The organism is Stutzerimonas xanthomarina DSM 18231 (genome assembly GCF_900129835.1).
Lineage (GTDB): Bacteria > Pseudomonadota > Gammaproteobacteria > Pseudomonadales > Pseudomonadaceae > Stutzerimonas > Stutzerimonas xanthomarina.
The window spans coordinates 55843-112499 of sequence record NZ_FQXA01000007.1 but is presented as its reverse complement, the minus strand read 5'-3'; the positions used below and the strand labels follow the sequence as shown (position 1 = coordinate 112499).

Annotated in this window: 56 protein-coding genes (1 of these 56 running past the window's edge); 30 read left to right on the top strand and 26 right to left on the bottom strand. The window is 61.8% G+C overall.

The window, feature by feature from the left end:
* Nucleotides 1–366 carry the 3' portion of a PaaI family thioesterase gene (locus BUE09_RS17440; protein WP_073302908.1) on the top strand. It extends 81 nt beyond the left edge of the window, so the window shows 366 of its 447 coding nt (coding positions 82–447); its start codon lies off the left edge, out of view; it ends in the stop codon at nucleotides 364–366.
* On the top strand, nucleotides 367–1707 hold the full coding sequence (locus BUE09_RS17435) for a hypothetical protein (RefSeq protein ID WP_073302906.1): 1341 nt from the start codon (nucleotides 367–369) through the stop codon (nucleotides 1705–1707).
* Between the two features lie 37 nt (nucleotides 1708–1744).
* On the opposite strand, the gene radC is transcribed toward BUE09_RS17435, so the two are convergent.
* The gene (radC, locus tag BUE09_RS17430; protein WP_073302904.1) at nucleotides 1745–2419 is read right to left on the bottom strand and encodes a RadC family protein; all 675 of its coding nucleotides are present in this window, start codon (nucleotides 2417–2419) and stop codon (nucleotides 1745–1747) included.
* A gap of 121 nt (nucleotides 2420–2540) precedes the next feature.
* Here radC and coaBC point away from each other — a divergent pair, with 121 nt between their 5' ends.
* The 4 genes from coaBC (at nucleotide 2541) to argB (ending at nucleotide 7762) form a co-directional block, all read left to right on the top strand.
* The gene (gene coaBC, locus BUE09_RS17425) at nucleotides 2541–3749 is read left to right on the top strand and encodes a bifunctional phosphopantothenoylcysteine decarboxylase/phosphopantothenate--cysteine ligase CoaBC (protein ID WP_073302890.1); all 1209 of its coding nucleotides are present in this window, start codon (nucleotides 2541–2543) and stop codon (nucleotides 3747–3749) included.
* A 2-nt stretch (nucleotides 3750–3751) separates the two neighbouring features.
* A complete protein-coding gene (dut, locus tag BUE09_RS17420) occupies nucleotides 3752–4207 on the top strand; it encodes a dUTP diphosphatase (protein WP_073302888.1) in 456 nt (151 codons plus the stop codon).
* 1233 nt (nucleotides 4208–5440) lie between these two features.
* Entirely contained in the window at nucleotides 5441–6832 is a 1392-nt protein-coding gene (gene algC, locus BUE09_RS20520) for a phosphomannomutase/phosphoglucomutase (protein WP_208607099.1), read from the top strand.
* A gap of 15 nt (nucleotides 6833–6847) precedes the next feature.
* Nucleotides 6848–7762: an acetylglutamate kinase gene (argB, locus tag BUE09_RS17410; protein WP_073302884.1), complete on the top strand. Its 915-nt coding sequence runs from the start codon at nucleotides 6848–6850 to the stop codon at nucleotides 7760–7762.
* 68 nt (nucleotides 7763–7830) lie between these two features.
* Here argB and BUE09_RS17405 read toward each other — a convergent pair whose 3' ends face one another.
* Both BUE09_RS17405 and pyrE read right to left on the bottom strand, forming a co-directional pair.
* Complete coding sequence (locus BUE09_RS17405; protein ID WP_073302882.1) at nucleotides 7831–8415, bottom strand: DUF4124 domain-containing protein; 585 nt, start codon at nucleotides 8413–8415, stop codon at nucleotides 7831–7833.
* 373 nt (nucleotides 8416–8788) lie between these two features.
* A complete protein-coding gene (pyrE, locus tag BUE09_RS17400) occupies nucleotides 8789–9430 on the bottom strand; it encodes an orotate phosphoribosyltransferase (protein WP_073302880.1) in 642 nt (213 codons plus the stop codon).
* 84 nt (nucleotides 9431–9514) lie between these two features.
* Here pyrE and BUE09_RS17395 point away from each other — a divergent pair, with 84 nt between their 5' ends.
* Entirely contained in the window at nucleotides 9515–10294 is a 780-nt protein-coding gene (locus BUE09_RS17395; RefSeq protein WP_019341209.1) for an exodeoxyribonuclease III, read from the top strand.
* Nucleotides 10295–10351: 57 nt separating this feature from the next.
* Here BUE09_RS17395 and BUE09_RS17390 read toward each other — a convergent pair whose 3' ends face one another.
* Together BUE09_RS17390 and rph are read right to left on the bottom strand one after the other, a co-directional pair.
* Nucleotides 10352–10720: a DUF4870 domain-containing protein gene (locus tag BUE09_RS17390; RefSeq protein WP_073302871.1), complete on the bottom strand. Its 369-nt coding sequence runs from the start codon at nucleotides 10718–10720 to the stop codon at nucleotides 10352–10354.
* An 18-nt stretch (nucleotides 10721–10738) separates the two neighbouring features.
* A complete protein-coding gene (gene rph / locus BUE09_RS17385) occupies nucleotides 10739–11461 on the bottom strand; it encodes a ribonuclease PH (RefSeq protein WP_073302868.1) in 723 nt (240 codons plus the stop codon).
* A 211-nt stretch (nucleotides 11462–11672) separates the two neighbouring features.
* Here rph and BUE09_RS17380 point away from each other — a divergent pair, with 211 nt between their 5' ends.
* From BUE09_RS17380 to BUE09_RS17355, 6 genes are all read left to right on the top strand, one after another.
* Nucleotides 11673–12536, top strand: a complete 864-nt coding sequence (locus BUE09_RS17380) for a YicC/YloC family endoribonuclease (RefSeq protein WP_073302866.1) — start codon at nucleotides 11673–11675, stop codon at nucleotides 12534–12536.
* 66 nt (nucleotides 12537–12602) lie between these two features.
* A complete protein-coding gene (gmk, locus tag BUE09_RS17375; RefSeq protein WP_073302864.1) occupies nucleotides 12603–13223 on the top strand; it encodes a guanylate kinase in 621 nt (206 codons plus the stop codon).
* Nucleotides 13224–13397: 174 nt separating this feature from the next.
* The gene (rpoZ, locus tag BUE09_RS17370) at nucleotides 13398–13661 is read left to right on the top strand and encodes a DNA-directed RNA polymerase subunit omega (protein WP_073302862.1); all 264 of its coding nucleotides are present in this window, start codon (nucleotides 13398–13400) and stop codon (nucleotides 13659–13661) included.
* 60 nt (nucleotides 13662–13721) lie between these two features.
* Complete coding sequence (gene spoT, locus BUE09_RS17365) at nucleotides 13722–15830, top strand: bifunctional GTP diphosphokinase/guanosine-3',5'-bis pyrophosphate 3'-pyrophosphohydrolase (RefSeq protein WP_073302860.1); 2109 nt, start codon at nucleotides 13722–13724, stop codon at nucleotides 15828–15830.
* A 102-nt stretch (nucleotides 15831–15932) separates the two neighbouring features.
* Complete coding sequence (locus tag BUE09_RS17360) at nucleotides 15933–16313, top strand: RidA family protein (protein WP_073302858.1); 381 nt, start codon at nucleotides 15933–15935, stop codon at nucleotides 16311–16313.
* A 39-nt stretch (nucleotides 16314–16352) separates the two neighbouring features.
* Nucleotides 16353–18455 carry a CHASE2 domain-containing protein gene (locus BUE09_RS17355; RefSeq protein ID WP_073302856.1) on the top strand — a complete coding sequence of 701 codons (2103 nt, stop codon included), beginning with the start codon at nucleotides 16353–16355 and terminating at the stop codon, nucleotides 18453–18455.
* Nucleotides 18456–18461: 6 nt separating this feature from the next.
* Here the strand turns inward: BUE09_RS17355 and BUE09_RS17350 are convergent, their stop codons facing one another.
* Nucleotides 18462–19055 (bottom strand): OmpA family protein, encoded by a 594-nt coding sequence (locus tag BUE09_RS17350; RefSeq protein ID WP_073302854.1) that lies wholly within the window; start codon nucleotides 19053–19055, stop codon nucleotides 18462–18464.
* 5 nt (nucleotides 19056–19060) lie between these two features.
* Nucleotides 19061–19534, bottom strand: coding sequence for a FecR family protein (locus tag BUE09_RS17345; RefSeq protein ID WP_073303155.1), 474 nt, complete (start codon nucleotides 19532–19534; stop codon nucleotides 19061–19063).
* 114 nt (nucleotides 19535–19648) lie between these two features.
* Between BUE09_RS17345 and BUE09_RS17340 the strand changes: the two genes are divergently transcribed.
* From BUE09_RS17340 to BUE09_RS20695, 3 genes are read left to right on the top strand one after another with little or no spacing between them, the layout of a single operon-like run.
* A complete protein-coding gene (locus tag BUE09_RS17340) occupies nucleotides 19649–20287 on the top strand; it encodes a hypothetical protein (RefSeq protein ID WP_073302852.1) in 639 nt (212 codons plus the stop codon).
* Nucleotides 20194–20922: an HD family phosphohydrolase gene (locus BUE09_RS20700; RefSeq protein ID WP_073302849.1), complete on the top strand. Its 729-nt coding sequence runs from the start codon at nucleotides 20194–20196 to the stop codon at nucleotides 20920–20922. Before BUE09_RS17340 ends, BUE09_RS20700 begins: the two co-directional genes overlap by 94 nt.
* Entirely contained in the window at nucleotides 20837–21247 is a 411-nt protein-coding gene (locus BUE09_RS20695; RefSeq protein WP_341864716.1) for an HD-GYP domain-containing protein, read from the top strand. The genes BUE09_RS20700 and BUE09_RS20695 overlap by 86 nt, the downstream gene beginning before the upstream one ends.
* A gap of 17 nt (nucleotides 21248–21264) precedes the next feature.
* On the opposite strand, the gene BUE09_RS17325 is transcribed toward BUE09_RS20695, so the two are convergent.
* Nucleotides 21265–21462 carry a hypothetical protein gene (locus tag BUE09_RS17325; RefSeq protein ID WP_073302846.1) on the bottom strand — a complete coding sequence of 66 codons (198 nt, stop codon included), beginning with the start codon at nucleotides 21460–21462 and terminating at the stop codon, nucleotides 21265–21267.
* Between the two features lie 586 nt (nucleotides 21463–22048).
* Here BUE09_RS17325 and BUE09_RS17320 point away from each other — a divergent pair.
* Nucleotides 22049–24016: an AAA family ATPase gene (locus BUE09_RS17320; RefSeq protein WP_073302845.1), complete on the top strand. Its 1968-nt coding sequence runs from the start codon at nucleotides 22049–22051 to the stop codon at nucleotides 24014–24016.
* A gap of 108 nt (nucleotides 24017–24124) precedes the next feature.
* On the opposite strand, the gene BUE09_RS17315 is transcribed toward BUE09_RS17320, so the two are convergent.
* Entirely contained in the window at nucleotides 24125–25201 is a 1077-nt protein-coding gene (locus tag BUE09_RS17315; protein WP_073302843.1) for a GlxA family transcriptional regulator, read from the bottom strand.
* A gap of 112 nt (nucleotides 25202–25313) precedes the next feature.
* Between BUE09_RS17315 and BUE09_RS20515 the strand changes: the two genes are divergently transcribed.
* Nucleotides 25314–26258 carry a tetratricopeptide repeat protein gene (locus BUE09_RS20515; protein ID WP_073302841.1) on the top strand — a complete coding sequence of 315 codons (945 nt, stop codon included), beginning with the start codon at nucleotides 25314–25316 and terminating at the stop codon, nucleotides 26256–26258.
* Between the two features lie 24 nt (nucleotides 26259–26282).
* The gene (locus BUE09_RS17305) at nucleotides 26283–26597 is read left to right on the top strand and encodes a hypothetical protein (RefSeq protein ID WP_073302839.1); all 315 of its coding nucleotides are present in this window, start codon (nucleotides 26283–26285) and stop codon (nucleotides 26595–26597) included.
* Between the two features lie 41 nt (nucleotides 26598–26638).
* Here BUE09_RS17305 and BUE09_RS17300 read toward each other — a convergent pair whose 3' ends face one another.
* From BUE09_RS17300 to BUE09_RS17280, 5 genes are all read right to left on the bottom strand, one after another.
* Nucleotides 26639–27256 carry a TPM domain-containing protein gene (locus tag BUE09_RS17300; protein ID WP_073302837.1) on the bottom strand — a complete coding sequence of 206 codons (618 nt, stop codon included), beginning with the start codon at nucleotides 27254–27256 and terminating at the stop codon, nucleotides 26639–26641.
* 137 nt (nucleotides 27257–27393) lie between these two features.
* Nucleotides 27394–28152, bottom strand: coding sequence for a TPM domain-containing protein (locus BUE09_RS17295; protein WP_073302835.1), 759 nt, complete (start codon nucleotides 28150–28152; stop codon nucleotides 27394–27396).
* Complete coding sequence (locus BUE09_RS17290; RefSeq protein WP_172830711.1) at nucleotides 28149–28772, bottom strand: LemA family protein; 624 nt, start codon at nucleotides 28770–28772, stop codon at nucleotides 28149–28151. Before BUE09_RS17290 ends, BUE09_RS17295 begins: the two co-directional genes overlap by 4 nt.
* Before the next feature lie 66 nt (nucleotides 28773–28838).
* Nucleotides 28839–30062 (bottom strand): CaiB/BaiF CoA transferase family protein, encoded by a 1224-nt coding sequence (locus BUE09_RS17285; RefSeq protein WP_073302833.1) that lies wholly within the window; start codon nucleotides 30060–30062, stop codon nucleotides 28839–28841.
* A 110-nt stretch (nucleotides 30063–30172) separates the two neighbouring features.
* Entirely contained in the window at nucleotides 30173–31354 is a 1182-nt protein-coding gene (locus BUE09_RS17280) for an acyl-CoA dehydrogenase (protein WP_073302831.1), read from the bottom strand.
* Between the two features lie 183 nt (nucleotides 31355–31537).
* Between BUE09_RS17280 and BUE09_RS17275 the strand changes: the two genes are divergently transcribed.
* The 3 genes from BUE09_RS17275 (at nucleotide 31538) to BUE09_RS17265 (ending at nucleotide 34845) form a co-directional block, all read left to right on the top strand.
* Nucleotides 31538–32443, top strand: coding sequence for a LysR family transcriptional regulator (locus BUE09_RS17275; protein ID WP_073302829.1), 906 nt, complete (start codon nucleotides 31538–31540; stop codon nucleotides 32441–32443).
* 189 nt (nucleotides 32444–32632) lie between these two features.
* Nucleotides 32633–34186: a phospholipase effector Tle1 domain-containing protein gene (locus tag BUE09_RS17270; RefSeq protein ID WP_073302827.1), complete on the top strand. Its 1554-nt coding sequence runs from the start codon at nucleotides 32633–32635 to the stop codon at nucleotides 34184–34186.
* Nucleotides 34171–34845, top strand: a complete 675-nt coding sequence (locus BUE09_RS17265; protein ID WP_341864715.1) for a DUF2931 family protein — start codon at nucleotides 34171–34173, stop codon at nucleotides 34843–34845. Before BUE09_RS17270 ends, BUE09_RS17265 begins: the two co-directional genes overlap by 16 nt.
* Nucleotides 34846–34875: 30 nt before the next feature.
* Here BUE09_RS17265 and BUE09_RS17260 read toward each other — a convergent pair whose 3' ends face one another.
* The 10 genes from BUE09_RS17260 to glcD all read right to left on the bottom strand — a co-directional run bounded on the left by BUE09_RS17260 (nucleotide 34876) and on the right by glcD (nucleotide 46089).
* A complete protein-coding gene (locus BUE09_RS17260; protein ID WP_073302824.1) occupies nucleotides 34876–35262 on the bottom strand; it encodes a helicase in 387 nt (128 codons plus the stop codon).
* A 137-nt stretch (nucleotides 35263–35399) separates the two neighbouring features.
* Nucleotides 35400–35672 carry an HU family DNA-binding protein gene (locus BUE09_RS17255; RefSeq protein WP_037024568.1) on the bottom strand — a complete coding sequence of 91 codons (273 nt, stop codon included), beginning with the start codon at nucleotides 35670–35672 and terminating at the stop codon, nucleotides 35400–35402.
* Between the two features lie 149 nt (nucleotides 35673–35821).
* A complete protein-coding gene (locus BUE09_RS17250; protein ID WP_073302822.1) occupies nucleotides 35822–37024 on the bottom strand; it encodes an NAD(P)/FAD-dependent oxidoreductase in 1203 nt (400 codons plus the stop codon).
* A gap of 1 nt (nucleotide 37025) precedes the next feature.
* Nucleotides 37026–37193 (bottom strand): rubredoxin, encoded by a 168-nt coding sequence (locus BUE09_RS17245; protein WP_073302820.1) that lies wholly within the window; start codon nucleotides 37191–37193, stop codon nucleotides 37026–37028.
* Nucleotides 37194–37349: 156 nt separating this feature from the next.
* Nucleotides 37350–39059 carry an L-lactate permease gene (locus tag BUE09_RS17240; RefSeq protein ID WP_073302818.1) on the bottom strand — a complete coding sequence of 570 codons (1710 nt, stop codon included), beginning with the start codon at nucleotides 39057–39059 and terminating at the stop codon, nucleotides 37350–37352.
* 222 nt (nucleotides 39060–39281) lie between these two features.
* Nucleotides 39282–41462: a malate synthase G gene (locus tag BUE09_RS17235; RefSeq protein WP_073302816.1), complete on the bottom strand. Its 2181-nt coding sequence runs from the start codon at nucleotides 41460–41462 to the stop codon at nucleotides 39282–39284.
* 123 nt (nucleotides 41463–41585) lie between these two features.
* Nucleotides 41586–41987, bottom strand: a complete 402-nt coding sequence (locus BUE09_RS17230) for a heme-binding protein (RefSeq protein ID WP_073302814.1) — start codon at nucleotides 41985–41987, stop codon at nucleotides 41586–41588.
* Between the two features lie 139 nt (nucleotides 41988–42126).
* Nucleotides 42127–43344, bottom strand: a complete 1218-nt coding sequence (gene glcF, locus BUE09_RS17225) for a glycolate oxidase subunit GlcF (RefSeq protein ID WP_073302812.1) — start codon at nucleotides 43342–43344, stop codon at nucleotides 42127–42129.
* A 187-nt stretch (nucleotides 43345–43531) separates the two neighbouring features.
* Nucleotides 43532–44590: a glycolate oxidase subunit GlcE gene (gene glcE, locus BUE09_RS17220; protein WP_073302810.1), complete on the bottom strand. Its 1059-nt coding sequence runs from the start codon at nucleotides 44588–44590 to the stop codon at nucleotides 43532–43534.
* Nucleotides 44590–46089, bottom strand: a complete 1500-nt coding sequence (gene glcD / locus BUE09_RS17215; protein WP_073302794.1) for a glycolate oxidase subunit GlcD — start codon at nucleotides 46087–46089, stop codon at nucleotides 44590–44592. Before glcD ends, glcE begins: the two co-directional genes overlap by 1 nt.
* 238 nt (nucleotides 46090–46327) lie before the next feature.
* Here glcD and glcC point away from each other — a divergent pair, with 238 nt between their 5' ends.
* The 7 genes from glcC (at nucleotide 46328) to BUE09_RS17180 (ending at nucleotide 53471) form a co-directional block, all read left to right on the top strand.
* Entirely contained in the window at nucleotides 46328–47095 is a 768-nt protein-coding gene (gene glcC, locus BUE09_RS17210) for a transcriptional regulator GlcC (RefSeq protein WP_073302792.1), read from the top strand.
* Nucleotides 47096–47248: 153 nt separating this feature from the next.
* A complete protein-coding gene (locus tag BUE09_RS17205; protein WP_073302790.1) occupies nucleotides 47249–48010 on the top strand; it encodes a hypothetical protein in 762 nt (253 codons plus the stop codon).
* Nucleotides 48011–48253: 243 nt separating this feature from the next.
* Nucleotides 48254–48793 carry a chorismate--pyruvate lyase family protein gene (locus BUE09_RS17200; RefSeq protein WP_073302788.1) on the top strand — a complete coding sequence of 180 codons (540 nt, stop codon included), beginning with the start codon at nucleotides 48254–48256 and terminating at the stop codon, nucleotides 48791–48793.
* A 51-nt stretch (nucleotides 48794–48844) separates the two neighbouring features.
* Entirely contained in the window at nucleotides 48845–49741 is an 897-nt protein-coding gene (gene ubiA, locus BUE09_RS17195) for a 4-hydroxybenzoate octaprenyltransferase (protein ID WP_073302786.1), read from the top strand.
* Between the two features lie 221 nt (nucleotides 49742–49962).
* Nucleotides 49963–50652, top strand: coding sequence for a phosphate regulon transcriptional regulator PhoB (gene phoB / locus BUE09_RS17190; RefSeq protein ID WP_019341703.1), 690 nt, complete (start codon nucleotides 49963–49965; stop codon nucleotides 50650–50652).
* A gap of 80 nt (nucleotides 50653–50732) precedes the next feature.
* On the top strand, nucleotides 50733–52034 hold the full coding sequence (gene phoR, locus BUE09_RS17185) for a phosphate regulon sensor histidine kinase PhoR (RefSeq protein ID WP_073302784.1): 1302 nt from the start codon (nucleotides 50733–50735) through the stop codon (nucleotides 52032–52034).
* 96 nt (nucleotides 52035–52130) lie between these two features.
* A complete protein-coding gene (locus tag BUE09_RS17180) occupies nucleotides 52131–53471 on the top strand; it encodes a hemolysin family protein (protein WP_073302782.1) in 1341 nt (446 codons plus the stop codon).
* A 114-nt stretch (nucleotides 53472–53585) separates the two neighbouring features.
* On the opposite strand, the gene BUE09_RS17175 is transcribed toward BUE09_RS17180, so the two are convergent.
* Complete coding sequence (locus BUE09_RS17175; protein ID WP_073302780.1) at nucleotides 53586–54482, bottom strand: peptidoglycan DD-metalloendopeptidase family protein; 897 nt, start codon at nucleotides 54480–54482, stop codon at nucleotides 53586–53588.
* A gap of 162 nt (nucleotides 54483–54644) precedes the next feature.
* On the bottom strand, nucleotides 54645–55556 hold the full coding sequence (locus tag BUE09_RS17170) for a response regulator (protein ID WP_073302778.1): 912 nt from the start codon (nucleotides 55554–55556) through the stop codon (nucleotides 54645–54647).
* A 176-nt stretch (nucleotides 55557–55732) separates the two neighbouring features.
* Here BUE09_RS17170 and BUE09_RS17165 point away from each other — a divergent pair, with 176 nt between their 5' ends.
* On the top strand, nucleotides 55733–56524 hold the full coding sequence (locus BUE09_RS17165; protein WP_073302776.1) for a universal stress protein: 792 nt from the start codon (nucleotides 55733–55735) through the stop codon (nucleotides 56522–56524).
* Nucleotides 56525–56657 lie beyond the last annotated feature (133 nt).

Sequence of the window (56657 nt, the reverse complement as noted above, 5' to 3'; positions counted from 1 at the left end):
GAGCTGCTGGCTTACGGCCCTGAGCACGCCACGCTCGTACTGAACTTGCTGCCACGCCATCTGAACAATGCCAGCAACATGCACGGCGGCGTCATGGCGACTTTGATGGATGTTGCGATGGGCCTTTGCGGCACCTGGGAAGCCGACCCGGCCGACCGCCGAGTGGCGCTGACCCTGTCGATGAACATCAATTTCAGCAGAGCAGCCGCAGCAGGGAGTCGAGTCAGAGCCCAAGCCAAATGTCGCTCGTCCGGGCACCAGGTATTCATGGCCAGCTGCGACTTGCTGGATGAACAGGATCGGCTGATCGCGTTCGGCGAAGGCGTGTTCAAGCGTGGCGCGCTTCGTCGGGAGCTCCCAGCCTAGATGACCGGGCTACTGCCACTGGCTCTACTGTTCGAGCTACTGGCGCTCGTTACCCGAATTCAGCCGCTGAGCGTGATCAGCGGTGTCCTGCTGGGCCTGTTCTTCGTCTGGCACTGGCGCTCGTTGATGCCCTATCCGCGGCGGCTCGGAATCGTCACGGCTGCGCTGCTCGGATACTGGTTGCTGTCTGGCGAAGCGACCTGGCAGCAAGGCGCACGCCTGTTGTCATCGGCCGCCTATTACGCAGCCTTCATCGGCGCACTGGGTCTGATGCACTGTCTGGTCAAGCGTTTGCACCAACTCAGCGAACTGCACCGCTTGCTGCTGGCAGGCCCCCGGGCATGGCTCTATCCAGGCTATCTACTGAGCACATTTGCGATCAGCTCGGTTCTCAGTTTCGGCATGCTGAACCTGATATGCGGCTCGCTGGAAAAGCATCTCGAACGCCATCCCTATGACGATCATCAACGGCGGGAAGGTCGCCGCGCCGTGATGGTTGCTGCTCTGCGCGGATTCGCCCTGGTGCCTTTGCTGGCGCCGACCAGCGTCGCGGTGGCAATCCTGACCCGCGAGCTCGGGCTCAGCTGGAGCACACTGCTACCCTTCGGGCTGCTAGGTGGCCTGATCCTGCTGCTGTTCGGCTGGCCGATCGAGAATCGCCGTCTTCAGCAATTGGTGGACTACCCGGTCGTCGACGCCGGTTTGGAAAGCCAACAAAGCGGTGGTCGCTTGCATGGCCTGTTGCTAGGCAGCCTGATCGGCATTGTGCTGATCGCCCTGCTTGCAGCACTGACCTGGCTGTCGGCCACTCAGGCCGCGATGCTGACGGTGCCAACCGCCGTGATTCTGATCCTGCTCTGGCAGCGGATCTCGCCGCGCCAAGTCATCGGCGAGGTCAGCGAAACGCTGATCGGTATGCGCAACGAGACGTTCATCTTCGCCAGCTCGGCGCTGCTCGCGGGACTGGTTGCCGCCGTGTTGCCGGTGCATCACCTGGCGGAACAACTCGATAGCACGCCACTGGTGTTGTTTGGCCTGGGCACAGCCGGTGCGCTGGCAGTCATGGCGCTGGCGCTGCTCGGCGTGGCGCCGCTGATATCGCTGAACCTGTGCGCCGCCTTGTTGGCACAGCTGGCGAGTCAGGGCTTGGCGGTGACACAGCCGGCCGTGGCGCTGCTGTTCGGGTTTTCGCTGGCGATGCTGCTCTCGCCCTACGGCCCCTCGGCAGTGTTGCTGGCGCGCCATGCCCAGCTGTCACCCTGGCGCATCGCCGTCGGCTGGAATGGCCGCTTCGTCCTGAGCGTGTTGCTCCCGCTGCTGCTTATTCCGCTGCTCGCGTGAATACTCGTCCGGTACGCTTTTCGTGCAGTTTGCGGGACTACATCCAGCCACGCTCGGCCATGGACAATGGTTCGCCATCACCGACGATAAAATGATCGATTACCCGCACATCGATAAGCGCCAGCGCATCGCTGAGCCTGCGGGTCAGCTGCCGATCGGCCTGGCTGGGCTCGGCGACGCCGGATGGATGGTTGTGGGTCAGGATGACCGCTGCGGCGTTCTGTGCCAGGGCGCGTTTGACCACCTGGCGCGGATATACGCTGGCCCCATCGATGGTGCCATGAAACAGAATTTCAAACGCCAATACCCGGTGTTTGGAATCGAGAAACAGACAAGCGAAGAGTTCGTGCGGCTCATGCCGCAGGCGTGCCTTGAGATAATCGCGCACCGCCTGAGGGCTTTCCAATGCCGAATCACGACGGATGCGTTCGGCCAGATGCCGTCGTGCCATTTCCAGCACGGCTTGCAGTTGAGCAAATTTGGCCGGTCCCAAGCCAAGGTGCTTACTGAACTGAGCGAGGTCACTTTCGAGTAACGCCCGGAGACTGCCGAACTCATTCAGCAGATGCCGCGCCAGATCCACCGCGCTTTTTCCAGTTACGCCGGTGCGTAGAAAAATCGCCAACAGCTCCGCATCGGACAGGGCCGCTGCGCCCTGCTCCAACAGTTTTTCCCGCGGCCGCTCCGCAGCCGGCCAGTCACGAATGCTCATGTCACCTCCATGTCGAGCGCGTCCCTCGTCCTCAGAGGGCGCTGTGCTATCTTAGCGGCCTTTTATGCACGGCAACCGGCCCTCGCCGGAACCAGTTCTCACCCCGTAACAAGGCAGGCCTATGCAGCGGCTCTATCGTAAACGCATCGTCCTGGGCGTCGGCGGCGGCATCGCCGCTTACAAGAGCGCGGAGCTGGTGCGCCGGCTACGCGACCAGGGCGCCGAAGTGCGCGTCGTGATGACCAGCGGCGGTCGTGAATTCATTACGCCGCTAACCCTCCAGGCCCTGTCCGGCCACCCTGTCCACCTGGACCTACTCGACCCTGCTGCCGAGGCAGCCATGGGGCATATCGAGCTAGCGCGCTGGGCCGACCTGGTCCTGGTGGCGCCCGCTACGGCCGATCTGATGGCACGTCTGGCCCAGGGTGTCGCCAACGACCTGTTGACCACGCTCGTGCTCGCGACCAGCGCACCGGTAGCCCTGGCGCCCGCGATGAATCAGGCCATGTGGGCTGATCCCGCCACCCAAGCCAACCGCGCCCTGCTGGAACAGCGAGGGATCCGCCTGTTCGGCCCGGCATCCGGCAGCCAGGCCTGCGGCGATGTCGGCCTCGGCCGCATGCTCGAAGCGGATGATCTGGCGCAGGCCGCGGCTGACTGCTTCGAACGCAGCCTGCTGACCGGCAAGCATCTCCTGATCACCGCCGGCCCAACCCAGGAAAACATCGACCCGGTGCGCTATATCACCAATCACAGCTCCGGGAAGATGGGTTTCGCCCTGGCCGAAGCGGCCGCCGAGGCCGGTGCCCGCGTGACGCTGGTGGCCGGGCCGGTATTCCTGCCGACGCCCGACCGCGTTCAGCGCATCGACGTGGTCAGCGCCCGGGACATGCTTGCCGCGTGCGAAGCGGCGATACCGTGCGATCTGTTCATTGCCGCCGCGGCGGTTGCCGACTATCGGCCCGAAGTGGTGGCACCGCACAAATTGAAGAAAGACCCCACCAAGGGCGACGGCTTGCTTCTGCAGATGGTCCGCAACCCCGACATTCTTGCCACGCTGGCCGGGCGGACGGATCGACCATTCAGCGTCGGCTTTGCGGCCGAAACGGAAAACCTGCTGGAGTACGCCACGCGCAAGCTGCGTGACAAGAACCTCGACCTGATCGTGGCCAACGACGTCGCCAACCCGAGCATCGGCTTCAACAGCGAAGAAAACGCCGTCACGGTGATTGACCGCCAGCAACACGAAACCCGCTTCAGTCAAGCCAGCAAGGGGCACATCGCTCGCCAGCTGATCGCCTTTATAGCCGACCGTTACCACCAGGCCTGACCATGCACAAACTTCAAGCGAAGATTCTCGACCCCCGCCTTGGCACGGATTTTCCACTGCCCGAATACGCCACCAGCGGCTCTGCCGGACTTGACCTGCGCGCCATGCTGCCAGCCGATACCACACTGGAGCCAGGGCAGACCTTGCTGATCCCTACCGGCCTGTCCATTCACATTGCCGATCCGAGCCTCGCGGCGCTGGTCCTGCCGCGCTCTGGCCTGGGCCACAAGCATGGCATCGTGCTGGGCAATCTCGTCGGCCTGATCGACTCCGACTACCAGGGCGAGCTGATGGTCTCCTGCTGGAACCGCGGCCAGACCAGCTTCAACATCGCCATAGGCGAGCGCATCGCCCAGCTGATGCTGGTCCCGGTGATTCAAGCGCAGTTCGAACTGGTGAACGAATTCGACGGCAGCGAGCGCGGCGCCGGCGGCTTCGGCCATTCGGGCAGTCACTGAGATATTTCTCGTCTTTTTCAGGACGAACCGAGGAGCTCCATGAAACTCTTCAAGCGCACCGCCAAGGACGACACCGTTCTCAACCCTGCCGATACCGCCCCGTCCCGCCCACGCCGCAGCGTCGGACTGAAAACGCTCACACCCGGGCTGATCCCGGGGCTGCTGGGGCTCGTGGTTGCCGGTGGGTTGCTTTGGGTTGCCCAGCAGAGCAGTCAGCAGCAGCAAGCCAACGCACTCGCCCAGGCATGGGGTCAGAGCCAGGCTTCGGCGATCAATCAGGCCCTCCGCCAACTGGCCGAAGACACCCGCGCCGCCGCCAGCGATCCGCAATTGCTCGAAGCACTGCGCAGCGACCAGCCGCAACAGATACGCGCCGTTGAACGTGAGTTCGGCTACCGGGACGGCGTCATCGATGCGCACCTCAGCCTGCGCGGCCAGGCGCGAACGGATGCCAGCCGACCCGGACCGCTGAATTTTGCCGCACTGGACATGTTGCAGCGCGCCGAGAACGGGCAAACGCCGGCAACCGAAGCATTCAAGGTTGGCACACGCTGGCTGCTCTACAGCGCTGCGGCGTTGCGCCCGGAAGCCGATCAGCCGGTACAGGGCACTCTGCTGCTGGTAACCAGCCTGGAACGCTTCCTGGCAACCCTGCCGCAACTGCCAGCCGAAGCCGGGCAACTGCGACTGACGCAGCAATTCAGCGCCGCCCCAACACAGTTGTTGGTCCAGCGTGGCGGAGCCGGCCTGGATGGGGCGGCGATAGACCTGCCGAGTAGCAACCCGAACTGGACGATCAGTTTCTTACCGGCATCAGAGCATGGCGTCGCGAGTCTCTCACCACTACTGGTGCTAGCGGCGGCCCTGGCGGCATTCTGCGGGCTGTTGCTCGGCCTGCAGGCAGTGCACAGCACACAGCAACGCAGGCTCCGTGAAGATGTCTTGCATCTGGGCCAGATGGTTCAGGAACTCTCCAACGGCAAGGCCATCAAAACACCGACTTTAAGGCTGCCGGCGCTTGATGCACTGGCGAAAAGCCTGGTCCGATTGCCGCTCCGCACCGCCGGAATGGCATCGACCAAAGCCCCGGCCACTGAGCAGGCCGCGGTCAGGCAACCCCCATCTACCGACTATGTCGACCCTCTTTTCCAGGACACCGACATTCTCGATATCGACATTCTCGACGAGGACCAGGACTGGCTTGGCCTCGATACCAAGGAGCGAGAAACCGCAATGAGCGCCCCTAAAGCCCCGCAACTGCCCGCGAGCATCTTCCGCGCCTACGATATCCGTGGCGTGGTCGGCGACAGCCTGACCACCGAAACCGCTTACTGGATTGGCCGGGCAGTGGGCTCCGAGAGCCTGGCCCAGGGCGAACCAAACGTGTCGGTTGGCCGCGACGGACGACTGTCCGGCCCCGAGTTGGTCCAGCATCTGATCCAGGGTCTGGTGGACAGCGGCTGTAACGTCAACGACGTCGGCATGGTACCGACCCCGGTGCTCTACTACGCCGCCAACGTTCTTGCCGGCAAATCCGGCGTGATGCTCACTGGCAGTCACAACCCGCCGGACTACAACGGCTTCAAAATCGTCATCGCGGGCGACACGCTCGCCAACGAACAGATCCAGGCGCTACGCCAGCGCATTGAAACCGGCAACCTCAGCGAAGGCGTTGGCCAGGCGGAACAGGTCGACGTTCTGGAAAGCTACTTCAAGCGAATCCGCGACGATATCGCCTTGGCCAAGCCGATGAAGGTGGTAGTGGACTGCGGCAACGGCGTCGCTGGCGTCATTGCCCCGCAGCTTATAAAAGCCCTGGGGTGCGAGGTCATTCCGCTGTTCTGCGAGGTCGACGGCAACTTCCCCAACCATCACCCCGACCCGGGCAAGCTGGAAAACCTCGAAGACCTGATCGCCAAGGTCAAATCGGAGAATGCTGACCTCGGCCTGGCGTTCGACGGCGACGGTGACCGCGTGGGCGTGGTGACCAATGTCGGCAGCGTGGTTTTCCCTGATCGCTTGCTAATGCTGTTCGCCAAGGATGTCGTGTCGCGCAACCCCGGCGCCGACATTATCTTCGACGTCAAATGCACGCGGCGCCTGACACCGCTGATCAGCGGATACGGCGGCCGCCCGGTCATGTGGAAGACAGGGCACTCGCTGATCAAAAAGAAAATGAAGGAAACCGGTGCGCTGCTGGCGGGTGAGATGAGCGGGCACATCTTCTTCAAGGAGCGCTGGTACGGTTTCGATGACGGCATCTACAGTGCAGTGCGCCTGCTGGAGATCCTCAGCCAGGACAAGCGCAACGCGGAGCAGGTCTTCTCGGCCTTCCCGAACGATATCTCGACCCCCGAAATCAATATTCAGGTCACCGAGGAAAGTAAGTTCAGCATCATCGAAGCGCTGCATCGCGACGCGCATTGGGGCGAGGCGAACATCACCACCCTGGACGGCGTCCGCGTCGACTACCCGAAAGGCTGGGGCCTGGTGCGCGCCTCGAACACTACTCCGGTACTGGTGCTGCGTTTCGAAGCCGAAACCGAGGATGAACTCAAGCGCATACAGGACGTCTTCCGCGCGCAGCTTTATACTGTCGCGCCTGATCTCACCCTGCCGTTCTGACTTGCGGAGCCCTGCATGACCCTCAGCCGTGAAGCCGCCACCCAATTCGCCCAGGTCCTGTCCGAGGCGCTGCCCTACATCCGGCGGTTCGTCGGCAAGACGCTGGTCATCAAGTACGGCGGCAACGCGATGGAAAGCGAGGAGCTGAAAACCGGCTTTGCGCGCGATATCGTGCTGATGAAAGCAGTGGGCATTAACCCGGTGGTGGTCCACGGCGGCGGGCCGCAGATCGGCGACCTGCTCAAGCGCCTCAACATCGAAAGCCACTTCATCGACGGCATGCGGGTCACCGACAGCCAGACCATGGACGTGGTTGAAATGGTGCTCGGCGGCCAAGTCAACAAGAGCATTGTGAGCCTGATCAACCAGCACGGCGGCGCAGCCATCGGTCTGACCGGCAAAGACGCCAAGCTGATCCGCGCGAAGAAGCTCAAGGCGACGCGTCAGACGCCTGAAATGACCTCACCGGAAATCATCGACATTGGCCAGGTTGGTGAAGTCACTGGGGTAAATACCGAGCTCTTGGAAATGCTGGTTCGCGGCAACTTCATCCCGGTTATTGCACCCATCGGCGTTGGCCCGGACGGCGAGTCCTACAACATCAACGCCGACTTGGTCGCAGGCAAGGTTGCCGAAGCGCTGAAATCGGAAAAGCTGATGCTGCTGACTAACATTGCCGGCCTGATGGACAAGCAGGGCCAGGTGCTGACCGGACTGACCACCGCACAGGTCGACGATTTGATCGCCGACGGCACCATCTACGGCGGGATGCTGCCAAAGATTCGCTGTGCGCTGGAGGCGGTACAAGGCGGCGTGCACAGTGCGCACATCATCGATGGCCGCGTTCCCAACGCGGTGTTGCTGGAAATCTTCACCGACATTGGTGTCGGCACACTGATCACCAACCGGAAGGCCTCAGCTCCCCACTGAAACAACCATGAAAAAGCCCGGCTTCTCGGATGAAAAGCCGGGCTTTTTTTCGTCCGGTTGAAACGCTGCTACTCCGACTGACCAAGTAACTCAGCCACTCGCTCACGTTCCCGGCCGTAGCTGGCTTCGGCCTGCTGCCTGGTTTGCCTGTAGCGTTCAACATCGCGCTTCAGGCTGGCCTGTTCTTTGGCGAGATTGTCGATCTGTACGAGTAGCTGCTCGGGCACTTTGCGTCCGGCACGTTCATGGTTGGCCGCCTGGCTCTGGAGATTCGCCTGCTGCGTCCGCAGTGATTGAAGGTTGCCACGGGTGATACCGATAATGCTGTCGAGCTCTGAAAGCCTGCGCGCCTTGGCGCGCTCGACATCCGCGACACTGGCATACAGCCGCAGCAACTGGGCGTCGGTCTCAGCGCGGGCTTTAGCCTCCTGCATACGCTGACGCTCTTGAGCGGTAGGTGCTGGAGGTATGACCTGCGTCACACGCCCCTGGTCATTCAGAACCTCGTAGCCGCGACCGATAAATTGCGGCGGCACCCCGTGCCGATCGAGGACCACAACACCCTTGTCGTCAACATAGCGATACAGCTCGGCTTGCGCTGCCGTCACTCCCAACAAGCCCAGCAGCAACACTACGCGCGTCCAAATTCGCATACTCCAGCCTCTTCCGTACCCGGTGCTTTCGGCACTGCTACTCGTAATGCCTGATTGTTCTTAATGCCCGAAGGGTTCCAGCTTATACAAACCCCGTCACAGTTGCGCAGCAATAAGCACACCAACTGCTCCGGCACTGTCTGACTTGAGACTGGTATGCTACTTACCCGCAACAGCCCAGATCAGAAGAATCGGACCGGAGATGCACAGAGGCGACCGGCTGGATTGATCGAACCAGCCGGCCAAGGCCAACGCACGATGGCAGCGAACTACCTGCTATATGGACGTAATTGGTCAGTTGCTGACAAACTGCAAATCGCTCCGGCTTGAACAACCGCCGATGTCTGCGACGCCCGAATTCACCAGCGCTGCCTCAGATCCCGTATTGGTCCCGATAGGCCTCGACTGCCGGCAAATAGCGCTTGAGCTGGTCATCCTGCCCTAGAAACTCCAGCACCTGAGCGAGTGAAACAATGCTGACCACGGGCATTCCATAGTCCTGCTCCACTTCCTGAATAGCCGACAGCTGGCCTTGGCCTCGCTCCTGCCGATTCAACGCAATCAGCACGCCGGCGGCTTGTGCCCCCTGAGCCTGGATGATCTGCATGACTTCACGAATCGCAGTTCCAGCAGTGATCACGTCATCGACAATCAGCACGCGGCCACTGAGCGGCGCACCGACCAACGTGCCGCCTTCGCCATGGTCCTTGGCTTCCTTGCGGTTAAAGCACCAGGGCAGGTCACGCTGGTGATGCTCAGCCAGCGAGATTGCCGTCGCTGCTGCCAGCGGAATGCCCTTATAGGCCGGGCCGAAGATCACGTCGAAATCGATACCGCTCTCGGCAACCGCAGCCGCGTAGAAGCGTCCCAACTGTGCCAGCGCCGCGCCACTGTTGAACAACCCGGCATTGAAGAAGTAGGGGCTGGTGCGCCCGGACTTCAGAGTGAACTCACCGAAGCGCAGAACCCCGCGCTCGATGGCGAAGCGAATGAATTCGCGCTGGTACGCCTGCATGAAGAATATTCCCGGAAGACACTGATTTAGCTAATTGCAAAGAGCTTGGGTTATCATACACGCACGTGTTTTTAGGGGCCATTTATGCGGATCATCAGCGTCAACGTGAATGGCATTCAAGCGGCGGCGCAGCGAGGATTACTCAGCTGGTTGCAAGCGCAGAATGCCGATGTCATCTGCCTGCAGGATACCCGCGCTTCCGTAGTAGAACTCGACGATCCAGCCTACCAACTCGACGGATATTTTCTCTATACCGTCGATGCCGAAATCCCTGAACAGGGCGGCGTCGCGCTGTACTCCAGGCTGCAGCCAAAGGCTGTCATCATGGGCCTCGGATTCGAGACTGCCGACCGCTACGGCCGTTATCTGCAAGCGGACTTCGACAAGGTCAGCATCGCCTCGCTGCTATTGCCAACCGGCCGGGGCGGGGACGAGGACCTGAATCAGAAATTCAAGTTCATGGATGATTTCGCCCATTACCTCGACAAGCAGCGCCGCAAGCGTCGCGAGTACATCTATTGTGGCTCGCTGCATGTTGCGCACCAGAAGCTGGATGTTAAGAACTGGCGCGATTGCCAGCAGGCGACCGGCTTTCTGGCGCCTGAACGCGCCTGGCTGGATGAGATCTTTGGCAACATGGGCTATATCGATGCCATGCGCGAAGTCACGCGCGAGGGCGATCTGTACAGCTGGTGGCCCGAGACGGAACAGGCTCAGATGCTTAATCTGGGTTGGCGCTTCGATTACCAGATCCTCACATCCGGCATGCGCCGCTTCGTCCGCAACGCCCGTTTGCCGCGCCAGCCGCGCTTCTCGCAGCATGCGCCGCTGGTCGTGGATTACGACTGGACGCTAAGCCTCTAAATCCGAAAGAACACGCCCAGCAAGGGTGTTTTTGCTGGGCCCAACCCGGACGAGAAGCTATTTCACGATCCGCCAGCAAAACGGGTAACGATAAGGCTTGCCCTCGTTGGCGCGGATTCCGGCAATCACCACCAGCACCAACGCCACGACGCTGATCAGCGCCATCAACGGAAAGCCGATCAGAATCCAGGCAAGCACTCCGCAAATCATCAGCAGGATGCTGAAGGTGATCTGGAAGTTGAGTGCTTCCTTGCCCTGCTCATCGACGAAGGGATCCATATCCTTCTTCAATTGCCAGATGATCAACGGCCCCAGTACGTTGCCAATCATCGGCACCAGAAACCAGAAGAACGCCGAGTAATGACAGAACATGGCCCATTGCCGCGCTTGCGCAGAGGGCTGCGAAACCAGCTCCTTATCAGACATGACGTTCTCCTCTGTTCCTTAGTCAGCCAGCGCGGCAAGTTGCAAAGCAAACAGCTCCTGCATTCCGCTTTGCGCCAACGCCAACATCGCGTTCAGCTCTGCAGGCTGGAAAGGCGCACCCTCAGCCGTACCCTGGATCTCGATAAAGCCGCCAGCGCTGGTCATCACCACGTTGAGGTCCGTTTCGGCCGCCGAATCCTCCAGATAATCTAGGTCGAGGACCGGTTCACCCTGGTAAATACCTACCGATACTGCCGAGACCATCTGCTTGAGCGGATCACCACCCTTGAGCCCGCCGCGCTTTTTCATCAACTTCAATGCATCCACCAGAGCAACCATCGCGCCGGTGATCGAAGCAGTACGCGTGCCGCCATCGGCCTGAATGACATCGCAATCGATATAGATGGTGTTCTCACCAAGCTTGCTCATGTCCAGCGCTGCACGCAGCGACCGACCGATGAGCCGCTGAATTTCCAGCGTGCGTCCACCCTGCTTGCCCCGGCTGGCTTCACGTTGGTTACGTTCGCCAGTGGCGCGCGGGAGCATGCCGTACTCTGCAGTCAGCCAGCCCTGCCCCTGCCCTTTGAGGAATCGGGGCACGCCATTCTCGACGCTGGCAGTGCAGATCACCTTGGTGTCGCCGAACTCCACCAGCACCGACCCTTCAGCGTGCTTGGTGTAGTTACGAGTGATGCGGATTGAACGCAGCTGGTCGGCGGCGCGGCCACTGGGACGCTTCATTGGGACATATCCTGATCTGAAATGAGTGACGGCCATTATAGAGGCGTGACCCACCATAAGGGCCACCGTCGAGCCACCCGAGGCCAAACCATGCTGCAACGGATCGCCCAAAGACGAGCGATCTCAATTCCCAGTCGACGCGGCATCAAGGTCACTGGCCGCGTTTTCATTTACAATCCTCCGCCTTTCGTCACCGCACCGGGAGGTCCCCATGATTTACAGCATGACCGCTTTCGCCCGCGCCGAGCTGGCTGGCGAGCACGGCACCCTCAGCTGGGAGATCCGCTCGGTCAACCATCGCTATCTCGAACCGCACCTGCGTTTGCCCGAGGCGTTTCGCGATCTCGAAGGTGCGGTCCGCGAGGCGTTGCGCAAGGGCCTCTCGCGCGGGAAGGTCGAATGCACGCTGCGCTTCGCTGAAGATGCCGCTGGTCGCTCGATGCAAGTCGACCAAGAGCGGGCCCGCCAGCTGATCAGCGCAGCTGAAAACGTTGCGGCCTTGATCAAGCAGCCCGCAGCGCTCAACCCGTTGGAGATTCTCGCCTGGCCCGGCGTCCTGGTGGGCGACTCGGCAGACCCGCAGGCGCTAAATAGCACGGCTCTGCAGTTGTTTCACCAGGCGTTGGAACAGATGAAGGCCGGCCGCCTACGCGAAGGCGAAGAGCTTGCTCGCTTGATCAACGAACGCCTCGACGCTATCGGCACTGAAACCGCCACGCTCCGCAGCCAGGTTCCACAGATGCTCGCAGCGCAGCGCCAAAAGCTCCTCGACCGCTGCGCAGAAATGCGCGTCGAACTGGACCCTCAGCGCCTCGAGCAGGAACTTGTGATGCTGGCGCAGAAGAGCGACGTAGCCGAAGAACTCGATCGTCTCGGCACCCACGTCACCGAGGTGCGCCGGGTATTGAAGTCCGGCGGGGCTGCCGGACGCCGTCTGGATTTCCTCATGCAGGAACTCAACCGCGAAGCCAACACCCTGGGTTCCAAAGCTTTCGATACGCGCAGCACCCAGGCGGCGGTCAATCTCAAGGTCCTCATCGAGCAGATGCGCGAGCAGGTCCAGAATATCGAGTAATCACAGACTCGGGCGTCAGAGGCCCAAGTTCGCCAGCCCACATCAGCAATCCGCAAAGAGAATCCAATGGCAGCCTCCACCGGTACGCTCTACATCGTTTCCGCGCCTTCCGGGGCCGGCAAGACCAGCCTGGTCAAGGCGCTGCTCGATGCGCAGCCACAGGTTCGGGTCTCGGTTTCGCACACCACTCGACCGATGCGCCCAGGCGAGGTGGATGGTGTCAACTATCACTTCGTCAGCCGTGAAGAGTTTCTGGAGCGGCACACGCACAATGAATTCCTCGAACATGCCGAGGTATTCGGCAATCTGTACGGGACGTCCCAGCGCTGGGTCGAACAGACGTTGGATGAAGGTTACGACCTGATTCTGGAAATCGACTGGCAGGGCGCGCAGCAGGTTCGTCGCCTGATGCCGCAAGCCAAATCGATTTTCATCCTCCCACCCACTCAGGAAGCACTGCGGCAACGCCTGACAAACCGCGGGCAGGACAGCGATGAAGTCATCGACAAGCGCATGCGGGAAGCCGTCAGCGAGATGGCCCACTACGTTGAGTATGATTACTTGGTGATCAACGATGACTTCGCCCACGCGCTGATCGACTTGCAAGCGATTTTCCGTGCCAACCAGCTTTTGCAGGCCGCTCAACAGCAACGCTTCAGTGCCTTGCTCCAGGAATTGCTGGCCTGAAATCAGGGCGGCGCGACTAATCTAGTCGCGGTTGCGGACGCCCTCTTGGTCCGCTAAAAGGCCGCCACGGCGGCGGAGAGCGTTTTACTGCTTCCCTATTGGCTGGTGATTTTTTAGACTATCCCGTCCGCTCGCCCATTCGGGCATGCTTTACCGCTATTGATGAGGAACACCATGGCCCGCGTTACCGTTGAAGACTGTCTGGACAACGTAGATAACCGCTTCGAGCTGGTCATGCTCGCCACCAAGCGCTCGCGTCAGCTGGCTACTGGCGGCAAAGAGCCGAAGGTAGCCTGGGAAAATGACAAGCCAACCGTGGTGGCGCTGCGTGAAATCGCCTCCGGCCTGGTGGATTACGACGTCATCGCCCAAGACGATATCGTCGACGACGAGCCACTGTTCGCTCAGTATGAGGAAGAGCCCAACGAGGCCCTCTGAATAAATGCCAGGTCGAAGTCGAACCGCAAACATAGCGCCCTGCCGGCAAGGAGCAATCCCTTGCCAGCCATAGACGCTCTTGCTGATCGCCTGTCGACCTACCTCGGCGCAGACCAGGTCAACCTGGTGCGCCGAGCCTATTTCTACGCCGAGCAGGCCCATGATGGTCAGCGCCGGCGCAGTGGTGAAGCTTACGTCACCCACCCCCTCGCGGTAGCCAATATCCTCGCCGACATGCACATGGACCATCAGAGCCTGATGGCTGCGATGCTGCACGATGTAATCGAGGACACCGGCATTGCCAAGGAGGCCCTGACTGCGCAGTTTGGCGAGACTGTGGCCGAATTGGTCGACGGCGTCAGCAAGCTCACCCAGATGAAGTTCGAGACCAAGGCCGAAGCCCAGGCCGAGAACTTCCAGAAGATGGCCATGGCCATGGCGCGCGACATCCGCGTCATCCTCGTCAAGCTCGCCGACCGCCTGCATAACATGCGCACCCTCGAGGTGCTGGCCGGCGAGAAACGCCGCCGCATCGCCAAGGAAACCCTGGAAATTTACGCGCCCATCGCCAACCGGCTGGGCATGCACGCCATGCGCGTGGAATTCGAGGATCTCGGTTTCAAGGCCATGCACCCGATGCGCTCGGAGCGCATCCGCGCCGCGGTGCGTCGCGCGCGGGGCAATCGCAACGAGATCGTCGACAAGATCGAGCAGTCGTTGATCCATTGTCTTGAACGCGACGGCTTGGAAGGCGAAGTTGTCGGCCGCGAGAAGCATCTGTACAGCATCTACAAGAAGATGCGCGGCAAACGTAAGGCGTTCAACGAGATCATGGACGTCTACGCCTTCCGCATCGTGGTCGACAAGGTCGACACCTGCTATCGCGTACTTGGGGCGGTGCACAGCCTGTACAAGCCTCTTCCCGGCCGCTTCAAGGATTACATCGCAATCCCCAAGGCGAACGGCTACCAGTCGCTGCATACCACGCTGTTCGGCATGCACGGCGTGCCCATCGAGATCCAGATTCGTACCCGCGAAATGGAAGAGATGGCCAACAACGGCATTGCCGCGCACTGGCTGTACAAATCGAACGACGATGAGACGCCCAAAGGTACTCACGCCCGCGCGCGTCAGTGGGTCAAGGGCGTGCTGGAACTGCAGGAGCGCGCCGGCAATTCGCTGGAATTCATCGAGAGCGTGAAGATCGACCTGTTCCCCGACGAGGTCTATGTCTTTACCCCCAAGGGCAGCATCATGGAGCTGCCAAAAGGATCCACCGCGGTGGACTTCGCCTATGCAGTGCACACCGACGTCGGCAACACCTGCATTGCCTGCCGCGTCAATCGGCGCTTGGCGCCACTCTCCCAGGCGCTGGAAAGTGGTTGCACGGTAGAGATCGTCACCGCACCGGGCGCGCGCCCCAATCCGGCCTGGCTGAATTTTGTCGTCACCGGCAAGGCGCGGACGCATATCCGCCATGCACTGAAGCTGCAGCGCCGCTCGGAATCGATCAACCTCGGCGAACGCCTGCTGAACAAGGCATTGACCGGTTTCGAAACCAGCCTGGAAAGCGTTTCCCAAGAACGAATCCGCACGGTACTCAACGAGTACCACATGGAAGTCATCGAAGACCTGCTCGAAGACATCGGCCTGGGCAATCGCATGGCCTACGTCATCGCTCGTCGTCTGCTGGCCAGCGAAGGTGAACAGGCACCGAATGCTGAAGGCCCGCTGGCCATCCGTGGCACCGAGGGCCTGGTGCTGAACTACGCCAAGTGCTGCACGCCGATTCCCGGCGACCCCATTGTTGGCCATCTGTCGGCCGGTAAAGGCATGGTCGTGCACCTCGACACCTGCCGGAACATCGCCGACGTGCGCCACAATCCGGACAAGTGCATCCAGCTGTCCTGGTCCAAGGACGTCACTGGCGAGTTCAATGTCGAACTGCGGGTCGAGCTGGAGCATCAGCGCGGCCTGATCGCCCTGCTCGCCGGTAGCGTCAACGCAGCGGACGGCAACATCGAAAAGATCGGCATGGACGAACGCGACGGCCGTATCAGCGTAGTCCAGCTGGTTGTCAGCGTTCACGACCGGGTTCACCTCGCCCGCGTCATCAAGAAGCTTCGTGCGATCAAGGGCGTCATGCGCATCACGCGGATGAAAGCATAGAAAAATCGATAAGAGTGCTGGCGGCTAAAGGCTGGACGAAGGACGCGTATTCGTTCAGCCTTCAGGCTCTAGCGTTTTCTCGTCTTCTATCCGGAGTCCTTCATGCCCCGCACCGTCATCAACACCGAAAATGCCCCCGCCGCCATCGGCACCTATTCCCAAGCGATCAAGGCGGGCAACACCGTGTACATGTCCGGTCAGATCCCGCTGGATCCGAAAACGATGCAACTGGTGGAGGGCTTCGAAGCCCAGACCGTACAGGTCTTCGAGAACCTTAAGGCCGTCGCCGAGGCCGCTGGGGGATCGCTGAAAGACATCGTCAAACTGAACATCTTCCTCACCGATCTGGGCAACTTTGCCACCGTCAACGAGATCATGAGCCGTTACTTCCAGCAGCCCTACCCCGCGCGAGCCGCTATTGGCATCGCTGCCCTGCCCAAGGGTGCTCAAGTCGAAATGGACGCCGTTCTGGTCCTCGACTAACCCGGCCAGCCCATCGGCCGGTTGCAGGGAGCGCGACGGATGACTCTACCCGGCCGTCTGGCACCACGCGTGCTGCTTGCCAGCATGGGTTTGCTGGCAGCATGCGCGCTCTATCTCGCCGAACCGATGCTGCTGCAGACACTGCGCAACAGCCTGTTCGATCAGTATCAACGCTGGCAACCACGGCCCGCACCGGCAGAAACCAAGGTGTTGGTCCTGGACATCGACGAGGACAGCCTCGCGCGTCTCGGTCAGTGGCCGTGGCCCCGGGACCAGATGGCGCAGCTGCTGGATCGGCTGCATGAGGCAGGCGCTGCCGTTGTGGTATTCGACGTGCTGTTCGCCGAACCGGACCGCAGCTCCCCGACGCAACTGCACGAACAGCTCCCATCCGAACTCGCAGCGCAACTGAAGCAGTTGCCTGACCATGACCAGCAGTTCGCCGAGGCAATGAAGCGCCAGCCCAGCGTTCTCGGCTTTGCGGCAACACGTGCGCCGACTCGTTCCACGCCTATTAGCCGCTTCGCCGTGCGACTGCCGGCCGATGCGGCCAGTCCCGCCTTTCCGACGTATGCCGGTACCGCCACAGCATTGCCCGAACTGGAATCGGCTGCGGCAGGAAGCGGTGCCATGACATTCCAACCGGACGGGGACGGCGTGGTAAGGCGCGTGCCGCTGATGATCAAGGTAGACGATCACCTGCTGCCTTCACTTTCGGCTGAAGCGATGCGCGTTTTTCTGAAGCAAAAGCTCTACCGCGTCGACGCCGATTCGCGCGGTGACGTCGCACAGGTCGACATAGGCCGCATCGCTCTTCCAACCAATAGTCGCGGAGAGCTATGGGTGCACTATCGCGCCGACATGAGCGCACAAAACTTGCCGGCATGGCAGCTGTTCAAGGAACACCCCGACGCCCGGCTGCACGGTGCAGTCGTGCTGGTCGGCAGCTCGGCGCAAGGGCTGCAGGACCTCCGCTTCAGCCCGCTTGGCGGCATGGTTCCCGGCGTACAGGTGCATGCACAGGCCATCGAGCAGGCACTGTACGGAGCGCCGCTGCAACGCCCTTACTGGGCCAGTCCGATCGAAGCACTGACGCTTCTTCTCGCCGCCCTGCTGCTCTGCGGCATCACGCTCACTACCGGAGCATTGACCGCTGCCCTGGTATCGGCGGGGCTGCTGGTCACGCTGAACCTTCTTGCCTGGTGGGCCTATTCACGCCATGGCCTGCTGTTCGATGCGCTTAGCCCTAGCCTGGGCCTAGCCATTGCCTACCTTGGCGCCAGCATTGCTCGCCATCGTGCCAGCGAACAGCAGCAGCGCTGGGTGCGCGAAGCCTTCTGCCGCTATATCTCACCGAACCTCGTCGAGCATCTGGTCCGCCACCCCGAACAGTTGCGCCTGGGCGGCGAGCGGCGCTGCTGCAGCTTCGTCTTTACTGACCTGGCGGATTCGACTCGGCTGATGGAGGGGCAACCGCCGGAGCGAGTGGTAAGCATGCTCAATGAATATCTGGAGGGCATTATCCAGATCGCCTTCCGCCATCACGGAACGCTGGAACGCATCATGGGCGACGGCATGGCCATCCTTTTCTCCGCACCGCTGACGCAGCCCGATCATCAGCAACGAGTCCTCGCTTGCGCCCTAGAGATTCGCCGCTTCACTCGAGAGCATGCCGCCGCCCAGCACGCCGCCGGAATTGCTCTTGGAAGGACTCGCATTGGCGTGCACAGCGGCGAGGTGGTCGTGGGCAATTTCGGTGGCTCGACGCTGTTCGACTACCGTGCAGTCGGGGACGCGGTCAATGTCGCCGCGCGGATCGAGGGTGTGAACCGTTATTTCGGCACCGAGCTGTGCGTGTCGCAGGCGATCCGCGATGTCAACCCTGACACACCGATGCGACCGGTCGGCAATGTATTGCTCAAGGGCAAGGAACAGCCGCTCCGCCTTTACGAGCCTTGCGATACGCAACCGGACGTTCTGTACGAGGCGGCATACAAGCGGATGTCAGCTGACGAAGAAGACGCGCTCGACGCATTCGAACGGCTGTCTGCTCAAAGACGGGACGATGCGTTGGTGCATTACCAACTCGCGCGTTTACGCAGCGGGCAACGCGGAGAACTCATCGTGATGACGGATAAATGAACGGTCTCAACGGACGCTGACCTCCACTCGGCGATTGCGCGGTTCGGACACCCCGTCGGGTGTCATGATCAGCAAATTGCGCTCGCCGTGCGACGAGACCCTGAGATCGATCACGTCGATATGGCGCTTTCGCAACATCTCGGCCACAGCTTGCGCTCGTATCAGCCCTAGCTGCTCGTTCCAGCGTGGACCACTGAGCGTGTCGGTGTGGCCGATGACCGAGACCGCTGAAGGGCCGCGCTGACGGATCGTCTCGAATAGATCCTCGATAGCCCGCTCCGACTCCTCGGTAAGCTCGGCGCTGCCGATCTTGAAATACAACTGGAAGCGTTGTGGTAGCGCCGGCTGCGCAGCCAGCGCGTCGGAGAAATCACGCGCGATACGCAGGTCGCCAACCGTGAACGGCCCCGCGCCGAAGCCCCTTGAACCGATCACGGCACCCTGATGCTTGCGATCAAGGCGCGTCTGGCCGCGTGCATCGTCGATGACCACCGCACCCGTCGTGCCATCGGGGCTTTCCAGAAGCACGACGTAATTACCTGTCGCGCAACCGGTCATCAGCAGGGCGAAAAACAACAGCGCAACCGTTTTCTGCAGCATTCGCCTCACTCGCTAACCTTCACCAGAAAGTGCGTGCCGCGTACTCCGATGGTGCCGGTCGGGGTCTTCAGCTCGACGGCCTCGGGCTTGAGCTTGGCAATCACACCGGAAATGAAATTCAGCGTGCCTCGGCTGATGCTCGCGCTCAGCTTCAACTCTTCGTGGGCTGGCTCGAACTGGTACTCGTCCAGCGTGAACTCGCTATTGGGACCAAAGGACATCACCGTGTTGTCGCTCAGGGTGACACCCATTGATCCCGCGGCGCCGGTACGCAGCGTCGCACCAATGATCACAGCCTGGCCGACCCGCGCATCGATGGTCTGCCCACGGCTGGTCATGCTCGCCTCGCCCTGGACTTTCATGATGTAACCAATGGGCTCACTGATTTCGTCCGCGACTGCCAGCCCTGACGCCGTCAAAAAGCCAAGGGCAAGCACAGTTCGGGCAATTTTGCCTAGCGGTGCGATTCTAGTGACCATGATCAATGTAATCTCCTTGGCTGGCCGATGGCCCTCGACTCGGTGTATCGCACCTGGCTTCGCTCACCGAGAGTTTCCTGGTATTTCCGTCAAGTAATCGCCGCAGGATGCAGCATGACCTCTAGCAAATACAAGCTCAGCTACGAGACCTGGGCCTCAGCGCTAGTCGCAGTCTTCGTTCTCATACCCAGCGTACCGGTGCTGATGCTGGTCGGTTTCGACTGGATCGACCTACGCAGTGTGCTGCTTGCTGAATTACTGCTGATGCTCATCGGTCTGCCGCTGCTGTTCGTTTGCCTGAGCGCCGTGCGCCACTCTCTAGGCACCCTGGCAGCGGACACGCAGCGCCTTCGCAACCTTGATTTCAGCACCGGCAAAACGTGCGGCTCGCTGATCCGCGAACTCGATGATCTGCATCGACAACATGACGCCATGCGGCAGTCTCTGCAGGCCCAGAACCTTGCCCTTGAACAGGCGCAGGAGAAACTGGCGAGCCTGGTCGAAAACGGCATGCTGCTTTCATCCGAACGCGACAAGCATCGCTTGCTAGAGCACATCCTCATGCAAGGCAAGCGCATCTGTAACGCCGATGCCGCCACGCTTTATCTGATGACCGATCACGACAGCCTGCGCTTCACCCTGCGGTCGATGGCCGACCGTTGCCCGCGTTCGAGCTGCCCCTGCATGACAACAGTGGCGCGCCCAACGAGCGGCACGTGTCGACCTACGTCGCCCTGCGCAAGGAAACCGTGATCATCGATGACGTCTACAGCGAGACGCGCTTCGATCTCTCGGGCACCCGACGCTTTGATATGGAATCGGGCTACCGTACGGTTTCGATGCTCTGCGTGCCGTTGGTTGCGCATGGCGGCGAGGTGCTCGGTGTTCTGCAATTCATGAACGCGACAGAACCCGGTAGCGGCGACCTCATCAGGTTCAGCAGGCAGAACCTCCGGTTCGTCGAAGCACTGGCCTCCCAGTCGGCCGTAGCGTTGGAAAACCACAACCTGATCGACTCGCAAACCGCACTGATCGACTCGATGATCGAGATCCTGGCAGGCGCAATCGACGCCAAGAGCGCCTACACCGGCGGGCATTGCGCCCGTGTCCCTGAGCTCGCGCTGATGCTGGCAGAACAGGCCAATGCCACGGCGGAAGGGCCGCTGGCCGACTTCCGCTTCGAAACCGAAGAACAGTGGCGGGAGTTTCGCATCGGCGCCTGGCTGCACGATTGCGGCAAACAACCTGAGTGTCAGCCGCGGCACCCTGACCGCCGAGGAGCGGTTCAAGGTCAACGAGCACATCGTGCAGACCATCGTCATGCTGGAGAATTTGCCGTTTCCCAAGAACCTGCAGCGCGTTCCGGAATATGCCGGCACTCACCATGAAACCTTGCTCGGCACCGGCTATCCGCGGCAACTGGGACCCGAACAGCTGTCGATACCCGCACGAATCATGGCCATCGCCGACATCTTCGAGGCGCTGACCGCCTGCGATCGCCCCTACAAGAAGGCCAAGCCGCTAAGCGAGTCGCTCCGCATTCTTGCGCGGCTGCGCGACCGTGGCCATATCGATGCCGATCTCTTCGCGCTGTTCCTGTCGTCCGGGTTACACCTGCGCTACGGCGACCGCCATCTCAGGCCGGAGCAGCTCGATCAGGTCGATATCGCGGAGTTTCTGCAGCCCTCTACTGCCACTGCTACTGCCAACTGATGGTCTCTCAGCTTCTATCAACTGGCGACACGACCCTCCCATAGCTCCTTGTCGTCGAGTTGGCAGGTATCGATGTAGCGCGGCATGCCGCCGATCTCCTCCAGCTCCGTCATGCCTGCGAGCTGGCTGACGATGCGGTAACGTTTGCCTGCGGTCTTGTCTTGCAATGGATAGAGCGCGGCAATCTGCTGCGCCAACTCGGTGAGGGTGGACATGGTGCGGGTAATGCTCTGGGTACGAAAAACCAGGCTATTTACTACGAATCGGCGCCCATTGCGCGCAACAGCCGACGTCTAGCAGGCCACTCATCGGAACGGTCTGTTTTTGCAGGAAAATCCAGTCTTTCCGCCGCATCGAGCGGCCTCGATGTTAGACGGCCCTCGGGTCTTTTCAACACGCTCGGTGACCAGAAATCAGCTGCTTTCAGGGTGACCCGCGAATGACCACAGTCACAGGCGACTGACACTGGGTGATACCGGCTTGCCGAGCCACGGGTCATTTCGACCAACGCTTTTCAAGGCGTCCCTTCGCTGGCCGTTTCGTTCCACGACCAAGCGGTCATTCGTCGAAAACTGGCCTGCCATTCGTCGCGCAGCCGCTCGCATGGTGGCACTTGCCGTATTCTCGCCGGCTATCGGAGTTCAGAAACCCGATTCGCAGTCCGGCATATAAATCGCATCCAACAAGCCCGAGCTGTGCTGCGCCACCCAATTGGCGCCGCGGGACTTTCCCGTGAACAACTGTGGTCCGCCCTCTGGCGGTTGTTTGTCGAAACATCGGGCCCTCCCGATTGGATGTGAAATGAAAACACCACGTCTGCTACAAGGTCGCCGCGGCCCTGTGCTCTCCGTTTTCCTGTTGCTGCTGATCGCCGCGTGCGTGGCCTTCTGGCAGTTGCGGCCAGCTGCTCCCTCGACCCCTGCGACTGGCGCTGCGGCCAGCATGCTCGAGGCGCTGCAGCAGTCCACCGATCCCTGGGAAGCCAATCGCCGCGATCTTTCGGTGTTGATGGCCGATCTGCGTGGCGCCAGCATCAGCAGTGCCGCGCTGGGCAAGGATGCGGTATTTATCAGCCTGCACGATGGGCTGCGTTATTGGGTACCGGATCAGTCCGGACGCGTCGCTCAGTTGCTGCTCGACCAATACGCCAGCAGCAAAGGCGAGCTGTTCCCGCTGTCCATGTTCGACACCGACGGCGAAGCGCCCTGGTACAAGCCGGTCGTGCCCTATGCACCCTTTATCCTGTTGCTGATCGGCACCCTCACATACCTCGCGATCAAGAGCCAGGCCTTCCCGGTCCAACGCAAAGGCAGCGGCATCAACTTTGCCGATGTGATTGGTGCCAGCGAAGCCAAGCAGGCCCTTACCGACGTCACCGACTATCTGCGCGACCCCTCTGCCTATGCCGCGCTGGGCGCTCGCCCGCCGAAGGGCGTGCTGCTCACCGGCGAGCCCGGCACCGGCAAGACCCAGCTGGCCAAGGCGCTGGCTACCGAGTCCAACGCCAGCTTCATTCAGGTGACCGGCAGCGACTTCTCGTCGATGTACTTCGGCGTCGGCATTCAGAAGGTCAAGGCGCTGTTTCGTACCGCGCGCAAACAGGCGCCGTGCATCATCTTCATCGACGAGATCGATGGCATCGGCAAGCGCGCCGAGCAGCAGCGCTCCAGCGATGCCGAGAGCAACCGCATCATCAACCAGTTCCTCGCCGAGATGGATGGCTTCGACGGCGCCAGCGGCGTGTTGGTACTGGGCGCTACCAACTTCCCCAATTCGCTGGACCCGGCGCTGGTCCGTGAGGGGCGTTTCGACCGCTCAATCGCCGTCGGCCTGCCGGGGCTGAACGACCGTGAGGCGCTGTTCCGCCTGTACGCGGACAAGATCCGCGCCGCACAGGACCTGGATTTCGCCCAATTGGCGCGCAACACCGTGGGTCTGACACCGGCCGCTATCGCCTACATCACCAACCATGCCGCCCTGCTCGCTGCACGTGGCGGCGCAACGACGGTCACCATGGCGCATTTCGTCGACGCGGTGGAAACCTGCCGCATCGGTGAGCAGCCGTCGGGGGTGACGCCCATGTCGGCCACCGACCGCAAACGCATCGCGGTGCACGAAGCCGGCCATGCGCTGGTCGCCGCGGCGCTGAAAACAGGTCGGGTAGAGAAAGTCACCATACTGCCGCGTGGCCAGGCGCTGGGCGTGACCCTGGTAACGCCGGTTGAAGACAAGCGTCTGCACATGGAATCCGAGCTGCGCAACCGCATCCAGATGCTGCTGGCTGGCCGCGGCGCCGAGCAGCTGTACTTCCACGAAGTCTCCTCCGGTGCCGGTCAGGACTTGCAGGAAGCCTCGAAGATTGCGCTGTCGATGGTTGGCGCACTGGGAATGGGGCCTAACGGTTCGCTGCTAAGCCTGCAGGCGGTGCGCGACGCGCACATCGAATTCGATTCCGGCGAATCCATCCGGGCCGCCGACACCCTGCTCAAGCAGCTCGATCGGGAATGCATGGCCCTGCTGCAGCGGCTCAAGCCAGCACTGGACGAGATCGCTGACAAGCTGCTAGCCGAGGAAACCGTGCCGGGTGAAGAAGTGCTCGCAGCCATCGAGCGCCTGCCCGAGCATCATCACGAAGCCAGCGTCAGCTCGATCATTGGCCATGCCATGAGCAGCATCGACCGGGTGGCCGCCAGCGCCATGGAGAGCACTGAGTTTCTCGATCTGGCGCCGGTGGAGCAACCCGAGGACGACGGTCCGGGCATGCTCTGAGCCCGGCGCCCGCCCTCGGGCTGCAGCGATTATTGAAACCAGCGCCACCGTCCTGGGTGCGCGTCGTCAAGGGCGACAGTCGGCACCTGCCGTCGTCCGTCAACCCGCTCAATGCGCACCGACGGCGGCGGCTGGCGTCGCCACGCTGGCCAAGCGCCGCGCCAATACACCGAAGCGTCGGCGATACTGCGCCGGCGTCAGGCCCACCTTGCGCCGGAACAGCCGGCCGAAGAATCCAGCGTCTTGATAGCCCACTTCCCAGGCGATGGCTTCCACCGGAAGGTCACCGCTTTCCAGCAATTGTTTGGCTTCCTCCAGCCGCAGGGTGTGCACGTAATCCAGAGGCGACAACCCGGTGGCCTGGGCAAAGCGGCGCTGAAAAGTCCGTTCCTGCAAGCCGCTGATCCGGACCATCGCCGCCACGGGCGCTTCGCCGTCGTAATGCTGCGCCGCCCATTCCTGACAACGCGCAATGACCGGATCGGCAAGCTGGCCGGTGCGCATCATCGCGGCGTAGGCAAGCGGGCTGGTCGCATCCCAGTCGAACAGGTTCATCCTGGCGACCTCCATGGCCTCTCTGGCGCCAATGAAGCGGGCGATAAGGAACAGCCCTAACGCGTGCCAGCTGCTGCCGCTGCCTGACATGACCAGCCGCTGGCCGACCCCGGCGGTCACCAATGCCTTGTCCGGCTGCCAGTGGACCTCGGGGTATTCGCGGCGCAGGCAATCGCAATACCCCCAGTGCGAGGTGCCTTCGCAGCCTTTCAGCAAGCCGGTACGGGCCAGCAATATCGCCCCTGAACAGGCCGACGCCAGCGTCGCGCCTGCCTCGTAACGCTCACGCATCCATTGCGCTTCCTGGTCGTAGCGGTCATCCAGCGGTTCGAACGGACTGATCGCCAGGTTGCTGACGATCACCACATCGACCGACGGCGCGTTGCCAAGGCTGGCGTGAGGCTGAATCGGGACATCGTTGTATGCCCGCAGCGGTTGCCCGTCGCGGCTGATGATCAGCGGGAGAAAGGGTGATTCGACGTCGGTCTGGTTGATCAGCTGCTGCCAATCGCGGCGGGTGCCTAACAATAAATCGTAGAGGCCGAACAAGGTCGAGGCCGTGCTGTCCGGCGTCGCCAGGAGGGCGACGGTCAAGGGTGACAGGCTTTCAACATGATCCGAGCGTGTCATGGCGGAAATGGCCGTTTTGTTTCCAGGATGACTTTAGTCCGACTCGCCTGCCGCCTCGACTATAGGCTCCGTTGGCACCTGCCAATGAACTGGACTCATGGAGCATAGAACAATGAAAGACGCACATGGCTACCAACTGACCGGCTGCAATGGCCACGCGCAGGTCCTGCTCGACCAGGCCCTCGCGCAGTTTCGCTGCCTGCGCACCGATTCGCTGGCGAGCACCGAAGCCGCTCTCGAGGCTTCCCCTGAACTGGTGATGGGCCACATCCTGCATGCCTGGCTCTATCTGCTGGGCACCGAAGCGGCTGCGATACCGGTTGCGCAAGCGTCGCTGGAGCAGGCCCAGGCACTGCCGCAGAACGACCGTGAGGCGCGCCATATACAGGCCCTGCAACTGCTGATCGCTGGGCGCTGGCACGCATCGGGACGCACGCTTGAAGACCTCAGCCTCGATTACCCTCATGACCTGCTGTCATTGCAGGCAGGCCATCAGCTGGACTTCTTCACTGGCGATGCCCGCATGCTGCGTGACCGTATCGCCCGCGCCTTGCCGGACTGGTCAGCGGCCGTTCCCGGCTATCACGCCGTGCTCGGCATGTACGCGTTCGGGCTGGAGGAAACAGGCGACTATCGTCACGGCGAGCGGATTGGCCGCGAAGCGGTGTCGCTGCAGCCCGACGATGCCTGGGCGCAGCATGCCGTCGCCCACGTGCTGGAAATGCAGGGCCGCCGCGAGGAAGGCATCGCCTGGATGCGTGGCAATCCGGCCTGGCAACAGGACAGCATGCTCGCCGTGCACAACTGGTGGCACCTGGCGCTGGCGCTGCACTACCTGGAGCAGGACGACTTCGACACAGTGCTGGCGCTCTTCGATGGGCCGATCGACGGCCATCAAGGCACCCTTGCACTGGAGCTGATCGGTGCCAGCTCGATGCTGTGGCGCCTGCAGCTACGCGGGGTCGATGTGGGTAACCGTGTTGTGCTTCACGCAGCTGGCCGAGCAGTTCTTCGCGGCCGCCGCAGGCAAACGCCATCGCCGCATGGAAATCGTTGAAGGCATAGCGGCCATCCTCGGCCATTGCTGCCCAGCGTTCAGCCACGCCCGCCCAAGCGTGCCGGCCAGCGCGACGATGACAATGCGCGCTTCACCCAGCTGATCGGCAGGCCAACGGTGGAAGCGGCGGTGGCATTCGTCGAGGGCCGCTATGGCCGTTGCGTCGATCTGTTGCGGCCAGTTCGCAGCCAGGCCCACATGTTCGGCGGTAGCCACGCGCAACGTGACCTGATCGACCAGACACTGATTGCCGCGGCTCGTCGCAGCGATCAGAACAACCTGGTTCGCGGCCTGCAACGTGAACGCGAGTTGCTTGCTCGACAGCGCAGCGTGGCCTGAAGCGAGAGGGATGCCGGCGCCGCTGACATCCCTTTTTAAAGCTAAGGCAGCACCACCAGATGATTCGGCAGCTCATTGCGTTCGTGCGTGGCGGGAACCTGTTGTTTCAGCAGCGAGCCGCAGGCCTCGATACAGCCAAGGAACCCTTCAAGCACCTGCCCGTCGCGCACCTTGCCGGTAAAGTCCGCGACAATCGACTCCCACGCGCCGTTATCGATGCGACTCGAGATGCCCCGGTCGACCAGGATTTCGACGTAACGCTCGGCTTCGGAGACAAAAATCAGCATCCCCGTTCCGCCTTCGGTGTGGTGCAGATTGAGTTCGATGAATTGCCGCCTCGCCAGGTTGCAGGCGCGCCAATGGCGAACCGAACGTGGGATAAGCCGGCTGGTCAGGCTAGGAATACGGAAAATCACCGCCAGCACGATAAACGTGAGCCATTGCACCAGCAGCAGCTGCCAGGCGGACAACCAACCGCTGAAAAACAGCAACGCCCCCGGCAGTAACAGCGAGACAAGACTCGCCCAGAGCAACGGGATATAGCGGTAGTCATCCGCCTGGCCTGCCAGCACCGTTACCAGTTCGGCATCCGTGTCACGCTCGATACGGTCGATTGCCTCGGCTACCTGCCGCAGCTCGCTTTCGGTCAAAAGAGTCATTGCGTATCCATCATTGAGAGGCTCTTGTCTTATTGGTTGGGTCACGCATCGGCCCACGCGGCTGAGTGAATGCTGCCGCGTCGTTCAGTGTGCAGCGCGCTGGGTGGATACGGGGGGTGAGGCCGGTTTCACCGACGTCACCACCCACCGGAGGCGCCACCGCCACCAAAGCCGCCGCCACCGCCGCCGAAGCCACCGCCGCCGCCAAAGCCGCCTCCGCCACCGCGCCCCATGCCGCCGAGCAGCGCACCGAGGAGCAGCGCGCGTCCCGCTCCGCGACCGCCGCCACGACCGCCCCGTCCGCCACCGATCACAAAGATCGCCACCAGCATCAGGAAGAAGCCCAGAATGCCAAGCCCGCCGGGCTCCTGCGCCCCCATGGGCATGGCCGGACGCATCGCAGCCGTCTGCAGCGGATCACCTCCCAGCACCTGAACCATCGCGGCCGCGCCCTCGGTAATCCCGCGGGTAAAGTCGCCTTCGCGGAAAGCCGGGGTGATGATGCGGTTGATGATGACGGACGACTGCGCATCAGTGAGCCGCCCTTCCAGACCGTAGCCAACTTCAATACGAACCCGGCGGTCGTCACGGGCGACAATCAGCAGCGCGCCGGTGTCTTCATCCTTCTGCCCGATGCCCCACTCACGGCCCAAAGCGACACCGTACTCTTCAATACTCCGCCCCTGGAGGTCCGGCACGGTGACGACGACCACTTGCTCGCCGCTGGCCTGCTCATGGGCAGCGAGCATGCTGCTCAGCCGCGCCTCGGCCTGGGTATCGAGCAGTTCGGCCTGATCAACAACCCTGCCACTCAGTGCCGGCAGCTCGACTTCCAGAGCGACTACACCGCTCGCCCAGAACAGCAGCGCCAGAATCAGCGAAAGCGGACGCGTCATTGAAACTGCACTTGCGGCGCCTGCTCGGCGTTCTCCGCCGTCGCCTCGAAGTTCTCGCGGATCGGCATGTCGCTGTACATCAAGCTGTGCCAGATACGACCGGGGAAGGTTCGGATTTCGGTGTTGTAACGCTCAACCGCGGCGATAAAGTCCCGGCGCGCCACAGCAATGCGGTTTTCCGTGCCTTCGAGCTGCGATTGCAGGGCGAGAAAGTTCTGGTTGGACTTCAGGTCCGGGTAGCGCTCGGACACCGCCATCAACCGGCTCAAGGCGCCGGTCAGCTGGTTTTGCGCCTGCTGGAATTGCTGCAGCTTCTGCGGGTCATCGAGATCGTCCGCGCTGAGCTGAATCGAGGTGGCCCGCGAGCGAGCCTCGATGACCGCGGTCAGGGTTTCCTGCTCCTGACGGGCAAAGCCTTTAACGGTCTCGACCAGATTGGGAATGAGATCGGCGCGGCGCTGGTACTGGTTTTCCACCTGCGACCAAGCCGATTTCACCTGCTCATCGTATTGAGGAATGTTGTTGATGCCGCAACCGGCCAACAGCCAGGACATGAACAAGACAACTGAAAGCTGCCAGGTGATACGTAAGCGCTGCGTCTGCATGATGTGCTCGTCCATCCAAAAATCCAGGGTACAGGAATAAGGATAGCCAAGCGGCCCGAGAGTTCAGGCCACCGCCGAGCGTCAAATCACCCCAGACTGCCGCAAGGAAAGAATCTTCTCGAAACTCAAACCGACCAATTGCTGCAGCACCGCTTCGCTGTGTTCACCCAGCAGCGGCGGCGCCTTGCGGTATTCAACGGGCGTCTCGGAAAGCCGGATGGGGCTGGCAACCTGAGGCACGCTGCCGGCAAGCGGATGCGCCATCTCCAGCTGAAGACCTCGCGACTTGACCTGCGGATCAGCGAAGACCTGCGCCAGATCGTTGATCGGGCCACAAGGCACACCGGCCTGCTCCAGCAGCGCCACCCACTCAGCCGTGGTGCGGAACACCGTGACCTGACGGATCATCGGCACCAGCTCCTTGCGATGAGCAACCCGTGCCTTGTTGCTGGCGAAGCGCGGATCATCAGCCCACTCGGGATGGCCAGCGACCTCGGCAAACTTGCGGAACTGGCCATCGTTGCCAATCGTAAGAATGATGTCGCCGTCTGCTGTGGGGAAATCCTGATACGGCACGATATTCGGATGCGCATTGCCCATGCGCTTGGGCGCGACGCCCGTGGTCAGGTAGTTCATTGCCTGGTTCGCCAGACAGGCGACCTGCACGTCGAGCAGCGCCAGTTCGACATGCTGACCAATTCCGCTCTGCTCGCGATGGTTGAGCGCGGCGAGCACGCCAACGGTGGCGTACAGGCCGGTGAGGATGTCGGTCAGCGCCACACCGACCTTGACCGGACCGGCGCCTTCTTCGCCCTCGGCGCGCCCGGTCAGGCTCATCAGCCCGCCAAGGCCCTGAATCATGAAATCGTAACCGGCACGATTCGCGTACGGCCCATCACTGCCGAAGCCGGTGATCGAGCAATAGATCAGCTTTGGATTGATCGCCTTGAGGCTTTCGTAATCCAGCCCATAGGCGGCCAGCCCGCCAACCTTGAAATTCTCCAGTAACACGTCGCACTGCGCCACCAGTTCGCGGATGATCCGCTGGCCTTCTGGCTGGGTGAAATCCAGCGTGAGCGATTGCTTGTTACGGTTGGCTGAGAGGTAATACGCCGCTTCCGAAGTGTTCTCGCCCTCCTGGTCTTTCAGGTAGGGCGGGCCCCAATGACGGGTGTCATCGCCGGTGCGCGGGCGCTCGACTTTGATCACCTCGGCACCCAGGTCACCGAGGATCTGCCCGGCCCAGGGGCCAGCCAGCACGCGCGACAGATCAAGGACGCGGATATGGGAAAGGGCGCCGGACATGGGTGAAGCCTCGAATTTCAAGTGAACGTAGGGTGTGTAGGGTGGATCGGGGCGCGTAGCTTGGCGCTGCAAGGTGGATGGGTGAAGCGTCATCCACCCTACGGGCAGGCTTAGAAGAACGCCTGGATGCCGGTTTGCGCGCGGCCCAGGATCAGCGCATGCACGTCGTGGGTGCCTTCGTAGGTGTTGACCACTTCGAGGTTGACCAGATGCCGCGCCACGCCGAACTCGTCGCTGATGCCGTTGCCGCCGAGCATGTCGCGCGCCAGACGGGCTACATCCAGTGCCTTGCCGCAGCTGTTGCGCTTCATGATCGAGGTGATCTCCACCGCCGCGGTGCCTTCATCTTTCATTCGGCCCAGACGCAGGCAGCCTTGCAGGGCCAACGTGATCTCGGTCTGCATGTCGGCCAGCTTCTTCTGGATCAACTGATTGGCAGCCAGCGGACGGCCGAACTGCTGACGGTCCAGCGTGTACTGGCGCGCGGTGTGCCAGCAGAACTCGGCGGCGCCGAGGGCACCCCAGCTGATGCCGTACCGGGCGGAATCCAGGCAGGTAAACGGACCGCGCAGGCCGCGCACGTCCGGGAAGGCGTTCTCTTCCGGGCAGAACACGTTGTCCATGACGATTTCACCGGTGATCGACGCACGCAGGCCGACCTTGCCGTGAATCGCCGGGGCGCTCAGGCCTTCCCAGCCCTTCTCCAGCACGAAGCCGCGAATGGCACCTTCATCATCCTTGGCCCAGACCACGAAGACGTCAGCGATCGGACTGTTGGTGATCCACATCTTGGCGCCGGACAGGCGATAGCCGCCGTCGACCTTCTTCGCCCGGGTGACCATCGAGCCCGGATCGGAGCCGTGGTTCGGCTCGGTCAGGCCGAAGCAGCCGATGAACTCGCCGCTGGCCAGTTTGGGCAGGTACTTCTGCTTGGTCTCTTCATTGCCGAACTCGTTGATCGGCACCATCACCAGCGACGACTGCACGCTCATCATCGAGCGGTAGCCAGAGTCGATGCGCTCCACTTCACGCGCGATCAGGCCGTAGCAGACGTAGTTCAGGCCGCTGCCGCCATAGGCTTCGGGAATGGTCGCGCCAAGCAGACCGGTGTCGCCCATTTCACGGAAAATCGCCGCATCGGTGCGCTCGTGGCGGAAGGCTTCCAGAACGCGAGGCGCCAGCTTGTCATCGGCGAACTGCTGAGCGCTGTCACGCACCATGCGCTCTTCATCGGTGAGCTGCTGATCGAGCAGCAGAGGGTCGATCCAGTTGAAGCTTGCTTTGCCGGCCATGGGTGGTCCTCTTGTCGTAGACGATGAACCGGGCGCAGGGCCCGATGCAGCATTGGATGGATTGATACTAGAAGCTGCCGGCGCACCCAGCAAACGAGTAATTCGCAACGACCTGTGCGATTTACTCACTCCAGGCTAAGCTGAACACCCCGAATACCCGCTTATTAGTGAGGCAGTCGCATAATGCGCCGCAAGATCCCCAGTACCGCCGCGCTTGTCGCCTTCGAAGCGGCCGCACGCCACCAGAGCTTTACCCGAGCTGCCGAAGAATTGTCGCTGACCCAGAGCGCGATCTGCCGACAGATCGGCGGGCTCGAAGAATTCCTCGGGCTGGAGCTGTTCCGCCGTTCCCGCCGCGGCGTGATACTGACCGAGGCCGGCCAATCCTATGCGCGACGAGTCGCCACCCAGCTCGATGCGGTGGAGCGCGACACGCTGTCAGTGATGGGCCAACAGGGTGCGCAGACCATCGAACTGGCGCTGGTGCCGACCTTTGGCACCCAATGGCTGCTGCCACGGCTGCGGCAGTTTCAGGCGTTGCACCCGGAAATCACCGTCAACCTGACGAACCGCACCCGCCCCTTCCTGTTCGCGGACACCGAGTTCGACGCGGCGATCTACTTCGGCGATGGCGACTGGTCCGGTACGGTCGCCCACCCGCTGATGCCGGAACAGTCGGTACCGGTATGCAGCCCGGCGCTGCTGAACGGTGCGAATGGGCTGGCGCCACTGATCATCGCTGAAATGCCGTTGTTGCAGCAGACCACACGCCCCTACGCCTGGCGGCAGTGGTTCGATTCTCTGGGAATGAAAGTCGCACGCGACATGACCGGGCCGCGCCTGGAATTGTTCTCGATGCTGGCTCAGGCCGCTGAACATCAAATGGGCGTCGCGCTTATTCCGCCCTTCCTGATCCAACGTGAGCTCGCCGAGGGACGCCTGATGATTGCGCATCCGCACGCCTATCGCCGCGAAGGGCAGGCCTACCACTTGATGATTCCCGAGCGCCGCGTGGAATCAGCGGCGATGAACGCCTTTCGAGACTGGCTGCTCGAAGAAGCCCGCGCCTGGATGGCGCAGCAGGCATAGGCCCGCCGCACTGAAACAGGGACGCCCGCCCGAAACAGTCAACCCAACCGCGCGCTTTGTGAACGGCGCGCTTGAAACACCGATTGCCGTCCTTCCTACTGTGCGCCACGCCGCTGCAGATAGGATGTATGCCCAGCCGCGCGAGCCATCACCAGCCTTCACGGCATTCAACCACGGACAGGTAGAAGCATGAGCGGTTACGTCCCCAATATCCCGAAAGCCAAGCGCGACGCCGAGCTCAGAGGCGTCGAACCCGTCGATATCCACGCCCAACGCTGGGCCGAATACGAACGTCACGCCAAGCACCCGGAGAAGCCAGCCGAGAAAACCAAGATCGCTCTGCGTATTGGTGTCTTCTTCGACGGCACCGGCAACAACGCTGCCAATACGGCGTTAGGTATCGCCTGCGGTGCGCATCATCCTGTGCGAAAAGAAGATCTCGACTCTGCCTGCAAGCCCTATATGGCTGACCCAGATAGTAGTTATGGGAACGATGTAACCAATGTTCGTAAGTTGATGGAGCTGTACATTGAAAGCGCCAGCCCCGAGGGCGATGGCCCGCAAAAACGGCTTTCGCGCAAGATCTATGTCGACGGAATCGGTACTGAGGCCGGCACGGAGGACAGCTTCCTAGGCGCGGGGATGGGTCGTGGCGAGACCGGGGTAAAAGGCTGCGTGCAGAAGGCATTCACTTTGATCGCATCCGCCGTGACGCGAGCCGTCTCAGAAAACCCCGATTGCACAATCAGCTCGCTGACGTTCGACACTTTCGGATTCAGTCGGGGAGCTGCGGCCTCAAGGTACTTTGCCAACGAAATTGTTAAAGGACTACAGGGGCCGTTGAGGAGCATCCTCCAAGACACTACCAGAGGTTTCGCTCCGGATTTCATAGAGCGATACCAGTACGGTATCGACGTGTGGTTCATTGGCTTGTTCGACACTGTCGCATCAGTTGGCGGACTAGCCAATTTGGGAAATATTCGAAGTGCCATTACGCCCTGGGTCAACCTCTACTTGCCCCGCAAGTACTTCAAACATGTGGTACATCTCGTTGCCCGAGACGAAGTGCGCGCCAACTTCCCTTTAAGCCGAGTCAAGCCAGACCACCCAGAGTTAACTCTGCCAGGAGCGCATTCAGACATTGGAGGCGGCTACCTTCACGAGGCAGAAGAGTGCGTACTTGTCAGCCCCATGCAGGCATTGACGGTAAACGTAGGAATCGATGTCCGAACAACTTCTATCTATAACGAAGCAGAAACTGCCATGAAGCGCCTTGTTGCTGAAGGTTGGGCTCCTTCCAGTCTGGAGATAGTCACTCCGGCGCCGCAGCTCCTGCCCCGAGATTTGCAAGACCGCTTAGCGCCACGGCAACAGAGGGTCTATGCCGGCCTGCAACTCAAACGCTCCGTTAGTGGGGCGCTTTCGAGAGTATATCTACGAGTGATGTACCAACTAGCTAAACGCGCAGGGGTACGCTTCGATGCGATGGACGAGCACAACCCCAATTATTCGCTCCCGAACGAGCTACAGTCGATTTGCGAACGCTTTTGCAAGGGCGACTACAGCACAACCTCCGATGAGGACGAGCTTCTGAGAAGTCGATATATCCATGTCTCTGCCCACTGGAACAACCCGCTCGGCAAACTGACGCATGACGGCGCTAAGCTGGTTTACATCAATGCCCCCGATACGGACGGGATTCGTCGACAGCATCCCCACGAACCTGAATGGACTCTACTGTGATGAAGCTATTGGCGGCCCTTGCAAGCACCCTATTTTTATTTGGTTGTCAGATTGCCGGTCCGTTAACGGCCGAGCGGGACCCAAAGACCCCATGGTGGAGCCTAGAGTTTGCTGCTCCCATCTATATGACCGGCTGGGTCGAGGCGAGCGTCGTAGAGGACGTGCAAGGAAAGCTCTTCAATCATGGCAGCGCTGGGGTGATTGGAAGCGGCGATTATGGAAATGAAAGAGAAGTAGCCAAGGGTTGGCCTAAGGGACTAGCAGGCAGCGGAATACGTACCGTCGTAGGAGCAGATCTGCCTAAGCGGATCTACGTACGATGGCAGTCGGTGGTGGAGCCTCAGACGTATCACGCGTGGATTGATATTCCCGAGCAAGCTAGAACGATTATGTACGAGTCAACTCACCGCCAATGCACGGAAGCACTACAGCGGAAAGTAAGCCAGATAGCCTCGTTACACCTAGGCTTGGCCCCAGGTGGGATTATCCAGGTCTGGGTACGAGACCAGTGTCATGAGCCAATAAAAGTCGCCCGCCGCAAAGCTGAGATAGAACCACTCGGACCACATCTCGGAAAATCCGGTGGGAACTACTATCCGCAACCAGAAGCCTCGAAGCGCTACATAGATCGGTTCGGCATTCCCTATGGCAGCTGGTAGATGCGGCCGAAGGGGCAGCACGCCTTTGGATCAAGCCGCCTCGACCTTCTTCTTGCGGGGCTTCAGATACTTGGTCATGCCCTGGAACCACATCACCAGCGCTGTGTTGCCCTGGATCTGGATGTCCTTGTTCTGGATGCCCTGCATAAAGGCCAATTGCTTGTTCTTGGCATTCATGGTGGCGAAGCCGTAGGCGCTGTCCTTGAATCCGATGGCGAACGCTGGATCGGTTGCGGTGCCGCCGTGACTCGTCACGCGCTGATCCTTGACCACGTAATGCCGCGCGACTTTGCCGTCGAGCGTATGCAGCTGGAAGGTCAGGTCTTTATCGCCGAGCTGTTTCTGGAAATCAGGATTGGTGCGGCTGGACTTGGCCATCAGGCGACCAAGCATCCAGAGAAGAAAGCGAAATTTCATGGCTGACCGACTGATGGTTGGAAAAGCGGCATTGTAGCGGCTGGTCCGTGCGGCGAAAGCAGGAGAACAGAGGGGTCTGGAGTGGACCGTTCGGTCATGCTGACCCGGAGCCTGGGCGGCCCCGGGCGGCGCGACGTTTAGTTGATCGCGTCTTTCAGCATCTTTCCCGGCTTGAAAGCCACAGTGTTGCTGGCCTTGATGGTGACGGGTTCGCCCGTCTGCGGGTTCTTGCCTGTACGGGCCCCGCGGTGTCGTTGTACGAAGGTGCCGAAACCTACCAGGGTGACACTGTCCTTGCGGTTCAGTGCGTTGGTGATTTCATCCAGTACGGCGTTGAGTACTCGGTTGGCCTGATCCTTGGTGAGATCGGCCTTTTCGGCGATAGCGGCTGCGAGTTCCGGTTTGCGCATAGATAGCCTCTACATCTTTATTGTTTTTTTTTTGCTGCTCTCCGAGCAGCATGCCATACCGCTGCAGCAGCTCTAGGCTGCGCCAGCGGATCAACGGAGCATGGCACGCTGCTAGCACTCGCGCCAGTCCTCGCCAGTGCTTTGCCGAATCAATGCGAAGACTTTAAGGACAGAACTTGAGGCAGTTCCGCCAACACCGGCGGCAATTGCTTATTGAGTGCCAGACGCTGCTGTACGGCCGTTCCGGTCAGGGCGTAGCCCAACAGGCGGCCCTCCTGATCCTGACACAATGCTTTCAGATCATTGCCTTCACCCTCGACGCTCCAGCTGCCATTGCTGCCTGCTGCCGGTGGTGAAACCACCAGCGGGCAGATCGGCGTCTTCACCGTGATCGGCATGGGTCCGTAAGTGACAGGCGTCGGCTGGCCGGTGAGGGTTCTGGCCAGCGCACGGACGCCACTCATCAGCGGCATCACATACAGCAGGTTGAGCCCGTCCACTTCGGCACAATCGCCCAGCGCGTAGACGTGCTCCATTGAAGTCTGCAGCAGGCGATCGACTTCGATGCCACGGTTGACGCGCAGACCCGCGGCTTCGGCCAGCTCGGTGCGCGGCCGCAAACCCACGGCGCTGACCACCAGATCGCACTGGATTCGCTGACCGTCGGACAGCTGCGCCTGCAGCCCGTCATTTTCGCGATCCAGCCGCTCGAGTACCGGACCGAGATGGAAACGCGCGCCCAGCGATTCCAACCCACGCTGCACCGCCGCGGCCGATTCGACCGGCAGCAGTGACGGCATGATCTGCTCACAGGGCGCCACCAGCTCCACCTCATAGCCACCCTGCAACAGGTCATTGGCAAACTCGCAGCCAATCAGCCCAGCACCGAGAATCAGCACGCGCCGCTTGCCCTTTGCCGCCTCGCGGAAACGGCCATAATCGAGCAGATCGTTAATCGGGAAGATCGCGTCCTGCGCATCGCCGGCAACGGGCACGTTGATTGTCTGCGCACCCCAGGCGATCACCAGATCGCGGTAGGGCACGGGCTCGTTGCCGATCCAGACGCGGCGATTGACCGGGTCAAGGCGCGTCACCCGGGTGTGGGTGCGAATCTCGGCGTTGAGCTGAATCGCCATCGGCCCCGCGACCGTCATGCCGAGCGCGTCGGCATCCTTGTTCATGGCGAAGCCGGTCGAGAGCATGGGCTTGGAATAGGAGCGACCATCATCTGCGGTGATCAGCAGTAGCCGCGTCTCGCTGTCGTACTTGCGAAATTCGCGGGCGAGGTTGTAGCCCGCTAGCCCGGTACCGATGATCACCAGAGGCAGGTTTGTATCGTTCGATTCGTTCATATCAGCCGACCGCGACCATTTCGAAGTCCACCTTGCCGACGCCGCAGTCGGGGCACAGCCAGTCTTCCGGCACATCCTCCCAGGCGGTGCCCGGAGCGATGCCGTCGTCCGGCCAGCCCTCGGCTTCGTCATAGATGAATCCGCACACCACGCATTGCCACTTTTTCATCATTCACCTCGATCAGTCTCGGTTGCGCTGCACGCTATACCAGAACACCGCGAACCGCCAAACGCCGGAGGCCTGGCGATAGACCGCGAGCCTGCAAATATTTTCCGGACAAACAAAACGGGCGGCCTGGGCCGCCCGTCCGGATTCACGCCACCATCAACTGGCGGTCGCTATTCCCACCAGCGGATCGCCGATGTTCATCACGTAAAAGCCGATCAGGCCGATGGTACCGGCCAGTACGAGGTAGTACAGGGTCGGCAGCATGGTTTTGCGCAGCGTGATGCCTTCGCGCCCCAGCAGGCCGACCGTGGCCGAAGCCGCGACGACGTTGTGGATAGCGATCATGTTGCCCGCCGCGGCGCCCACCGATTGCAGCGCCACCATCAGCGCCCCGGAAATCCCCAGCAGCCCGGCAGTGTTGTACTGGAACTGCGAGAGCATCAGGTTGGACACGGTGTTGGAGCCGGCGATGAAGGCACCCAAGGCGCCGACCGCAGGCGAGAAGAACGGATAGACACCGCCCACGCTGTTGGCCACCAGCTGCGCCATGGCCACCGGCATCGATACCAGGTCGGAGCCGTTGACGCCCGAGTTGATCAGGATTCGCACCATCGGGATGGTGAAGATCAGCACGAAGCCGGCACCCAGCAGCGTTTTGCTCGATTCGGTGATGGCAGCGCCCAGCTGAGCAGCCTTCATCCGATGCAGGAAGAAGGTAACCAGCACCACCATGCAGAGAATTCCACCTGGCAAATACAGCGGCTCCAGCGTACCGGAGACGCCGGTTTCACCGAGGATGTCCTTCCAGCCGAAGCTGACCGACATCAACGCCGCCTTGAGCTGCGGAAAGATGCGAGACATCACCAGGAAGATCGCCAGCAGCAGGTACGGCGCCCAGGCCATCGGCACGGAGATCGGTGTACGTCCAGCGACGTCATCGATCTTCATCTCGATCTTGCCCATCCACTCCACCGGCCACTCGCTGGCCGGGGCGAAGTCCCAGCTGGTTTTCGGCAGCAGGAAGCCCGCCTTGGCGGCCGGAACCACGATGGCCAGGCCGACCAGCGCGCCGATCATCGACGGGAATTCCGGGCCGAGAAACACACCGGCAGCGGCATAGGGGATGACGAACGCCAGACCGGTGAAGATGGCAAACGGGGCCATCGCCAGCCCTTCGCTCCAGGAGCGGTTGCGGCCGAAGAAGCGCGTCATGATGCAGATCATGATCAGCGGCATGAGGATGCCGCACAGCGCATGGATGATCGCCACGCGGGAGTAGATCAGCTGGAAGAACACGTCCCAGTTGCTGCCCACGGTAGCCAGTTGCCCGCCGAGCGTCGCCTGGTCCAGACCACCGGCGACACCCACCAGAATCGGCGTCCCTACCGCACCGAAGGATACCGGCGTCGATTGCACCATCATGCCCAGCACAACCGCCGTCAGGGCCGGGAAGCCCAGAGCGACCAGCAGCGGTGCAGCGACCGCAGCCGGCGTACCGAAGCCCGAGGCGCCTTCGATGAAGCAACCGAACAGCCAGGCCACAATCAGCACCTGTACGCGCTTGTCCGGGCTCACGTTGGCGAAGCCGCGACGAATCGAAGCGATGCCCCCGGAGTGCTTGAGCGTGTTCAGCAGCAGGATGGCGCCAAAGATGATCCAGAGGATCGCAGCGGTAAGAATAAGGCCTTGCAGCGTGGAAGCCAGGACCCGGTTGAAGGTCATGTCCCAAGCCAGAAGGCCGATCAACGCAGTGAGCACGAAAACCAGCGGCATTGCGTACTTGGCCGGCCAGCGAAAGCCGATCAGCAGTACCCCCGCCAGCACCAGCGGCACGAAGGCCAGTATGGACAGCAGTGTCTGACTCATTGTTGGGTTCCTTGTTTTTTGTTGTGAACCGCTTACATCCGGGAAAGCCCGGTCCCACGCATGGCTGAAATGAAGAATCACCTCAGTCCGAGAAGCTGACTAGCAAGTCATGTTAGTCCGCCTCTCTTGCTCGAAAGCCCCGGACGCTGGAAGCGCCCGGGGCTCATCAAATCGCGTCGGCGATCAGCTCATGCTGACCGCCGACTGTCTTGCTGATGCCGCTCAACCGACCTGCTGCTTGAAGCGCTGGCGCCAGGCATGCAGCAACGGCTCGGTATAACCGCTCGGTTGCTCGCGCCCCTTGAACACCAGATCGCACGCCGCCTGGAAGGCAGCAGATCCAGCATAGTCGGTGGCCATCGGGCGGTAGGCCGGATCGCCAGCGTTCTGCTGATCGACCACCTTGGCCATGCGCTCCAGCGTTTCGCGAACCTGCGCTTCGCCGACCACACCGTGACGCAGCCAGTTGGCCAGATGCTGACTGGAGATACGCAGCGTGGCGCGGTCTTCCATCAGGCCGACATCGTGGATGTCCGGCACCTTGGAGCAACCGACGCCCTGCTCAACCCAACGCACCACGTAGCCGAGAATGCCCTGGCAGTTGTTGTCCAGCTCCTGCTGGATCTCGGCGGCCGACCAGTTGCGCTCCGGCGCGACCGGAATGGTCAGCAGATCATTGGTCAGCTTGTCGCGCTCGGCGGCGAGATCGATCTTTTCCAGCTCGGCCTGGACGGCCTGTACGTCGACCTGGTGGTAGTGCAGCGCATGCAGCGTGGCGCCGGTCGGCGACGGCACCCAGGCGGTGTTGGCGCCGGCTTTAGGGTGGCCAATTTTCTGCTCGAGCATGGCAGCCATCAGGTCCGGCATGGCCCACATGCCCTTGCCGATTTGCGCCTTGCCACGCAGGCCGCAGTTCAGGCCGACCAGCACGTTGTTGCGCTCGTAGGCCTGGATCCAGGCGGTGCCCTTCATGTCGCCCTTACGCAGTACGGCGCCGGCTTCCATGATGCTGTGCATCTCATCGCCCGTACGGTCGAGGAAGCCGGTGTTGATGAAGGCGACACGGTTCTTCGCAGCACCGATGCACGCCTTGAGGTTGACGCTGGTGCGACGCTCCTCGTCCATGATGCCGACCTTGAGGGTATGGCGCGGCAGACCGATCAGGTCTTCGACGCGACCGAACAGCTCGTCGGTGAACGCTACTTCGGCCGGCCCGTGCATCTTCGGCTTGACGATATACATCGAGCCGGTGCGCGAGTTGCCCTTGCGCTGCTGGTCATGCTTGGCGATCAGGCTGGTGACCACGCCGTCCATGATGCCTTCGGGAATCTCATGGCCTTCGCCGTCGATGATCGCCGGGTTGGTCATCAGGTGACCGACGTTGCGGATGAACAACAGCGAGCGGCCGTGCAGCGTCAGGTTCGAGCCATCGGCGGCGGTGTATTCGCGGTCGGCGTTGAGACGGCGAGTGATGCGCTTGCCGCCTTTCTCGAGATCTTCAACCAGATCGCCTTTCATCAGGCCCAGCCAGTTGCGGTAGACCAGCACCTTGTCGTCGGCGTCGACTGCGGCAGTGGAATCCTCGCAGTCCATGATGGTGGTGACAGCGGCTTCGACCAGCAAATCCTTGACGCCGGCAGCATCGGTCTGGCCAATCGGGCTGTTCGGATCAATCTGGATCTCAACGTGCAGGCCGTTGTTCTTCAGCAGAATCGCGGTCGGCTCGACGGCTTCGCCCTGATAACCGACAAATTTCTCCGGCTGCTTCAGACCGGTGACGCTGCCGTTTTCCAAGGTCACCTTGAGCTGGCCATCCTGCACGCGGTAGTTGGTCGCATCGGCATGGCTGCCTTCGGCCAGCGGCGCGGCCTGATCGAGGACGTTGCGCGCGAAGGCGATGACCTTGGCGCCGCGCACATCGTTATAGCCCGGGCCTTTCTGCGCGCCGTTTTCTTCGCTGATGGCATCGGTGCCGTAAAGCGCATCGTACAGCGAGCCCCAGCGGGCGTTAGCGGCGTTCAGCGCGTAGCGGGCGTTGCCAATCGGCACCACCAGTTGCGGGCCGGCCTGGGTGGCGATTTCGCTGTCGACGTTGCTGGTGCTGATCTTCACTTCGCCCGGCTCGGGCTGCAGGTAGCCGATGGACTCGAGGAAGCTGCGGTAGGCCGGCATGTCGCTGATCGGGCCCGGATTGCTGCGGTGCCAGTTGTCCAATTCGACCTGCAGACGGTCGCGCTCGGCCAGCAGGGCACGGTTCTTCGGCGCCAGGTCGTGGATCAGCTCGTCGAAGCCCTTCCAGAACGCGGCTGCATCAACGCCGGTGCCCGGCAGAACTTCGTCTTCGATAAAGCGTTGCAGGTTGGCCGCCACTTGCAGGCGGCCCAGAGTTACGCGTTCGCTCATGACAAAACCTCTATTGTTCGTTGTTCAGCCACCCGCAGGTAGCTGCTGATCAGTCGCTGTGGCCGGAACTGCCGCGGGGTACGCCGCTACTTTTCGTCCCGCCTCCAGCGTTCTTCTCATGCTCTAACCGACAGCGGCAACGCCGGCCTTGGCGACCTGGGCATCCTGAGCAGCGGTCACGCCGGAGACACCGACCGAACCGATCACCTGGCCATCGACGATTACCGGCACGCCGCCTTCCAGCGAGCAGACCACAGGAGCGGATAGGAAGGCGTTGCGGCCGCCATTGACCATGTCCTCGTAGCCCTTGGTTTCGCGACGCCCCACCGCGGCGCTGCGCGCCTTTTCGGTAGCAATGTAGGAGGCGATCGGTGCACAGCCGTCCAGACGTTCCAGCGCCAGCGGATGGCCGCCGTCGTCAGCCACGACGATAGTCACGGCCCAGCCGTTGTTCTGCGCTTCGCTGCGCGCGGCGGCGAGGATGGCGGTCACTTCGGTCTGGGTCAGCATGGCTTTGGTTTTCATGGTTTCTCCTGTTGAATTCGGTTTGCGCCAAGGCGCGTATTCAAGTGCAACGTAGGGTGGGCTTCAGCCCACCGGGTTCACATCATCCGCTCGGCACGCTGGTGGGCTGAAGCCCACCCTACTGTCGTTCAGCGTGGTTTCACTGCATCGCTTCTTCGACGATCTCGATCCAGTGCCGCACCGGCGTTCGGCCCGCGCCGTCGAGGTGCGTCTGGCAACCGATATTGGCGGTGACGATCACTTCCGGCTTGCCGCTTTCCAGCGCGTTGAGCTTGTTGTCGCGCAACTGATGGGAGATCTCCGGCTGGGTGATCGAGTAGCTGCCCGCCGAGCCACAGCACAAATGCGCATCCGGTACTGCGGTGAGGTGAAAGCCGAGCCGGGTGAGCACGTCTTCGACCGCGCCGCCGAGCTTCTGTGCGTGCTGCAAGGTGCAGGGGCAATGAAAGGCCATGCGCTTGTTGGTTTCGACCTTCAACCGCTCCAGCTCGGCGCTGCGCAAAACTTCAACCAAATCCTTGGCCAGTGCACTGACCCGCGCGGCCTTGGTCGCGTAGGCCGGGTCGTCCCGCAGCAGATGACCATAGTCCTTGATGAAGGCGCCGCAACCACTGGCGGTCTGCACGATGGCTTCGGCGCCGCCTTCGATGGCGGGCCACCAGGCGTCGATGTTGCGCCGCGCGCGGTCGAGCCCCGCTTCCTGCGCGTTCAGGTGATAGTCCACCGCACCGCAGCAGCCCGCTTCGCGTGCAGTGGTCACGCTGATGCCCAAGCGATCCAGCACGCGCGCCGTGGCTGCGTTGGTATTTGGCGACAGACTCGGCTGCACACAACCTTCGAGAATCAATACGCGACGGGCATGCAACACCTGCGGCCGCGGTTTGGCCGGGGTGACCTGGCGCGGCATGTGCGCCTTGAGCGTCGCGGGCATCAGCGGACGCAGCATGTTGCCGGTGCTGAGCAGGCTTTTGAATAGCCCGGGGCGCGGGATCACGGTGCGCAGCCCAGTGCGCAGCAGGCGTTCACTCGCGGAGCGCGGCACCTGCTGTTCCATGAAGTCGCGGCCGATATCCAGCAGGTTGTGGTACTGCACGCCGGATGGGCAGGTGGTTTCGCAGTTGCGGCAGGTCAGGCAGCGGTCCAGATGGGTCTGGGTGGCCTCGGTAACTTCGCCGCCTTCGAACATCTGCTTCATCAGATAGATGCGCCCACGCGGGCCATCCAGCTCGTCACCGAGCAGTTGGTAGGTCGGGCAAGTGGCGTTGCAGAAGCCGCAATGTACGCAGGAGCGCAGGATGCTCTCGGCTTCCTCGGCACGCGGCAACTTCTTCGCCGCCTCACTAAGATTCGTTTGCATTAATAGGTCGCTCCCAACGCGAATTGGCTCTTTGCGTTGGCGCTTCGCGCCAACCCTTCGGGACGCGCCCCAGAAAGCGCAATCCATCGTTGTTCGTCGTTCATTTGGAATACCAAACTTCTCTCCTCACGCCTTGCCCTGCACGCTCTGGCGTGGTCTCGCAGCGGCCAATCGCGCTGAGCGCGACCTAGACCTCGGAATACATGCGGCCAGGGTTGAATATCCCCTGCGGGTCGAGCGCCGCTTTCAGCTGGCGGTGATAGCGCAGCAGCGGCTCGGCCAGCGGCTGAAACGGACTGACCGCAGCGCCAGCGGTGAAGCAAGTGGTATGGCCGCCCACCTCACTGACGATCGCGCGGATGGCCTCTGCATCGGCATCGGATTTCAGCCAGCGCTGGGCGCCGGCCCAGTCGATCAGCTGGTCGCCCGGTAGCGCCAGCACCGGCGTATCGGTGGGCAACGACAGGCGCCACAGCGGGCGCGCGTCGCTGAAGAAGCCCAGACGCTGCTCGCGCAGGTCTTGCCAGTAGCCCGCCTCCAGTTCCTGCCCACCAATGCGCTCGCAAGCAGCATTGACCGACCCTTCGCCGCCTTCAAGTCGCAAGTGGAGCGCCTGGCCGTCATGGCTCGCGGCGGTGATTGGCACGGGCTGCTGGCCCCACTCGGCGAGTTTGAGCAGCGCACGATCGACCGGCATCTCGACTCGAAGGCTGCGCAACAGGCGCGGCTTGGGCAGCACCTTGAGCGAGACCTCCGTGAGCACGCCAAGGCAACCAAAGCTGCCGGCCATCAGGCGCGAGAGGTCGTAGCCGGCCACGTTCTTCATCACCTCGCCACCGAAACGCAGATGCTTGCCCCGGCCGGTAATAACCCGCGAGCCGAGCACGAAGTCGCGCACCGAGCCTGACCACGGCCGTCTCGGGCCGGACAGGCCGGTGGCGATCATCCCCCCGACCGTGGCGCCTTCGCCCAGATGTGGCGGTTCGCAGGGCAGCATCTGGTTGGCCTCGTCGAGCGCGGCTTCCAGCTCGGCCAGCGGCGTGCCGGCGCGAACGCTGATCACCAGTTCGGTCGGGTCGTAGGTGACGACGCCGCGATGGGCGCGGGTATCAAGCGGCGTGCCCTGGACTTCGCGGCCGAGAAACGCCTTGCTGCCGCCGCCCTGAATGCGCAGCGGGGTGTTGCTGGCCAACGCCTGGTTGACCTGATCGAGCAGCTGCTGGCTGTCGTCGAAGGAAACCGTCATCAGAAGCGCTCCAGTTCAGGGAAGGGCAATTGCCCGCCGTGGACATGCATGCCGCCAAATTCGGCGCAGCGATGCAGCGTCGGGATGTTTTTTCCGGGGTTGAGCAAACCGCTGGGATCGAACGCCGCCTTAACAGCGTGGAACAGCGTCAACTCGTCGGCGTTGAACTGCGAGCACATCTGGTTGATCTTTTCGCGACCCACACCGTGCTCACCGGTGATCGAGCCACCGACCTTCACGCACAGTTCGAGAATCTTGCCGCCCAGCGCCTCGGCACGCTCCAGCTCGCCTTCTGTGTTGGCATCGAACAGGATCAGCGGGTGCATGTTGCCGTCACCGGCGTGAAACACGTTGGCGACGCGCAGGCCGTATTCGTCGGACAGGTCGCTGATGCCCTTGAGCACGCCCGGCAGCTCGCGCCGCGGGATGGTGCCGTCCATGCAGTAGTAGTCCGGCGAGATCCGCCCGACCGCCGGGAAGGCGTTCTTGCGCCCGGCCCAGAACTTGACCCGCTCGGCCTCGTCCTTGGCCAGCCGCACTTCGGTCGCACCGGCCAGCTTGAGCACCTCGCCCACACGGGCGCAGTCATCGTGAACGTCAGCCTCGACACCATCCAGCTCGCAGAGCAGGATCGCCTCGGCGTCCACCGGATAGCCAGCATGGATAAAATCCTCAGCGGCGCGGATCGACAGGTTGTCCATCATTTCCAGCCCACCGGGGATGATGCCCGCGGCGATGATGTCGCCTACCGCACGACCGGCTTTTTCCACCGAATCGAATGCCGCCAGCAGCACCTTGGCCACCTGCGGCTTGGGTAGCAGCTTGACCGTGACTTCCGTGACGATGCCGAGCATGCCTTCGGAGCCGGTGAACAGCGCCAGCAGGTCGAAGCCCGGCGAATCCAGCGCGTCCGATCCGAGCACCATGCGCTCGCCCTCGACGGTGAGGATCTCGACTTTGAGCAGGTTGTGCACGGTCAGGCCGTATTTCAGGCAATGCACGCCACCGGCATTTTCGGCCACGTTGCCACCAATGGAGCAGGCGATCTGCGAGGACGGATCGGGCGCGTAATAGAGATCGTAGGGCGCCGCCGCCTGGGAGATCGCCAGGTTACGCACACCGGGCTGGACGCGGGCAAAACGACCGGCCGGATCGATTTCGAGAATCTTGTTGAAGCGCGCCATGACCAGCAGAATGCCCTGCTCCAGCGGCAGCGCACCGCCGGACAAACCGGTACCGGCACCGCGAGCGACGACCGGCACGCCACGCTTGTGGGCGATTTTCAACAGGGTTTCGACCTGTTCGATACGCTCGGGCAGCACCACCAGCATCGGCGTGGTGCGATAGGCAGACAGGCCATCGCATTCATAAGGCTTAAGGTCTTCGCCTCGGTGAAGGATGTCCATGCCGGGCAGCTGGGCCTGCAAGTCGGCCAGCAATGCTGCTTTGTCGACCTTGGGTAGCTCACCGTCGACGCGTTCGTCGTAGAGAATATTCATGGCAGTCGGGGCTCTTCTTTGGCGTTCACCGCGCACGGCCAGCTGCGGTGGTTTGACGCATCATTAGCCCGACACAGCCCTGCCGTCCACTTGGAAAACCACTGGTCCTACCAGTTTCTTTCATAAGCCTTTCAGCGACAAAGCCAATAAGCACCGAATATCAGGGGCTTTAGCGAAGCAGCCAAGGCTTGATGTAATATCCGCCCCAACTGGTCCTACCAGTTATGGAGCCTTTAAGTTGATTGAAAATATTCAAGACCGCCGCCAGCTGGCGGACGTCGTAGCAGAGCGTATAGAACGCCTGATCGTCGATGGCGTGTTGAAGGTCGGGCAGGCGCTGCCATCGGAACGGCGCCTGTGCGAGAAGTTAGGCATTTCACGCTCGGCATTGCGCGAAGGCCTGCGTGTGTTACGCGGTCGCGGCATCATCGAAACCGCGCAGGGCCGCGGTTCGCACGTGGCGAGACTGTCCGGCGAACAGGATGCCAGCCCGCTGATGCATCTGTTCAATTCGCAGCCGCGCACGCTGTACGACCTGCTCGAAGTGCGCGCCCTGCTCGAAGGCGAGTCAGCCCGTCTGGCGGCGCTACGCGGCACCGACGCCGACTTCGTCCTGCTACGTCGACGCTACGAAGAAATGCTCGCCGCGCATTCCGAAGAAGGCGGCGACCCACGGGAGCACGCGCGCCTCGACCATGCCTTCCACCTGGCCGTCAGCGAGGCTTCTCACAACCCGGTATTGGTGCATACGCTGCAGTCGCTGACCGACCTGATGCTCTCCACCGTATTCGCTTCGGTGAACAACCTCTATCACCGACCCATGCAAAAGCGGCAGATCGATCGCCAGCACTCGCGCCTGTTCCACGCCATCACCGAACGCCTGCCGGACCAGGCCCAGCGCGCCGCCAGGGACCACATCCACAGCATCCGCGACAACCTCAAGGAGATCGAGCAAGAGGAGCAACGACTGGTGCGGGCGACCATGCGCCTGGAAGGGTGGGCGTAATAACGCGGCTAGACGCTAGAAGGTGCGAGATTGGCGTCGGTTGAAGCTGCCGCCACTTCTGCCAAAAAATCTGAACCCTCAGCAGCGAGTGCCTTCGAAAATTATGCGGAGTTCATGAATCCGCGTCCCCGACTACCAAGAGAGGAACGCACAATGACCAAGAAACCGCTTGCACTTGTCACCGCCCTGCTGGCCGCCGGTCTTTCCCTGCCTAGCGTCGCGCAGCAGCAGAACACTCAGCAATCCCAAGCACAGCAGCCGGGCATGCAGACCCAGCAACAGGGAGCCGGCTCGTCCATTCGAGTCGGCCATGATGTTGTCGACGCCGTGGATGATGTTCGGGAAAACGTCGCCGATCTGATTGGCTCGCTGCGCCAGTCCGGCCCAGGCATGGGCGTAAGCAACTGGAAGCAGAGCGACAGCCAGCTGGCCAAAATGGAACAGCAGCTCACTCAACAGATGGAGCACAAGCTGGACGAAAAGGCCGAGCGCACCGACGATTATTGGAAGGCCTGGATCCGAGGTGAAGAGTACAAGGTTGGCGTGACCAAGCAGGTCAGTGAACTTGCCAGCAACCTTGATGAGGTGGCCAAAATGCTCAGCGGCGCGAAGGGCCAGAAAATGCAGGAGATCGACAGCGCGGACGTCGCGAATCAGGTGGATGACTTGCAGGAAGCCGTCGAGGACCTGGTCCAGGCGCTACAGGATTCGGACGGCCTGAACGCAAACAAACAGCAGCTCCAGCAAGCGCAGCAGCGCCTGGACACCATGGAGAAGGAGCTGGATCGCCAGGCCGACATGGCCGAGGAAGAGTGGAGCACATACGCAGTTGGCGATCAGTTCAACCCAGGTGTGCAGAAGAACATCTCCGAACTCGCGCAAATCATGCGGAGCTTGTTCCAACAGGACGCCTAACGGCCTTACCGCGGCAGACTCCGCCACGCTATACGGCGCCGGCGGGGCCCGATTATTAGCCACCGGAGTCATTGATACCGGAGCCATCTTCAAAACGTGCCACCCCATTGGCCCGGCTCTGGCTTTGGCTTGAAGCTTCAAACTGAAAGCCAGTCCCGCCGGGTTTCGCTTCCAGTCCCCAGCCCCGCTTGTCCCGCCTTTCTTGCTAGACTCGCCGCTTCTTTCCGCTATTCATTACTGCTCGTGTCCGACTTCTTAGATTGGCTGCCCGCCGATTGCCATCCCGCCCCGATCTCCGCTGACCTGCATGATTGGCTTTACGTCGATAAAGGCTCGTTAACCCGCCGCCTCACCCAGTTGGCCGACGGTGCATTCAGCGTGACGCCCCTGACAGAAGATTGGCAGACCCTGCGCGACGACGAATGCGCTGCCCTTGGGGTGGCCGGGGGTAGCCAGGGCTGGGTTCGCGAGGTCTACCTGCGCGGTCATCAGCAGCCATGGGTGTTCGCGCGCAGCGTCACTGCTCGCAGCGCGCTGGAGCAATCCGGGCTTGACCTGCCGCATTTGGGTAGCCGCTCCTTGGGCGAGTTACTGTTCAGTGATCCGGCGTTTGCGCGCGGCTCACTGCAAGCCCGCCGCTACCCAGCCGAATGGCTGCCGGAAGCGGTCCGCCAACCCGGTCTTTGGGCGCGCCGCTCCTGTTTTAGCCAGGGTGAGCTGCGCGTATTGGTCGCCGAGGTATTTCTTCCAGCGCTGTGGCAGGCCGCGCGGATGACCAACTGAGCGCAGCACAGACTGTTCTGCAAATGCCACTCACCAACCGGAGCCCCGCCGATGTACCAGAAGCTTCTGCAATCGAGCAATCGCCTCCACCCGCGCGCCTGGGACTTTATCCAGCTGATGCGGCTGGATCGCCCGATTGGCACCTACCTGCTGCTGTGGCCGACGCTCTGGGCACTGTGGATCGCTGGCGAGGGCTCGCCCAGTGTGAAAAACATCGTCATCTTCGTCCTCGGCGTGGTCCTCATGCGCGCCGCCGGCTGCGTGATCAATGATTTCGCCGACCGCAACCTGGATGGGCACGTCAGCCGCACCAAGGGCCGTCCGCTGGCGACCGGCAAGGTCACCTCGAAGGAAGCCTGGATTCTTTTCGCCATTCTCGTCGCACTGAGCTTCGGCCTCGTCCTGCTGACCAACGCGGCCACCATCTGGCTGTCGTTTGGTGCGCTCGGTGTCGCGTCGCTCTACCCCTTCATGAAACGCTACACCTACTACCCGCAGGTGGTACTCGGCGCAGCCTTTTCCTGGGGCATGCTGATGGCCTTTACGGCTGAGCGCGGCGAGTTGCCACCGGAGGCCTGGCTGCTGTTCATCGCCAACGTGGTCTGGACGGTGGGCTACGACACCTACTACGCCATGGCCGACCGCGAGGACGATCTGAAGATCGGCATCAAATCCACCGCGATCCTCTTTGGCGAAGCCGATCGGATCATCATCGCCACACTGCAGGGTCTCGCCCTGTTCTGCCTGATTCTCGCTGGTGTGCGCTTCGAACTCGGCCAGTGGTTTCACCTTGGGCTGACCATCGCTGCCGCCTGCTTTGCCTGGGAGTTCTGGAAAACCCGCTCGCGCAAGGCACAGCTGTGCTTCCAGGCGTTCTTGCATAACCATTGGGCGGGGCTGGCGATCCTTGCGGGGATCGTTATGGATTACGCGACGAAGGCGGGCTGATCGCTGAAGGCTGAAGGCTGAAGGCAAACAGAGCGTCGACGATATTGCGCAAAGGCTATCGCGACACTGCGAGGCACTTTCGTCGTTCAGCTCCCAACCTACGGCGCTTTTATCGCAGTCCTGAACCTCTAACCGCCTGCACGCTGATCGGCTTTTGTCACATCCCTGCAACATTTCCGTTATCTAATGCCGAGCGACAATAAAACGGACCGAGAGCGGACATGAACGGCAAATGCATACTGATCGTCGATGACGAAGCGCCGATTCGGGAAATGATCGTGGTGGCGCTGGAGATGGCCGGCTACGAATGCCTTGAAGCGGAAAATATCCAGCAGGCGCATGCGCTGATCATCGATCGTCAACCGGATCTGATCCTGCTTGACTGGATGCTCCCTGGCACCTCCGGTATCGAGCTGGCACGACGCCTCAAGCGGGACGAGATGACGGCCAACACACCGATCATCATGCTGACCGCCAAGGATGCCGAGGACAACAAGATCCAGGGCCTGGAAGTGGGCGCCGATGACTACATCACCAAGCCTTTTTCGCCCCGCGAACTGGTCGCGCGCCTGAAGGCCGTGCTTCGCCGCGCAGGCACCAGTGACAACGAGATGCCCATCGAAATCGGTGGTCTGCTGCTGGACCCCATCAGCCACCGCGTAACCATCGACGGTACGCCGGCGGACATGGGTCCAACCGAATACCGTTTATTGCAATTTTTCATGACTCATCAGGAACGCGCCTACACCCGCGGCCAGTTGCTCGATCAGGTCTGGGGCGGCAATGTATACGTCGAGGAGCGCACCGTTGATGTGCACATCCGGCGCTTGCGCAAGGCCCTGGGCGAGACCTATGAAAATCTGGTGCAAACCGTGCGTGGCACCGGTTACCGTTTTTCCACCAAGAGCTGAACAAGCCGCAACCGCCGAGCGTCAGCTGGCGTTGTAGATCCATTCTGGCCGGCCTCAAGCTGCCTCAAGGAGCGTTAGCGGTGAATCAAGACTGGCAAGGCGCTCTGGTGCGTCGCCTGCTGTTGATACTGGCTGGATGCCTGCTGGCCGGCCTGGTCACGGGTGAATATGCCTGGGCCCTGGTGATTGGGCTTACCGGTTACCTGGGCTGGACTCTGCACCAGATCCGCCGCTTGCTGCTGTGGGTAAAGAGCGATCAGGCCGACCAGCCGCCGCCGGACGGCCACGGCATCTGGGGCGAAATCTTCGACAATCTGTACCAACTCCAGCGCCGCGACCTGCGCCTGCGCGGCCAGCTGCAGTCGGTGATCGACCGGGTCCAAGGCTCGACCACCGCGCTCAGGGATGCGGTGATCATGCTCGACAGCGACGCCAATCTCGAATGGTGGAACCCAGCCGCCGAGCGCCTGCTGGGCCTGAAGAAACCGCAGGACACCGGCCATCCGGTGACCAACCTGGTACGCCACCCCAGCTTCAAGGAGTACTTCGACAAAGGGCGTCATGAAGAGCCACTGGAGCTCTCTTCTCCCGTCAATGATCGCCTCTGGCTGCAGATCACCATTACCCGCTACGGCAACAGTGAACACCTGATGGTGGTGCGCGACATCACCCGCCTTCATCAACTGGAGCAGATGCGCAAGGACTTCGTCGCCAACGTATCCCACGAGCTGCGCACGCCGCTGACGGTGATTGCCGGCTATCTGGAAACGATGCTCGAACATACCGACGAAATGCCACCACGCTGGCCGCGCGCCCTGAATCAGATGAGCCAGCAGGCGGGGCGCATGCAGCTCCTGCTCAACGATCTGCTGCTGCTGGCCAAGCTCGAAGCGACCAACCCACCGACCAATACCCAACCGGTGGCCATCGCCAAACTGCTGCAGTCCATCAAGAGCGACGCCTTAGCGCTGTCGGCCGAGCGCAACCACCAAATCACCCTTGAAGCCGACCCGACCTTGCTGCTCAAGGGCAGCGAGAGTGAGCTGCGCAGCGCGTTCTCCAACCTGGTATTCAATGCAGTGAAATACACGCCGGACAATGGCGAGGTGCATATCCGCTGGTGGTGCAACGAGCATGGTGCACACCTGGCGGTGCAGGATTCCGGCATCGGCATCGAGTCCAAGCACCTGCCGCGGCTGACCGAGCGCTTCTACCGAGTCGATTCCAGTCGCGCCAGTAGCACCGGCGGCACCGGCCTCGGCCTGGCGATTGTCAAACACGTGCTGCTGCGGCATCAGGGCCGCCTGGATGTAAACAGCACGCCAGGCAAGGGCAGCATTTTCACCTGCCACTTCCCGCTGTCGCAGGCCACGGTGAGGTAGCTCTGCGACCGCCTGGCGCCCGGCCGCTGGCCGGCTTCTTGAAATAACCCCGAGCCGGCCCCATCCTTGGGGCCTCTGCCACTACCTGACACCTCAATGGACCCTTCCCCCAGCTACGCCGCTTCTTCCTACTTCGCCGACTTCGGCATGATTCTCTTTGCCCTGTTCCTGGTATTGCTCAACGGATTCTTCGTGGCCGCCGAGTTCGCCATGGTCAAGCTGCGCGCCACCAAGGTCGAGGCCATCGCCAAGGAGCACGGCTGGCGCGGGCACATCCTGCGCAGAGTGCATAGCCAGCTGGACGCCTATCTCTCGGCCTGTCAGTTGGGTATCACCCTGGCCTCGCTGGGCCTCGGCTGGGTCGGTGAGCCGGCCTTTGCCCACCTGCTCGAGCCGGTACTGGCCGCGGCGGGTATCGAGTCTCAGGCCGTGGTGCATGGTATCGCCTTCTTTACGGCGTTTTTCATCATTTCCTATCTGCACATCGTTGTTGGCGAACTGGCACCCAAGTCCTGGGCGATCCGCAAACCCGAACTGCTGTCTCTGTGGACGGCCGCACCGCTGTACCTGTTCTACTGGGCGATGTATCCGGCAATCTACCTGCTCAACGCGAGCGCCAACGCCATTCTGCGCCTGGCTGGCCAGGGTGAACCGGGCAGCCACCATGAGCACCACTACAGCCGCGACGAGCTTAAGCTGATCCTGCATTCGAACCGGGCCCTGGACCCGGCCAACCAGGACATCAAAGTGCTCGCCTCGGCGGTAGAAATGAGCGAGCTGGAAGTGGCCGACTGGGCCAACTCCCGTGAGGACTTGCTGCAGCTGGAACACAACGCCTCGCTGCCCGACATTCTTGACCTGATCCGCCGTCACAAATACAGCCGTTACCCGGTGTATGACAGCGAGCAGGGCGACTACATCGGACTGCTGCACATCAAGGACTTGCTGCTGGCGCTGGCCAGCGACGACCAACTGACCCAGCATTTCGTTCTCGACGATCTGCTAAGGCCGCTAGAGCGGGTGCCGCGCCATCTACCGCTAAATGCGCTGCTGGACCAATTCCGCCAGGGCGGTGCGCATTTCGTGCTGGTTGAGGAAGGCGATCACAAGGTGGTGGGCTTCCTGACCATGGAGGACGTGCTGGAAGTGCTGGTGGGCGATATTCAGGACGAGCACCGCAAGACCGAGCGCGGCATCCTCGCTTATCAGCCTGGCAAATTGCTGGTGCGCGGCGATACGCCGCTGTTCAAGGTAGAGCGGCTGTTGCATGTCGATCTCGACCACGTCGAAGCGGACACCCTTGCCGGCCTGATCTACGAAACCCTGAAGCGGGTTCCAGAGGAAAACGAAGTACTGTTCGTCGATGATCTGCAGATTGTCATCAAGAAAATGCGTGGCCCGAAGATCGTACTGGCCAAGGTGCTGAAGCAGGAGTAAACGGCTGGACTGGAGGCTGGAGAGTCGTAGGGCGGGTGAAACCCGCAGGACGTACGCGATAGCAGCTGCGATCGGCGAGTTGTACCCGCCCTACGACTGCAAGCCTGGAATGCGTCAGTCCCCGCCAACGGCAAAGTTCGGCAGGCTGTTGACTGGCTGGGCGAAATCAAAGGGAATCGATTCGACCGCCAAGCCGACGTTGCGCTGGACCACGAAATGCAGATGCGGGCCGGTGCTGTTGCCGGTATTGCCCGAGCGCGCCAGCAGCGAACCGGCTTCGATGCGCTGACCTTCGCGTACGCTGACCGAGCCTTTCATCAGGTGCAGATAGACGCCCATGGTGCCGTCATCATGCAACACCCGGACAAAGTTTCCGGCCGGGTTGTTGCCACGCCCAGTCTGAGCATTCTCGAGTTTCACCACCATGCCCCCACGCGCCGCCACGATGGCCGTGCCCTCGGGCATGGCGATATCGGCGGCGTAGCGACCTTTCCGGGTGAAGTGGCTGTACTTGCCATTCGCGCCCTGGGTCAGGCGGAACGGGCCGCCACGCCAGGGCAGCGGATACTTGTAGGGTTTGGGCAATAGCCGCGGATCACCCAGCGCATGGCGCAGTTTAGGGGTGTACTTCAGTGGTTTTGAGGGGTCGAGCGGAGCCAGAGTCGCCAAGCGAATCTGGCTGCGTGGCGGCAGCACCCACCGGATCGGCTCATCCGGCGCGCCGGCGGCGTTCTGCACGCCGGTCAGCTTGAGTTCGATGTCTACCGGCGCGTACAGATCATTGCGCACCAGCAAGGTTTCGCCAGCGGCGTGCTTGCGGGTTACCAGCTTCACCTGGTTGTCGAGCTTCTCGACCATGCGATCGTTGAACGCGAACACGCGCGCGCCCGGCGCCGCCTGGTCGCTGTAAGTGACCACGCCGTTGGCGTCGGTGTACTTGTAGATGGTCAGGGCCGAAGCCGGCATAGCCAGGCAGAACAACCCGAGAGCAAGAATGGTGCGCCCCAACATAACGGCAGACTTCATGGTTATGTATTCAGAGCGCTGCAGACTAGCAGCGCAACGGCCTGTGCGCGAGCCACCGACTGTCAGCCTGTGAAATGGTTCATCGCGTCACTGGTTTTTCCAGACGGTCGGTCGCGGCGCAGCGTTAGCCAGTTGGGTTGGTCGCAGCTAGGCGCCCGGTACGAAGTGCCGCTGGGCGGTGCCTCGGGCGATCAGCCGGGACAGGTAATCGAGCTTCTGCGGGTCACGGTCGACGAAGCGAAACGTCAGTTGCAGCCACTCACTGTCCGGCTTGGGCTCCAGCGCCGCGACCGCGTGAAGATAGCCATTGAGGCGTGCCACCTCCCCGCCTTCACCCTGCTCCAGATCGAGCACTGCGCTCTCCAGCACCTGCGGCAGCGTCTCGCCACGCTTGACCACCAGCAGCCCCTCTTTAAGGCTGATCGCCTTGATGACGCAAGCAAGCGTTCCACTCGCCAGACGCAACTGGCCCTGGCCGCGACCGCCGCTGGCCGCTGTCGGTTTGGCTGCGGCCGGCTGCACCAGCGGCGCGGCGAATCCGGGCGCTGGCGAGGCGACCGATGCTGCAGCCGGCTTGACGACTTCAGCCTTGCCGCCTGTCAGCGCAGCCAACGAATCGTTGGCCATGCCGGTGTTAGTCGGCCGTGCCGGTGCACTGGCCGCCAGTGCGCCGAGTTTGCCAGCCCTTCCGAGTGCCTTGCGGACCTTGGTGGTCAGTTGTTCGTTAGAGAATGGCTTGCCGATGAAGTCGGACACACCTGACTGGATCGCCTGAACCACGTTCTCCTTGTCGCCCCGGCTGGTGACCATGATGAACGGGGTGGTTTTGAGCTTTTCCTGAGCGCGGCACCAGGTGAGCAGTTCGAGGCCGGACATTTCCGGCATCTCCCAATCACAGAGGATCAGGTCGAAAGAATCGCGGTCGAGCATCTGTTGGGCCTTGCGCCCGTTCACAGCGTCCTCGATACGAATCCCCGGGAAGTGGCTGCGCAACCCCTTCTTGATCAAATCCCGAATGAAGGGCGCGTCATCCACCACCAGCACACTGACCTTGCTCATCACTCGCTCCTGCTTGAATGGCCGCCAGCATAGCGTTAGCAGCCCAACGAAAAAAGCATTCCAGACCAAAGCAACGGCCAGCCGTATGCGAAAGCGTCTGCCTGCTCTCGATCAGGACAACGCCTGGATCTGCCCGGCATACTGCAGGTATTTCGCTCAGCAATCGCGAGGCAGCCATGGTTCAGCATATTCTCGTCGCCCACGATCTCAGCCCCGACGCCGATCTGGCCTTGAGCCGCGCAGCGCAATTGGCGCAGCAGACCGGGGCACGCCTGAGCGTGCTGCACGTTCTGGCCAGCGAACCGGGCGCGACGGAGCAGAACGCACAGATTTATCTGCGGACGGCGCTTGAGCGCCACGGTCTTGCCCAGCTGCAGCCCTGGATTCGTAGGGGCCGTGCCGCCGAGGAAATTCTTACCCAGGCCACCGGACTGGAAATCGACTTGCTGGTGATGGGCCGCCATCATCGCCAGTCACCGCAGGGATTCGCCGGCACCACGCTGGAGCAGGTACTGCAGAACTGCCCCGCACCGCTGTTGCTGGCGGTCGCGCCGGCAGTGCCCTACTCACGGGCGCTGGCCGCACTGGATTACTCCAGCTGCGCCAGCCGCGCGCTACAGGCGGCGTGGCAACTGTTACCGACTGCCAGCGATCTGACGGCACTGAACGTCTACGAAATGGCCGAACTGCACCAGCCGAGCGAGCCTGACCTGGCGCTGCAGCGCGAACTGTTCGATCAGTTGCTCAGCGACCTTCGCGCTGACCTGCGCAACACCGGCGCGCGGCTTCATTCGAGCCTTCGTTACGGTGAGCGCAGCAGTTGCCTCGACGACGCCATCGCAGCGCTGCAACCGCAACTTCTTGCGCTGGGTAGCCACAGCCGTAGCGAAATAAGCAACGCCTTGCTCGGCAGCCTGACCCGGCAATACCTCGACCAACCACCCTGCGACGTGTTGATCGCTCATTGAATCAGCTCTGAACGGCGGTTTACCGGCCCTCCACCAAGCACCAACCAGGCCGCTCAGACACCAAACCTGACGGCACAATGCCCACTCACCACGCCGCCTTCGCAATCGAAGCGGTTGCGCCTGCGCAAACCCC

Coding starts and splice junctions, on each gene's coding strand:
- BUE09_RS17435 (WP_073302906.1), top strand. CDS start 367: ATGACCGGGCTACTGCCACTGGCTCTACTGTTCGAGCTACTGGCGCTC.
- radC (WP_073302904.1), bottom strand. CDS start 2,419: ATGAGCATTCGTGACTGGCCGGCTGCGGAGCGGCCGCGGGAAAAACTG.
- coaBC (WP_073302890.1), top strand. CDS start 2,541: ATGCAGCGGCTCTATCGTAAACGCATCGTCCTGGGCGTCGGCGGCGGC.
- dut (WP_073302888.1), top strand. CDS start 3,752: ATGCACAAACTTCAAGCGAAGATTCTCGACCCCCGCCTTGGCACGGAT.
- algC (WP_208607099.1), top strand. CDS start 5,441: ATGAGCGCCCCTAAAGCCCCGCAACTGCCCGCGAGCATCTTCCGCGCC.
- argB (WP_073302884.1), top strand. CDS start 6,848: ATGACCCTCAGCCGTGAAGCCGCCACCCAATTCGCCCAGGTCCTGTCC.
- BUE09_RS17405 (WP_073302882.1), bottom strand. CDS start 8,415: ATGCGAATTTGGACGCGCGTAGTGTTGCTGCTGGGCTTGTTGGGAGTG.
- pyrE (WP_073302880.1), bottom strand. CDS start 9,430: ATGCAGGCGTACCAGCGCGAATTCATTCGCTTCGCCATCGAGCGCGGG.
- BUE09_RS17395 (WP_019341209.1), top strand. CDS start 9,515: ATGCGGATCATCAGCGTCAACGTGAATGGCATTCAAGCGGCGGCGCAG.
- BUE09_RS17390 (WP_073302871.1), bottom strand. CDS start 10,720: ATGTCTGATAAGGAGCTGGTTTCGCAGCCCTCTGCGCAAGCGCGGCAA.
- rph (WP_073302868.1), bottom strand. CDS start 11,461: ATGAAGCGTCCCAGTGGCCGCGCCGCCGACCAGCTGCGTTCAATCCGC.
- BUE09_RS17380 (WP_073302866.1), top strand. CDS start 11,673: ATGATTTACAGCATGACCGCTTTCGCCCGCGCCGAGCTGGCTGGCGAG.
- gmk (WP_073302864.1), top strand. CDS start 12,603: ATGGCAGCCTCCACCGGTACGCTCTACATCGTTTCCGCGCCTTCCGGG.
- rpoZ (WP_073302862.1), top strand. CDS start 13,398: ATGGCCCGCGTTACCGTTGAAGACTGTCTGGACAACGTAGATAACCGC.
- BUE09_RS17360 (WP_073302858.1), top strand. CDS start 15,933: ATGCCCCGCACCGTCATCAACACCGAAAATGCCCCCGCCGCCATCGGC.
- BUE09_RS17355 (WP_073302856.1), top strand. CDS start 16,353: ATGACTCTACCCGGCCGTCTGGCACCACGCGTGCTGCTTGCCAGCATG.
- BUE09_RS17350 (WP_073302854.1), bottom strand. CDS start 19,055: ATGCTGCAGAAAACGGTTGCGCTGTTGTTTTTCGCCCTGCTGATGACC.
- BUE09_RS17345 (WP_073303155.1), bottom strand. CDS start 19,534: ATGGTCACTAGAATCGCACCGCTAGGCAAAATTGCCCGAACTGTGCTT.
- BUE09_RS17340 (WP_073302852.1), top strand. CDS start 19,649: ATGACCTCTAGCAAATACAAGCTCAGCTACGAGACCTGGGCCTCAGCG.
- BUE09_RS17325 (WP_073302846.1), bottom strand. CDS start 21,462: ATGTCCACCCTCACCGAGTTGGCGCAGCAGATTGCCGCGCTCTATCCA.
- BUE09_RS17320 (WP_073302845.1), top strand. CDS start 22,049: ATGAAAACACCACGTCTGCTACAAGGTCGCCGCGGCCCTGTGCTCTCC.
- BUE09_RS17315 (WP_073302843.1), bottom strand. CDS start 25,201: ATGACACGCTCGGATCATGTTGAAAGCCTGTCACCCTTGACCGTCGCC.
- BUE09_RS20515 (WP_073302841.1), top strand. CDS start 25,314: ATGAAAGACGCACATGGCTACCAACTGACCGGCTGCAATGGCCACGCG.
- BUE09_RS17300 (WP_073302837.1), bottom strand. CDS start 27,256: ATGACTCTTTTGACCGAAAGCGAGCTGCGGCAGGTAGCCGAGGCAATC.
- BUE09_RS17295 (WP_073302835.1), bottom strand. CDS start 28,152: ATGACGCGTCCGCTTTCGCTGATTCTGGCGCTGCTGTTCTGGGCGAGC.
- BUE09_RS17290 (WP_172830711.1), bottom strand. CDS start 28,772: ATGGACGAGCACATCATGCAGACGCAGCGCTTACGTATCACCTGGCAG.
- BUE09_RS17285 (WP_073302833.1), bottom strand. CDS start 30,062: ATGTCCGGCGCCCTTTCCCATATCCGCGTCCTTGATCTGTCGCGCGTG.
- BUE09_RS17280 (WP_073302831.1), bottom strand. CDS start 31,354: ATGGCCGGCAAAGCAAGCTTCAACTGGATCGACCCTCTGCTGCTCGAT.
- BUE09_RS17275 (WP_073302829.1), top strand. CDS start 31,538: ATGCGCCGCAAGATCCCCAGTACCGCCGCGCTTGTCGCCTTCGAAGCG.
- BUE09_RS17270 (WP_073302827.1), top strand. CDS start 32,633: ATGAGCGGTTACGTCCCCAATATCCCGAAAGCCAAGCGCGACGCCGAG.
- BUE09_RS17265 (WP_341864715.1), top strand. CDS start 34,171: ATGGACTCTACTGTGATGAAGCTATTGGCGGCCCTTGCAAGCACCCTA.
- BUE09_RS17260 (WP_073302824.1), bottom strand. CDS start 35,262: ATGAAATTTCGCTTTCTTCTCTGGATGCTTGGTCGCCTGATGGCCAAG.
- BUE09_RS17255 (WP_037024568.1), bottom strand. CDS start 35,672: ATGCGCAAACCGGAACTCGCAGCCGCTATCGCCGAAAAGGCCGATCTC.
- BUE09_RS17250 (WP_073302822.1), bottom strand. CDS start 37,024: ATGAACGAATCGAACGATACAAACCTGCCTCTGGTGATCATCGGTACC.
- BUE09_RS17245 (WP_073302820.1), bottom strand. CDS start 37,193: ATGAAAAAGTGGCAATGCGTGGTGTGCGGATTCATCTATGACGAAGCC.
- BUE09_RS17240 (WP_073302818.1), bottom strand. CDS start 39,059: ATGAGTCAGACACTGCTGTCCATACTGGCCTTCGTGCCGCTGGTGCTG.
- BUE09_RS17235 (WP_073302816.1), bottom strand. CDS start 41,462: ATGAGCGAACGCGTAACTCTGGGCCGCCTGCAAGTGGCGGCCAACCTG.
- BUE09_RS17230 (WP_073302814.1), bottom strand. CDS start 41,987: ATGAAAACCAAAGCCATGCTGACCCAGACCGAAGTGACCGCCATCCTC.
- glcF (WP_073302812.1), bottom strand. CDS start 43,344: ATGCAAACGAATCTTAGTGAGGCGGCGAAGAAGTTGCCGCGTGCCGAG.
- glcE (WP_073302810.1), bottom strand. CDS start 44,590: ATGACGGTTTCCTTCGACGACAGCCAGCAGCTGCTCGATCAGGTCAAC.
- glcD (WP_073302794.1), bottom strand. CDS start 46,089: ATGAATATTCTCTACGACGAACGCGTCGACGGTGAGCTACCCAAGGTC.
- BUE09_RS17205 (WP_073302790.1), top strand. CDS start 47,249: ATGACCAAGAAACCGCTTGCACTTGTCACCGCCCTGCTGGCCGCCGGT.
- ubiA (WP_073302786.1), top strand. CDS start 48,845: ATGTACCAGAAGCTTCTGCAATCGAGCAATCGCCTCCACCCGCGCGCC.
- phoB (WP_019341703.1), top strand. CDS start 49,963: ATGAACGGCAAATGCATACTGATCGTCGATGACGAAGCGCCGATTCGG.
- BUE09_RS17180 (WP_073302782.1), top strand. CDS start 52,131: ATGGACCCTTCCCCCAGCTACGCCGCTTCTTCCTACTTCGCCGACTTC.
- BUE09_RS17175 (WP_073302780.1), bottom strand. CDS start 54,482: ATGTTGGGGCGCACCATTCTTGCTCTCGGGTTGTTCTGCCTGGCTATG.
- BUE09_RS17170 (WP_073302778.1), bottom strand. CDS start 55,556: ATGAGCAAGGTCAGTGTGCTGGTGGTGGATGACGCGCCCTTCATTCGG.
- BUE09_RS17165 (WP_073302776.1), top strand. CDS start 55,733: ATGGTTCAGCATATTCTCGTCGCCCACGATCTCAGCCCCGACGCCGAT.